At 70.0% G+C, this 57,329-nt stretch carries 50 protein-coding genes; 37 read left to right on the forward strand and 13 right to left on the reverse strand.

The features are described 5' to 3' along the window. Window positions 1–85 precede the first annotated feature (85 nt). A complete protein-coding gene (locus IM725_RS06450) occupies window positions 86–1,009 on the forward strand; it encodes a tripartite tricarboxylate transporter substrate binding protein (RefSeq protein WP_227753633.1) in 924 nt (307 codons plus the stop codon). Window positions 1,010–1,041: 32 nt separating this feature from the next. On the opposite strand, the gene IM725_RS06455 is transcribed toward IM725_RS06450, so the two are convergent. Together IM725_RS06455 and IM725_RS06460 are read right to left on the reverse strand one after the other, a co-directional pair. Further along, window positions 1,042–2,208 carry a mandelate racemase/muconate lactonizing enzyme family protein gene (locus IM725_RS06455; protein WP_193779752.1) on the reverse strand — a complete coding sequence of 389 codons (1,167 nt, stop codon included), beginning with the start codon at window positions 2,206–2,208 and terminating at the stop codon, window positions 1,042–1,044. Window positions 2,209–2,269: 61 nt separating this feature from the next. Beyond that, entirely contained in the window at window positions 2,270–4,252 is a 1,983-nt protein-coding gene (locus tag IM725_RS06460) for a S9 family peptidase (protein WP_193779753.1), read from the reverse strand. Window positions 4,253–4,443: 191 nt separating this feature from the next. Between IM725_RS06460 and IM725_RS06465 the strand changes: the two genes are divergently transcribed. From IM725_RS06465 to IM725_RS06475, 3 genes are read left to right on the forward strand one after another with little or no spacing between them, the layout of a single operon-like run. Then, window positions 4,444–4,680: a DUF378 domain-containing protein gene (locus tag IM725_RS06465; protein ID WP_193779754.1), complete on the forward strand. Its 237-nt coding sequence runs from the start codon at window positions 4,444–4,446 to the stop codon at window positions 4,678–4,680. A gap of 41 nt (window positions 4,681–4,721) precedes the next feature. Continuing rightward, window positions 4,722–5,570 carry an N-formylglutamate amidohydrolase gene (locus IM725_RS06470; RefSeq protein WP_193779755.1) on the forward strand — a complete coding sequence of 283 codons (849 nt, stop codon included), beginning with the start codon at window positions 4,722–4,724 and terminating at the stop codon, window positions 5,568–5,570. After that, window positions 5,567–6,685: an NAD(P)/FAD-dependent oxidoreductase gene (locus IM725_RS06475; RefSeq protein ID WP_193779800.1), complete on the forward strand. Its 1,119-nt coding sequence runs from the start codon at window positions 5,567–5,569 to the stop codon at window positions 6,683–6,685. Before IM725_RS06470 ends, IM725_RS06475 begins: the two co-directional genes overlap by 4 nt. Here the strand turns inward: IM725_RS06475 and IM725_RS06480 are convergent. Continuing rightward, window positions 6,663–7,709 (reverse strand): quinone-dependent dihydroorotate dehydrogenase, encoded by a 1,047-nt coding sequence (locus IM725_RS06480; RefSeq protein ID WP_193779756.1) that lies wholly within the window; start codon window positions 7,707–7,709, stop codon window positions 6,663–6,665. The two genes, IM725_RS06475 and IM725_RS06480, sit on opposite strands and share 23 nt — an antisense overlap. Window positions 7,710–7,754: 45 nt before the next feature. Here IM725_RS06480 and rpiA point away from each other — a divergent pair, with 45 nt between their 5' ends. Next, window positions 7,755–8,426, forward strand: coding sequence for a ribose-5-phosphate isomerase RpiA (gene rpiA, locus IM725_RS06485; RefSeq protein ID WP_193779757.1), 672 nt, complete (start codon window positions 7,755–7,757; stop codon window positions 8,424–8,426). A gap of 1 nt (window position 8,427) precedes the next feature. Here the strand turns inward: rpiA and IM725_RS06490 are convergent, their stop codons facing one another. From IM725_RS06490 to IM725_RS06510, 5 genes are all read right to left on the reverse strand, one after another. After that, on the reverse strand, window positions 8,428–9,096 hold the full coding sequence (locus tag IM725_RS06490) for a glutaredoxin family protein (RefSeq protein ID WP_193779758.1): 669 nt from the start codon (window positions 9,094–9,096) through the stop codon (window positions 8,428–8,430). 25 nt (window positions 9,097–9,121) lie between these two features. Further along, on the reverse strand, window positions 9,122–11,149 hold the full coding sequence (locus tag IM725_RS06495) for a M3 family metallopeptidase (RefSeq protein ID WP_193779759.1): 2,028 nt from the start codon (window positions 11,147–11,149) through the stop codon (window positions 9,122–9,124). A gap of 78 nt (window positions 11,150–11,227) precedes the next feature. Further along, a complete protein-coding gene (gene folD / locus IM725_RS06500) occupies window positions 11,228–12,079 on the reverse strand; it encodes a bifunctional methylenetetrahydrofolate dehydrogenase/methenyltetrahydrofolate cyclohydrolase FolD (RefSeq protein ID WP_193779760.1) in 852 nt (283 codons plus the stop codon). A 31-nt stretch (window positions 12,080–12,110) separates the two neighbouring features. Further along, window positions 12,111–12,743 carry a response regulator transcription factor gene (locus tag IM725_RS06505; protein WP_193779761.1) on the reverse strand — a complete coding sequence of 211 codons (633 nt, stop codon included), beginning with the start codon at window positions 12,741–12,743 and terminating at the stop codon, window positions 12,111–12,113. Next, window positions 12,740–15,277 carry a PAS domain S-box protein gene (locus IM725_RS06510; protein ID WP_193779762.1) on the reverse strand — a complete coding sequence of 846 codons (2,538 nt, stop codon included), beginning with the start codon at window positions 15,275–15,277 and terminating at the stop codon, window positions 12,740–12,742. The genes IM725_RS06505 and IM725_RS06510 overlap by 4 nt, the downstream gene beginning before the upstream one ends. 236 nt (window positions 15,278–15,513) lie before the next feature. Between IM725_RS06510 and aceE the strand changes: the two genes are divergently transcribed. Genes aceE through lpdA (IM725_RS06530) form a run of 4 tightly spaced genes read left to right on the forward strand, consistent with a single transcriptional unit; the run spans window position 15,514 to window position 22,380 of the window. Beyond that, the gene (aceE, locus tag IM725_RS06515; protein ID WP_193779763.1) at window positions 15,514–18,219 is read left to right on the forward strand and encodes a pyruvate dehydrogenase (acetyl-transferring), homodimeric type; all 2,706 of its coding nucleotides are present in this window, start codon (window positions 15,514–15,516) and stop codon (window positions 18,217–18,219) included. A gap of 22 nt (window positions 18,220–18,241) precedes the next feature. Next, window positions 18,242–19,909 (forward strand): dihydrolipoyllysine-residue acetyltransferase, encoded by a 1,668-nt coding sequence (gene aceF, locus IM725_RS06520; RefSeq protein ID WP_193779764.1) that lies wholly within the window; start codon window positions 18,242–18,244, stop codon window positions 19,907–19,909. A gap of 48 nt (window positions 19,910–19,957) precedes the next feature. Then, window positions 19,958–20,548, forward strand: coding sequence for an Ntn hydrolase family protein (locus IM725_RS06525; RefSeq protein WP_193779765.1), 591 nt, complete (start codon window positions 19,958–19,960; stop codon window positions 20,546–20,548). Between the two features lie 35 nt (window positions 20,549–20,583). Then, a complete protein-coding gene (lpdA, locus tag IM725_RS06530; protein ID WP_193779766.1) occupies window positions 20,584–22,380 on the forward strand; it encodes a dihydrolipoyl dehydrogenase in 1,797 nt (598 codons plus the stop codon). Between the two features lie 101 nt (window positions 22,381–22,481). Here lpdA (IM725_RS06530) and IM725_RS06535 read toward each other — a convergent pair whose 3' ends face one another. The 3 genes from IM725_RS06535 to IM725_RS06545 form a co-directional block, all read right to left on the reverse strand. Then, complete coding sequence (locus IM725_RS06535) at window positions 22,482–23,045, reverse strand: C40 family peptidase (RefSeq protein WP_193779767.1); 564 nt, start codon at window positions 23,043–23,045, stop codon at window positions 22,482–22,484. 242 nt (window positions 23,046–23,287) lie between these two features. Further along, window positions 23,288–23,935 (reverse strand): response regulator, encoded by a 648-nt coding sequence (locus IM725_RS06540; protein WP_193779768.1) that lies wholly within the window; start codon window positions 23,933–23,935, stop codon window positions 23,288–23,290. A gap of 21 nt (window positions 23,936–23,956) precedes the next feature. Next, on the reverse strand, window positions 23,957–25,057 hold the full coding sequence (locus tag IM725_RS06545) for a hybrid sensor histidine kinase/response regulator (protein ID WP_193779769.1): 1,101 nt from the start codon (window positions 25,055–25,057) through the stop codon (window positions 23,957–23,959). Between the two features lie 177 nt (window positions 25,058–25,234). On the opposite strand from IM725_RS06545, the gene IM725_RS06550 reads away from it, so the two are divergent. The 8 genes from IM725_RS06550 (at window position 25,235) to IM725_RS06585 (ending at window position 36,102) form a co-directional block, all read left to right on the forward strand. Beyond that, window positions 25,235–25,849 carry a diguanylate cyclase domain-containing protein gene (locus IM725_RS06550; protein WP_193779770.1) on the forward strand — a complete coding sequence of 205 codons (615 nt, stop codon included), beginning with the start codon at window positions 25,235–25,237 and terminating at the stop codon, window positions 25,847–25,849. 65 nt (window positions 25,850–25,914) lie between these two features. Next, window positions 25,915–26,517, forward strand: coding sequence for an isochorismatase family protein (locus tag IM725_RS06555; RefSeq protein WP_193779771.1), 603 nt, complete (start codon window positions 25,915–25,917; stop codon window positions 26,515–26,517). A gap of 60 nt (window positions 26,518–26,577) precedes the next feature. Next, complete coding sequence (locus IM725_RS06560; RefSeq protein WP_287066603.1) at window positions 26,578–28,491, forward strand: propionate--CoA ligase; 1,914 nt, start codon at window positions 26,578–26,580, stop codon at window positions 28,489–28,491. Between the two features lie 169 nt (window positions 28,492–28,660). Continuing rightward, on the forward strand, window positions 28,661–31,525 hold the full coding sequence (locus tag IM725_RS06565) for a 2-oxoglutarate dehydrogenase E1 component (RefSeq protein WP_193779773.1): 2,865 nt from the start codon (window positions 28,661–28,663) through the stop codon (window positions 31,523–31,525). A 104-nt stretch (window positions 31,526–31,629) separates the two neighbouring features. Continuing rightward, window positions 31,630–32,892 carry a 2-oxoglutarate dehydrogenase complex dihydrolipoyllysine-residue succinyltransferase gene (gene odhB / locus IM725_RS06570; RefSeq protein ID WP_193779774.1) on the forward strand — a complete coding sequence of 421 codons (1,263 nt, stop codon included), beginning with the start codon at window positions 31,630–31,632 and terminating at the stop codon, window positions 32,890–32,892. A 10-nt stretch (window positions 32,893–32,902) separates the two neighbouring features. After that, window positions 32,903–34,330, forward strand: coding sequence for a dihydrolipoyl dehydrogenase (gene lpdA, locus IM725_RS06575; RefSeq protein WP_193779775.1), 1,428 nt, complete (start codon window positions 32,903–32,905; stop codon window positions 34,328–34,330). Between the two features lie 18 nt (window positions 34,331–34,348). Further along, window positions 34,349–35,449 (forward strand): cell division protein ZapE, encoded by a 1,101-nt coding sequence (gene zapE / locus IM725_RS06580; RefSeq protein ID WP_193779776.1) that lies wholly within the window; start codon window positions 34,349–34,351, stop codon window positions 35,447–35,449. Continuing rightward, a complete protein-coding gene (locus tag IM725_RS06585) occupies window positions 35,446–36,102 on the forward strand; it encodes a hypothetical protein (protein ID WP_193779777.1) in 657 nt (218 codons plus the stop codon). Before zapE ends, IM725_RS06585 begins: the two co-directional genes overlap by 4 nt. Window positions 36,103–36,121: 19 nt before the next feature. On the opposite strand, the gene IM725_RS06590 is transcribed toward IM725_RS06585, so the two are convergent. Beyond that, complete coding sequence (locus tag IM725_RS06590) at window positions 36,122–36,886, reverse strand: PP2C family protein-serine/threonine phosphatase (protein ID WP_193779778.1); 765 nt, start codon at window positions 36,884–36,886, stop codon at window positions 36,122–36,124. Between the two features lie 100 nt (window positions 36,887–36,986). Between IM725_RS06590 and IM725_RS06595 the strand changes: the two genes are divergently transcribed. Together IM725_RS06595 and IM725_RS06600 are read left to right on the forward strand one after the other, a co-directional pair. Next, the gene (locus IM725_RS06595) at window positions 36,987–37,190 is read left to right on the forward strand and encodes a YdcH family protein (RefSeq protein WP_193779779.1); all 204 of its coding nucleotides are present in this window, start codon (window positions 36,987–36,989) and stop codon (window positions 37,188–37,190) included. A 7-nt stretch (window positions 37,191–37,197) separates the two neighbouring features. Continuing rightward, window positions 37,198–39,216 (forward strand): ATP-dependent DNA helicase, encoded by a 2,019-nt coding sequence (locus IM725_RS06600; RefSeq protein ID WP_193779780.1) that lies wholly within the window; start codon window positions 37,198–37,200, stop codon window positions 39,214–39,216. Here the strand turns inward: IM725_RS06600 and IM725_RS06605 are convergent. Beyond that, a complete protein-coding gene (locus tag IM725_RS06605) occupies window positions 39,179–39,982 on the reverse strand; it encodes an outer membrane protein assembly factor BamD (RefSeq protein ID WP_193779781.1) in 804 nt (267 codons plus the stop codon). The genes IM725_RS06600 and IM725_RS06605 overlap by 38 nt on opposite strands. Window positions 39,983–39,997: 15 nt before the next feature. On the opposite strand from IM725_RS06605, the gene IM725_RS06610 reads away from it, so the two are divergent. The 18 genes from IM725_RS06610 to IM725_RS06695 form a co-directional block, all read left to right on the forward strand. Beyond that, complete coding sequence (locus tag IM725_RS06610) at window positions 39,998–41,032, forward strand: RluA family pseudouridine synthase (protein ID WP_227753632.1); 1,035 nt, start codon at window positions 39,998–40,000, stop codon at window positions 41,030–41,032. 115 nt (window positions 41,033–41,147) lie between these two features. Then, complete coding sequence (gene scpB, locus IM725_RS06615; RefSeq protein ID WP_193779782.1) at window positions 41,148–41,873, forward strand: SMC-Scp complex subunit ScpB; 726 nt, start codon at window positions 41,148–41,150, stop codon at window positions 41,871–41,873. Between the two features lie 5 nt (window positions 41,874–41,878). Next, on the forward strand, window positions 41,879–43,360 hold the full coding sequence (locus IM725_RS06620) for a pseudouridine synthase (RefSeq protein ID WP_193779783.1): 1,482 nt from the start codon (window positions 41,879–41,881) through the stop codon (window positions 43,358–43,360). 150 nt (window positions 43,361–43,510) lie between these two features. After that, window positions 43,511–43,936 (forward strand): nucleoside-diphosphate kinase, encoded by a 426-nt coding sequence (gene ndk, locus IM725_RS06625; protein WP_193779784.1) that lies wholly within the window; start codon window positions 43,511–43,513, stop codon window positions 43,934–43,936. A gap of 19 nt (window positions 43,937–43,955) precedes the next feature. Then, window positions 43,956–45,134 (forward strand): 23S rRNA (adenine(2503)-C(2))-methyltransferase RlmN, encoded by a 1,179-nt coding sequence (gene rlmN, locus IM725_RS06630; protein ID WP_193779785.1) that lies wholly within the window; start codon window positions 43,956–43,958, stop codon window positions 45,132–45,134. Further along, on the forward strand, window positions 45,131–45,955 hold the full coding sequence (gene pilW, locus IM725_RS06635; protein WP_193779786.1) for a type IV pilus biogenesis/stability protein PilW: 825 nt from the start codon (window positions 45,131–45,133) through the stop codon (window positions 45,953–45,955). The genes rlmN and pilW overlap by 4 nt, the downstream gene beginning before the upstream one ends. Window positions 45,956–45,959: 4 nt before the next feature. Then, entirely contained in the window at window positions 45,960–46,979 is a 1,020-nt protein-coding gene (locus IM725_RS06640) for a helix-turn-helix domain-containing protein (protein ID WP_193779787.1), read from the forward strand. Further along, the gene (ispG, locus tag IM725_RS06645; protein ID WP_193779788.1) at window positions 46,979–48,250 is read left to right on the forward strand and encodes a flavodoxin-dependent (E)-4-hydroxy-3-methylbut-2-enyl-diphosphate synthase; all 1,272 of its coding nucleotides are present in this window, start codon (window positions 46,979–46,981) and stop codon (window positions 48,248–48,250) included. The genes IM725_RS06640 and ispG overlap by 1 nt, the downstream gene beginning before the upstream one ends. 12 nt (window positions 48,251–48,262) lie before the next feature. Beyond that, window positions 48,263–49,546, forward strand: a complete 1,284-nt coding sequence (hisS, locus tag IM725_RS06650) for a histidine--tRNA ligase (protein ID WP_193779789.1) — start codon at window positions 48,263–48,265, stop codon at window positions 49,544–49,546. Window positions 49,547–49,613: 67 nt separating this feature from the next. After that, window positions 49,614–50,309, forward strand: coding sequence for a YfgM family protein (locus IM725_RS06655; RefSeq protein WP_193779790.1), 696 nt, complete (start codon window positions 49,614–49,616; stop codon window positions 50,307–50,309). Beyond that, window positions 50,306–51,460, forward strand: coding sequence for an outer membrane protein assembly factor BamB (gene bamB, locus IM725_RS06660; RefSeq protein ID WP_193779791.1), 1,155 nt, complete (start codon window positions 50,306–50,308; stop codon window positions 51,458–51,460). Before IM725_RS06655 ends, bamB begins: the two co-directional genes overlap by 4 nt. Continuing rightward, window positions 51,460–52,806, forward strand: coding sequence for a ribosome biogenesis GTPase Der (gene der / locus IM725_RS06665; protein WP_193779792.1), 1,347 nt, complete (start codon window positions 51,460–51,462; stop codon window positions 52,804–52,806). The genes bamB and der overlap by 1 nt, the downstream gene beginning before the upstream one ends. A gap of 127 nt (window positions 52,807–52,933) precedes the next feature. After that, the gene (gene hfq, locus IM725_RS06670) at window positions 52,934–53,182 is read left to right on the forward strand and encodes an RNA chaperone Hfq (protein ID WP_407692506.1); all 249 of its coding nucleotides are present in this window, start codon (window positions 52,934–52,936) and stop codon (window positions 53,180–53,182) included. Window positions 53,183–53,231: 49 nt separating this feature from the next. After that, entirely contained in the window at window positions 53,232–54,401 is a 1,170-nt protein-coding gene (gene hflX, locus IM725_RS06675) for a GTPase HflX (protein WP_193779794.1), read from the forward strand. Window positions 54,402–54,443: 42 nt separating this feature from the next. Continuing rightward, window positions 54,444–55,763: an FtsH protease activity modulator HflK gene (gene hflK / locus IM725_RS06680; protein ID WP_193779795.1), complete on the forward strand. Its 1,320-nt coding sequence runs from the start codon at window positions 54,444–54,446 to the stop codon at window positions 55,761–55,763. Between the two features lie 13 nt (window positions 55,764–55,776). Next, entirely contained in the window at window positions 55,777–56,688 is a 912-nt protein-coding gene (gene hflC, locus IM725_RS06685) for a protease modulator HflC (RefSeq protein WP_193779796.1), read from the forward strand. Window positions 56,689–56,700: 12 nt separating this feature from the next. Continuing rightward, window positions 56,701–56,889: a DUF2065 domain-containing protein gene (locus IM725_RS06690; protein WP_193779797.1), complete on the forward strand. Its 189-nt coding sequence runs from the start codon at window positions 56,701–56,703 to the stop codon at window positions 56,887–56,889. Window positions 56,890–56,978: 89 nt separating this feature from the next. Further along, window positions 56,979–57,329: ATP phosphoribosyltransferase regulatory subunit (locus IM725_RS06695; protein ID WP_193779798.1), on the forward strand; the 351-nt coding region annotated here is incomplete at its 3' end.

Below are 57,329 nucleotides of genomic sequence, written 5' to 3' on the forward strand. Positions count from 1 at the left end.
CCACGTTCAGCCCGTCGCCGGGCAGCTGGTTCATCTGCGTCCACATGAGCGCGCCGCCGGCGCCTCCCTTCTGGCCGCCGCCGCCCTGGCGGGGGCCGCCCCCGGCGCTTGGGCCCAGACCGTGCCCTGCCCGGACAAAAGCATCATGTACTGGCAGGCCTTCCCGCCCGGCGGCGAGTCCGACCTGTCCGCGCGCCACCAGGAGCTGGTGCTGCGCAAGAAGTGCAATGTGCAGACGGTGATGCAGTACAAGGGCGGCGCCGGCGGCGCGCTCATGTGGACGCAGATGAACCAGCTGCCCGGCGACGGGCTGAACGTGGTGGGCATCAACCTGCCGCACATCGTGTTCCAGCCGATTCAGGGCGACGTGCAGTACAAGACGCAGGACGTGGTGCCGGTCTACTGGTTCCACTTCACGCCCGACATCCTGGTGGTGCCCGTGAGCAGCCCGATCCGCAATTTCCAGGACTTCGTGAAGGCCGCCAAGGCCAGCCCCGGCAGGATCAGCCTGGGCGGCTCGGGCCAGTACTCGGCCAACCACGCGGCGCACGAGCGCCTGGACGCCGCCTTCGGCATCAAGACCATCTACGTGCCCTTCAAGGGCACCGGCGACATGGCCACCTCCGTCATGGGCGGCCAGGTCGACGGTGCCATGACCTACACGCCCTTCGCGATCAACAACAGGGAGCGCGTGCGCCCGCTGGCCGTGGCGATGGAGAAGCGCCATCCGCTGATGCCGGACGTGCCCACCTTCCGGGAGCTGGGCGTGGACTGGGTGGACGGCGCCTGGCGCGGCATCGGCGTGCCCAGGTCCACGCCGCCGGAGCAGCGCAAGAAGCTGTCCGACCTGTGGCGCGCGCTGAACAACGACCCGGAGATGAAGGAGCTGGCGGCCAGGAACGGCTTCGAGCTGGTGAACGTGGGCAGCGAGGAGATGGACGCCTTCATGGCCGCCAAGGTCAAGCTCTACACCGAGGGCGCGGCCCGCATGGGGCTGGGCAAGAAATAGGTGGGGACGGGCGGCGCGCCGGCCGCCGTGCCTCACTCGGTCAGCGCCCGCATCTCGCGGATCAGGTCCGACTTGCCCTCGAAGCCGATGCCCGGCAGCTCGGGCAGTTCCACGTGGCCGTCGCGCACCCGCACGCCGTCGGGGAAGCCGCCGAAGGGCTGGAACAGGTCGGGGTAGCTCTCGTTGCCGCCCAGGCCCAGGCCGGCGGCAATGGCCAGCGACATCTGGTGGCCGCCGTGCGGGATGCAGCGGCTGGCCGACCAGCCGTGCTGGCGCAGCATGTCCAGCGTGCGCAGGTACTCGACCAGCCCGTACGACAGCGCGCAGTCGAACTGCAGCCAGTCGCGGTCGGGGCGCAGGCCGCCATGGCGGATCAGGTTGCGCGCGTCCTGCATGGAGAACAGGTTCTCGCCCGTGGCCATGGGCTTGTCGTAGTAGTTCCGCAGCGTGGCCTGCAGTTCGAAATCCAGCGGGTCGCCTGCCTCCTCGTACCAGAAGAGGTCGTAGGCGCGCAGGGCCTTGGCATAGGCGATCGCGGTGTCCAGGTCGAAGCGCCCGTTGGCGTCCACGGCGAGGCGCTGGCCGGGGCCCAGGATCGACAGCGCCGATTCGATGCGGCGCCTGTCCTCGTCCAGCGAGGCGCCACCGATCTTCATCTTCACCACGCTGTAGCCGCGGTCCAGGTAGCTGCGCAGCTCGTCCTTGAGCTGGCGGTCGTCCTTGCCGGGGTAGTAGTAGCCGCCGGCCGCATAGACGAAGACCCGGCGGTCGGGCGTGCCCTGGCCGTAGCGCTCGGCCAGCAGCTGGAACAGGGGCTTGTCCTCGATCTTGGCGACCGCGTCCCAGAGGGCCATGTCGATGGTGCCGATGGCGACCGAACGCTCGCCGTGGCCGCCGGGCTTCTCGTTGCGGAACATCGTCGCCCAGACCTTGTGGGCGTCCAGGTTGGCGCCGCTGTCGTCCAGCAGTGAAGCCGGTGCCGCCTCCAGGATGCGCGGAATGAACCGCTCGCGCATCAGCGCGCCCTGGCCGTAGCGGCCGTTGGAGTTGAAGCCGTAGCCGACCACGCGGCGGCCGTTGCGCACCACGTCCGTCACCACCGCCACCAGGCTCAGCGTCATCTTGCTGAAGTCGATGTAGGCGTTGCGGATGGGCGAGGCGATGGGGCAGGTCTTTTCGCGGACCTCGAGGATTCTCATGACCGCATTGTCCCCGCGCGGCCCGGCGCCGCCGCGGCGGAGACTACGTAGCGGCGCGGCCTCAGCCCATGTGCCGGGCGATGAAGCCCAGCGCGGCCTCGTACCAGGCCACCACGTTGCGCGGCTTGAGGATCCAGTGGTTCTCGTCCGGAAAGACCACCAGCTCGCTCTCGACGCCGTGGTACTGCAGGGCTTCGAAGAGGATCAGGCCCTCGCCGATGGGGCAGCGGTAGTCCTTCTCGCCGTGCAGGATCAGCGTGGGTGTCTTCCAGTGCCGGATGTGGCGGATGGGGGCGTTGCGGTCGTATCGGTCAGGCTCGGCGTAGGGGTCCTCGCCCCCCATCTCCAGGTACCACCAGGCCGGGTGGTCAGTGGTGCCTGTGAAGTTCGCCATCGTGACGATGCTGGCGTGCGTCACCAGGCAGCGGAAGCGCTGGGTCTGCGTGCCGATCCAGTTGGTCATGTAGCCGCCGAAGCTGCCGCCCATGGCCATGATGCGGCCCGGCGCGACGTCGGGGCGCTTCTCCAGCGCGTCCGTGAAGGCCATCAGGTCGCGGAAGCACTGCTCGCCCCAGACATTGCCCCAGATGCCCTGCACGAACTCCTGGCCGAAGCCGGTGGAGCCGCGCGGGTTGGGCTGCACCACCGCGTAGCCCTGGGCCACCGCCAGCAGCGCGTTCCAGCGCCAGTGCCAGCCGTCGCCGCTCATCCCGATGGGGCCGCCGTGGATCCACAGCAGCACCGGGTGGGGGCCGTCGCCGCGCGGCCGGGTGATCCAGCCCTGGATCGCCTGGCCGTCCGTCGAGGGGACGCTGACGCTCTCGGTCTGCGCCCAGGCATGGGCCGGCGTGAAGCCCGACAGGCGTGCCAGCGGCCGCAGCGCCTCGCCGGGGCGACCGCTGTGCAGGTGGCATTCGGGCGCGTCCAGCAGGCTGGAGTGCACGCAGGCGAAGCCGCCCTGCGGCAGGGCGTGAACCTCGGCGTGGCTGCCTTCGCCCGCCGGCGTGAGGGGCTGGACGGCGCCGGAAGCGAGGTCAATTTGGAACACCGGCACGCTGCCTTCGTCATCGGCGGTGACCCACAGCGCGTCGCCCGCCGTGGTCCAGGCCACCGGGTGGGGCCAGCGGTCCCAGGATGCCGCGACCGGCTGGCCCTGGCCCTGCAGGTCGAACACGTACAGCGTGGGCCGGTAGGCGCGTGCCGCCGAGCGCGTGCTGCGTACCGCGGCGATGCGCTGGCCGTCGGGCGAGAAGAGCGCGGTGCCAGTGCTGGTGCAGGCCGCCTGCGGAAACTGGGTGCGGGTACCCCGCTCCAGGTCGAACAGCACCAGGTGCTGGTCTTGCTCGCGGTCCTGGCCCGGCGTGGCCCAGGTGGCCAGCAGGTGGCGGCCGTCGCGCGCCAGGTCCAGTTCCGGCTCGATGGCGAATTCCGGGCCGGCCTCGGGGGTGAGGTCGGTGCGGCCGGTGGCATCGGCGCGCGCGGCGAACAGGTGGGTGCTGGCGCGATGGCTGTCCTGGTGCAGCCAGTGGTCCCAGTGGCGCACCGGCTGGCGCAGGAAGCGCCGCGCGCTGGACCCCTTCTTCTGCGCCGCCGCCGTCTCGCGCTGTTGCTCCTGCGGCACGCCGGGCAGCACGGGCGCGAACCAGGCCATGCGGTCCGCGCCGGCCGCGAAGCGGAAGGCCTCCACGCCCAGTGGCTCGTCGGTCAGCTGCACCGCTTCGCCGCCCTGGGCCGGCAGCAGCCAGACCTGCATGCGCTCGGCCGCGCCTTCGTCGGGCTTGCGCTCGTTGGGTGCCCGGTTGGACAGGAAGCCCAGGGCGCCGTCATTGCGGAAGCAGGGTGCCGTGTCGCGGCTGTCGCCGCGCGTCAGCTGGACGGCGGGGCCGCCGTCCGTGGGCAGCTTCCAGAGGTCCGACACGTACTCGTTCCCGTCCTGAGACAGGCGCTGTACGGCAACGGCCAGCCAGCGGCCATCGGGGGAGGGCGCGATCGCGCCGACGCGGCGCAGGCGGATATGGTCTTCGACGGTGTAGCGGGCTTCCATGCAGGCCTTCTTGCGTGTGGGGTCGGCGGATTGTGTCGCAGAGCGACGAAACCTGCCCTGTCCCATCCGCGAGCCCGACGCCGGCCTACAGGTGTGCGGAACCGCCCACACCGGCTGGCGGATGCCTCCTTGCCGGCGCGCGCCGCACCGCGCCTAAGGTGCGCCGTTTTGCAACTTCAAGGAGTTCTCCGATGGAAGACACCCTGCCCAACCGCCGTGCCACGCACGGCTTCAACGCCCTCGACTGGATCGCGCAGATCCTGCTCATCGTCGGCGGTCTCAACTGGGGCCTGGTCGGCCTGTTCGACTTCGACCTGGTGGCCCGGCTGTTCGGCGACGGCAGCATGCTCTCGCGCGTGGTCTACATCCTGGTCGGGGTGTCCGCGCTCTGGGGCCTGGCCATCTTCCGGCACAGCCGCCGGGACTGAGGCAGCGCGCACCGGCCCCTGCGGTGCGCCACAATGGGCGCATGGAAGCATTCGTGCGCTACCAGCCGGGGCGGACCCCGCTGGTGCTGGATTCCCCCCACAGCGGCGTGGACTACCCGCCCGACTTCCAGCCGGCCTGCGACCTGCAGGCCCTGCGGCTGGCCGAAGACACCCACGTCGAGAAGCTCTACGACTTCGCCCCCGCGCTGGGCGTGGCCTGGATCGAGGCCCTGTTTCCGCGCAGCTACCTGGATGTGAACCGCGACGTCACCGAGCTCGACGTGGGCCTGCTGGACGGCCCCTGGCCCGGCCCGCTGGAGACCGACCCGGCGCGGCTGGGCAAGGTGCGGCTGGGCAAGGGCGTGGTGTGGCGCTGCACCGACGAAGGCGTGCCCATCTACGACCGCAAGCTGAGCGTGGCCGAGGTGCAGCAGCGCATCGCCCACTGCTGGCAGCCCTTCCACGCGGCCGTGGCCGAGGCCATAGACGCCGCGCAGGCGCGGCACGGCTACAGCATCCACATGGACTGCCACTCCATGCCCGCGGTGAGCGGGCCGTTCTCCACCGATTTCCCGGGGCTGGTCCATGCCGACTTCGTGGTCGGCGACCGCGACGGCAGCACCGCCAGCCCGGCCCTGTCCACGCGGGTGTGCAGCCACCTGGAGCAACTGGGCTACAGCGTCTCCTACAACCACCCCTACAAGGGCGTGGAGCTGGTGCGGCGCCACGGTGACCCGTCCCGGCAGCGCCACAGCCTGCAGCTCGAGATCAACCGCAAGCTCTACATGGACGAGCAGACCCTGGCGATGAAGCCCGAGGCGGCACGCCTGCAGGCCCACCTGCTCTCGCTGGTCGACATGCTGCTGGCCACCGACCCGCGCACGCTCTGATGGACCGGGTCGATGCAATCGTCGCCGGCGGCGGCGTGGTCGGGCTGGCGGTGGGGCGCGCGCTGGCGCAGGCCGGCGCCGAGGTCATCGTCGCCGAGGCGCTGCCGGCCATCGGGCAGAGCGTGAGCTCACGCAACAGCGAGGTGATCCATGCCGGCATCTACTACGCGCCGGGCAGCCTGAAGGCGCGCCTGTGCGTGCGCGGCCGCGAGCTGCTGTACGACTTCTGCGACAGCCACGGCGTGCCGCATCGCCGCTGCGGCAAGTTGATCGTGGCCACCCGCGAACCGGAGCTGGAGGCCCTTCGCGGCATGCAGGCGCGGGCCGCCGCCAACGGCGTGGACCTGCGCTGGCTGGGCGGCGACGAGGCCATGCGCCTCGAGCCGGCGCTGGCCTGCGTGGCGGCGCTGGAGTCCCCGGCCACCGGCATCGTGGACAGCCACGCCTTCATGCTGGCGCTGCAGGGCGACCTGGAACGCGCCGGGGGCCTGGTGGCCCTGGGCTCGCCGGTCGCCTCCGCCCGGCTGGCGCAGGCGGCGGGGCACGTGGTGCGCTTCGCGGACGGCAGCGAGCTGGCCTGCCGCTGGCTGGTGAACAGTGCCTCGCTGCATGCGCCCGGGCTGGCGGCGCGTTTCGAGGGCCTGGACCCGCGCCATGTGCCCACGGCCTACTTTTCCAAGGGCAACTACTACAGCCTGGCCGGGCGGGCGCCGTTCTCGCGCCTGATCTACCCGGCCCCGGCCGATGCCTGGCTGGGGGTGCACCTCACCCTGGACCTGGGCGGCCAGGCCCGTTTCGGCCCCGACCAGGAGTGGCTGGACATCGCCACGCCCGAGCAGATCGACTATGCCGTGGACCCGCGCCGCGCCGACGGCTTCTATGCCGAGGTGCGCCGCTACTGGCCGGGCCTGCCGGACGGGGCCCTGCAGCCGGCCTACAGCGGTGTGCGGCCCAAGCTCCACGGCCCCGACGGCAAGGCGCCCGACTTCCGCATCGACGGGCCGGCGCTGCACGGGGTTCCCGGCCTGGTGAACCTGTTCGGCATCGAATCGCCGGGGCTCACCAGTGCGCTGGCGATCGGCGGCGAGGTGCTCAGCCTGCTCGCGCGGCCTTGAGCGCCCGCGCCACCTCGTCCACCAGCGCCGGGCCCTTGTAGATCAGGCCGGTGTAGACCTGCACCAGGTCGGCGCCGGCGCGCAGCTTGGACACCGCGTCCGCGCCGCTCAGGATGCCGCCCACGCCGATGATGGGGAAGCCCGGACCCAGCGCGGCGCGCAGCTGGGCGATCACGCGGTTGCTGGCCTGCAGCACGGGCGCACCGCTCAGGCCGCCGGTCTCCTGGGCGTGGGCCAGGCCCTGCACCGCGTCGCGGGCGATGGTGGTGTTGGTGGCGATGACGCCGTCCATGCCGTGCCGGCGCAGGGCCGCGGCGATGGCCTCCACCTGCGTCTCGTCGAGGTCGGGCGCGATCTTCAGGAACACGGGCACGCGGCGGCCCTGCGCGGCGGCCAGCTGTTCACGGCGCTGGGCGATGGCCGACAGCAGGCCGTCCAGCGCGGCGTCGGACTGCAGGCTGCGCAGGTTGCTGGTGTTGGGGCTGGAGATGTTGACCGTGACGTAGTCGGCATGCGGGTACACGCCCTCCAGCCCGAGCAGGTAGTCGCGCGTGGCCTCCTCGATGGGGGTGCTGGCGTTCTTGCCGATGTTCAGGCCCAGGATGCGGCCCTGGCGGCGGAAGGTGGCGCGCTGCACGTTGGCGATGAAAGCCTGCAGGCCGTCGTTGTTGAAGCCCAGGCGGTTGATCAGCGCCTCCTTCTCGGGGATGCGGAACATGCGGGGCTTGGGGTTGCCCGGCTGCGGCTGGGGCGTGACGGTGCCCACCTCGACGAAGCCGAAGCCCATGCCGCCCAGGCCGTCGATGCAGCGCGCGTTCTTGTCCAGGCCGGCGGCCAGGCCCACGCGGTTGGGAAAGCGCAGCCCCGCTATCGTCACCGGGTCGTCGACCAGGGGGTTGCACCAGGCCCAGGCCAGCGGCGTGCCCTGGGCCCGGGCCAGCCAGCCCATGGTGAGGTCGTGGGCGGCCTCGGGGTCCATGCCGAAGAGGATGGGACGGGCGAGTGAGTAGGGCAGGAGGGCCATGGATAATTCCGCGCAGGCAAACAAGCAAACCCCGGGATTGTCGCAGTGACCCAAGATGAACTGAAAACACTGGTCGGCCAGGCCGCCCTCCAATACGTGGTGCCCGGCGAGATCGTCGGCGTGGGCACCGGCTCCACGGTGAACAAGTTCATCGCCGCCCTGGCGACGATGAAGGACCGCATCCCCGGCGCCGTCTCCAGCTCGGTCGCCTCGACCCGGCTGCTGGAATCCCTGGGCATCCGCGTCTTCGAGGCCACCGAGGTGGACGAGCTGGCGGTCTACATCGACGGCGCCGACGAAATCGACGGCCAGGGCTACATGATCAAGGGCGGCGGCGCGGCGCTCACGCGCGAGAAGATCGTGGCCGCGCAATCGCGCCGCTTCGTCTGCATCGCCGACGAGAGCAAGCTGGTCCAGCAGCTGGGCCGCTTCCCGGTGCCGGTGGAGGTGATCCCGATGGCGGCGCGGCGCATCGCCCGCCAGTTCGCGGCCCTGGGCGGTACGGCGACCCTGCGCCAGAAGGACGGCCAGCCCCTGGTGACCGACAACGGCCAGCACATCCTGGACGTGGCCGGGCTGGCGATCGCCGACCCGCTGGGTTTCGAGAGCGAGGTCAACCAGTGGCCCGGGGTTGTCACCGTCGGGGTGTTCGCGCACCAGAAGGCCGCGGTATGCCTGCTGGGCACCGCCAGCGGCGTGCGCACCCTCAGCTACTGAATCAGAAGGTGATGCCGGCCGGGTTGGCCTCTTCGGACGCCGGAGAGGTGGCCGGGCCCGTGGCCGCAGCGGGCGCCGGGGCGGTTTCGCCGCGCGGCGCCGGACGGGCCTGGGCCTCGACCAGGGGCCGGGCCGGGCCCGGCAGCCAGCCGGCGGGGAGCTGCGAGGTCTTGGGGTAGCCGGCGGCGTCGATGAACTGGCTCCAGTCCGGCTCGGACCAGCCCCGCACCACCTGCGCGCCCACGGTCAGCAGGGGCAGGGTGGCTTCGCCGCCCAGCCGCTTGAGCGCTTCGATGTCCTCGTTCGTGGTCACGGTCCGCTCGGCAAACGGCACGCCGCGGCGGGAGAGCAGCGCGCGGCCCGCCTGGCAGGGCGGGCAGTTGGGCCCCGTGTACAGCGTCACCGGGTAGCGCGCGGCCACCTGGCGCAGTTCGAAAGGCAGGGCCGCCGCGCTGTTGCCGCCGCCCCCGGGCGCGTAGGGCGCCACCGCGGCCGGTGCGGCCTTCGCATTGGGCTGGCTGGGCGGCTGGTCGGAAAAGGTGACGCGCCCGTCGGGCCCGACGATGCGGTAGACGGTCTGGGCCTGCGCCGGCGCGGCCAGCAGGCTGCCCAGCAGGGCGGCCACCAGGCCGGCGCTGCGGGCCAGGGTGCGCGCGTGTCGGGTTTGCATCGTCAGGTGTCCTTGGGGCGGTCCTTCAGGCCATGCCCTGGTGGCGCAAGAGCGCGTCCAGCGTCGGCTCGCGGCCCCGGAAGGCCTTGAACGACTCGATCGCGGGCCGGCTGCCGCCGGCTTCCAGGATGGCCTGGCGGTATTTTCGCCCGGTTTCCACGCTGGGCAATCCGTCTTCACCCGCGGTCTCCTCGAAGGCCGCATAAGCGTCGGCGCTCAGCACCTCGGCCCACTTGTAGCTGTAATAGCCGGCCGCGTAGCCGCCGGCGAAGATGTGGCTGAAGGTGTGCGCCGTGCGGCTGAAGGCGGGCGGGCGCAGCACCGAGACCTCGTCGCGCACCTTGGCCAGCAGGGGCATGAAGTCCTGCGCGGGGTCGTGCTCGGTGTGCAGCAGCATGTCGAAGAGCGCGAACTCGATCTGGCGCAGGGTCTGCAGCCCGCTCTGGAAGTTGCGCGCCTGCATCATCTTGTCGTAGAGGGCGCGCGGCAGCGGCTCGCCGGTGTCCACGTGGGCGGTCATGTGGCGCAGCACGTCCCATTCCCAGCAGAAGTTCTCCATGAACTGGCTGGGCAGTTCGACCGCGTCCCATTCCACGCCGCTGATGCCGGAGACATCGCGCTCGTTCACCTGCGTGAGCATGTGGTGCAGGCCGTGGCCGGTCTCGTGGAACAGAGTGATCACGTCGTCGTGCGTGAGCAGGGCCGGCTTGCCGTCCACGCCCTCGGCGAAGTTGCACACCAGGTGCGCCACCGGCGTCTGCAGCGTGCCGGTGTCGGGCCGCAGCCAGCGCGCCCGCACGTCGTCCATCCAGGCGCCGCCGCGCTTGCCCTTGCGGGCCGCCGGGTCCAGGTAGAACTGGCCCACCAGCTGGCCGTTGCGCTCGATGCGGTAGAACTCCACGCCCGGGTTCCAGACCGGGGCGCTGTCCTTGCGCAGGGTGACCTCGAACAGGGTCTCGACGATCTTGAACAGGCCGGCCATCACCTTGGGCGCGGTGAAGTAGGCCTTGACCTCCTGCTCGCTGAAGGCGTACTTCTCTTCCTTCAGCCGCTCGCCGATGTAGGGCCAGTCCCAGGACTGCGGCTCGCGCAGGTCCAGCCGGCGGGCCGCGAACTCGCGCATCTCCTCCAGGTCCCGCTCGGCGTAGGGCCGCGCGCGGCCGGCGAGGTCGCGCAGGAAGTCGATCACCTGCTGCGGCGAATCGGCCATCTTGGGCACCACCGACACCTCGCCGAAGTTGCGAAAGCCCAGCAGCTTCGCCTCTTCCTCGCGCAGGGCGAGGATGTCCCGGATGAGCGCGGTGTTGTCGAAACGCGGGTCACCCTGGTCGCTGGCGCGGGTGACGTAGGCCCGGTAGAGCCGCTCGCGCAACGCCCGGTCGTGGCCGAACTGCATGACCGGCAGGTAGCTGGGCATCTTCAGCGTCAGCTTGTAGCCTTCCTTGCCCTCGGCCTGCGCGGCCGCGCGCGCCGCCTCCACCACGTCCTGCGGCACCCCGGCCAGTTCGCCCTCGCTGGCGTAGTAGGCGAAGGCGTCGGTGGCGTCCAGGGCGTTCTCGCTGAACTTCTGGCTCAGTTCGGCCTGGCGCTCCTGGATCTCGGCGTAGCGGGCCTTGGCGTCGCCGGTGAGCTCGGCCCCGCCCAGCACGAAATTGCGGACCGCGTTCTTCAGCGCCTGCTGCTGCTCCGCCGTCAGGGCCGCCGGGTCCATGGCCTTGTACTTCGCGTAGAGCCGCTCGTCGGAGCCCAGGCGGGTCCAGAACTCGGTGACGCGGGGCAGGGCGGCGTTGTAGGCCGCGCGCAGCTCGGGCGTGTCGGCCACCGCGTTGAGGTGGCTCACCGTGCCCCAGGCGCGGCCCAGGCGCTCGGTCGCGACGTCCAGCGTGCGGGCAATCGCCAGCCACTCGGCCGGGAAGGACGGCGCGGTCACCGTTTCCAGCGCCGCCTCGGCCTGCGCCAGCAGCTGGTCCAGGGCGGGCGCCACGTGTTCGGGCCGCACCTGGTCGAACAGGGGGAGGTCTTGGAAGTCGAGAAGGGGGTTGCTGCTGCTCATGCCGCCATTTTGGGGCAGGTCGCGGGCTTGCAAGCGGCCCCCGTGCGTATCACCACCCCCCAGGCTGGGGGTTCGGGCTCAGCCGGCCGCGCGCTCGGCGGCTTCCAGCGTGTTGACGAGCAGCATCGCGCGGGTCATGGGGCCCACGCCGCCCGGCACCGGGGTGATCCAGCCGGCGACTTCGCGCACGCGCTCGAAGTCCACGTCGCCGCAGAGCTTGCCGGCCTCGTCGCGGTTCATGCCCACGTCGATCACGACGGCGCCCGGCTTGACCATGTCGGCCGTCAGCACGTTGCGCTTGCCCACGGCCGCGACCACCACGTCGGCGCGCAGGGTGTGCGACTTCAGGTCGGCGGTGGCGCTGTGGCAGACGGTGACCGTGGCATTGCGGCCCAGCAGCATCATGGCCATGGGCTTGCCCACGATGTTGCTGCGGCCGATGACCACGGCTTCCTTGCCGCGCAGGTCGTAGCCGATGCTGTCCAGCATCTTCAGGCAGCCGTAGGGCGTGCAGGGCCAGAAGCCCGGCTGGCCCACCATGAGCGCGCCCGCGCTGGCGACGTGGAAGCCGTCCACGTCCTTGGCGGGGGAGATGGTCTCGATGACCTTGTGCGCGTCCAGGTGCCTGGGCAGCGGCAGCTGCACCAGGATGCCGTGCACCGACGGGTCGGCGTTGAGCGCGCGGATGCGGGCCAGCAGATCGGCCTCGGACAGGGTGGCGGGGTGCCGCTCCAGCGTGGCCTTGAGCCCGGTCTGCTCGCTGTCCGCGACCTTGTGCTTCACGTAGACCTGGCTCGCCGGGTCTTCGCCCACGAGCAGGATGGCCAGCTGGGGCTGGACGCCGCGCGCCTTGAGCGCTTCGGTGCGGCCGGCGACCTCGCCGCGGATGGTGCGGGCCAGCGCGTTGCCGTCGATGAGTTGTGCAGTCATGGATGAAAAACGCGGCCCGGGGCCGCGTGCATCAGGAGGTGGCCTTGGCCGGTGTCTGGCCCAGCGCGATCTTGAGCAGGTCGGCGACCGTGTTGGCGTTCAGCTTCTCCATGATGTTGGCGCGGTGCGCCTCCACCGTCTTGATGCTGATGCCCAGGTCGTCGGCGATCTGCTTGTTCAGGCGGCCGGCGACGATGCGCTCCAGCACCTGGGCTTCGCGCGAGGTCAGCTTGGACAGCAGCGCGTCGCGGCTGGCCTGGCTCTGGTATTCGGCGAAGGCGTCCTTGGCGTGCTCGAGCATGCGCTCGACCAGGCTCACCAGTTCGTCTTCCTTGAAGGGCTTCTGGATGAAGTCCATCGCGCCCTTCTTCATGGTGTTCACGGCCATGGGCACGTCGCCGTGGCCGGTGATGAAGACGATGGGCAGGGGCGACTTGCGCTCGATCAGGCGGTCCTGCAGCTCCAGGCCGGTCATGCCGCCCATGCGGATGTCGACGATCAGGCAGGCGACTTCGCGCGGGTCGTAGCGGGAAAGAAAGGATTCGGCCGAGTCGAAGCAGCGGACGCGGTAGTCCTTGCCTTCGAGCAGCCACTGCAGCGAATCGCGCACCGCTTCGTCGTCGTCGACGACGTACACGGTCCCCTTCTTCGGAATCAAACTCATACCGTCACTCCGGCGTTGTGGCCAGCGATGTTGTTCGTGGAGTTGGACACCGGGATCCAGAAGGAGAACCGGCAGCCCGTCACATCCGTCCCATTGTAGATGTTCTCTGCCTTCATCCGGCCCTGGTGCGATTCCACGATGCTGCGGCACAGGTTGAGGCCGATGCCCATGCCTTCGGCCTTGGTGGAGAAGAAGGCTTCGTAGAGCCTGTCCATCACTTCGGGCGCGAGGCCGCGTCCGGAATCGAGCACGCTGAATTCGACCACGGGCTGCTCGCCTTCCTGCCGCGGGATGACGCGCAGCTCCACGCTGCGGGCGGCGGCCGGGCGGTGCGCGGCCTCGATGGATTCGGCCGCGTTCTTCATCAGGTTGACCAGCACCTGCTCGATGAGGATGGGGTCCACCAGCAGGCGCGGCAGGCGGGCCGCCACGTAGTGCGAGAGCCGCACGTTGCGCCGGCGCAGCTCGATCTCCGCCAGCTCCACGGCCTCGTTCACCATCTGCGTCACGTCCGACAGCGTGCGGTTCGGCTCGCTGCGCTTCACGAAGCTGCGGATGCGCTGGATGATCTGCCCGGCGCGCTGGGCCTGGCGCGAGGTCTTCTCCAGCGCGGCCAGCAGGTCGGCCTGCTGGATGTTGCCGCCGTGGATGCGCGAGACCAGGCCGTTGCAGTAGTTGGTGATGGCGGTGAGCGGCTGGTTCAGCTCGTGCGCGACGCTGGAGGCCATCTCGCCCATCGTGATCAGGCGACTGCTGCTCTGGGCGCGCTCGGCCTGCGCCGCGGCCTGTTCCTCGGCATGGCGGCGCGGTGTGATGTCCGTGGCGATCACCATCTGCGCGAGCCGGCCGTCGACCCAGTTCAGGTAGCGCGAGCGCACCTCCAGCCACTTGCCCAGTTCGGGCACGAAGATCTCGGCGTTCTCCGAGCGCGCGCTGGTCAGCGTGCCCGTGGGCAGGCCGGCGAAGGAGTCCACCGCGTCCAGCGATTCGTCGTTGCGCGGCTGCTCGGGCACCCCGGCCTGCGCCACCATCTGCAGGTGGCCCTGGGTGTGCACGCCGAACCACTGGCGGTACAGCTTGTTGGCGAACAGCAGCTCCTCGCTGCCCAGCGGCGCCACCGACACGGAGGCGTCCAGGGCCTCCAGCACGGTGGTGAAGCGCTCGTAGGAGGCCGACAGCTGCTCGCGGATGCGGTTCGGCTCGGTGATGTCCGTCATGGAGGTCATCCAGCCGGTCTGGTGGCCCTTCGCGTCGATCAGGGGCGACACGTAGAGGCGGGCGTCGAACAGGCTGCCGTCCTTGCGCTTGACCCGCATCTGGATGCCGCCCGGCAGGGCGCGGCCATTGAGCTCGTCGTCCAGGCGCTGCGTCAGCACCTCACGGTCGGCCTCCGGCCAGTAGGGGTAGGGCGGTGCGCGGCCCACCAGCTCGGCCTCGGTCCAGCCGGTCATCTGGCAGAAAGCGGCGTTGACGTAGGTGATGCGGCCCTGCATGTCCAGCGCGCGCATGCCGGTGAGCACCGAGTTCTCCATCGCCCGGCGGAAGTTGGTCTCGGAAACCAGGGCCTGCTGCGCCTGCATGCGGCGGCGGGTGTGGCGCCAGTTGGCGATCAGCATCCAGGCCGTCATGGCCGACAGCGCACCCACCAGCCAGAACAGGCCGCTGCCGATCACGCCCAGCGAGGTGCGGTAGGCCTGGGCGCGCAGCACCAGGCCGTTGCCCACCGGGGACACCGGCACCTCGGATTCCACCGGGCGCGCGGCCCAGGGCAGCAGCTTGATGGCCGGCGCCCGTGCCGGCACGCTGTTGCCGGCGATCAGCCGGCCCCGGCCGTCCAGCAGGGCCACGGCGTACTTGGCGGCCACGTCGGCCGGCACCGCGTAGCGCAGCAGCCCGTCGATGGAGTACTCGCCCACGATCACGCCGCCGAACCGGTTCTGGTCGGAGAAGGGCACGTGCAGCTGCAGCAGGCCGTTGCCATCGCTGCCCGGCAGGGGCTGCGAGTACACGGGCTGCAGCAGGTCGCGGGCGAGCGAGTAGATGTTTTCGGTTTCGCCCGGGCGCAGCACTTCGCCGGCGACGAAGAGCTGGTTAGGCGTCACGCTGGGCGCCGCGTAGCTGGCCTTGACCTTGCGGCGCTCGTCGATCCAGGAGATGGACTGCATCTCCGGGTACTGGTTGACCATGGCCTCGGCCCGGGCCATGAAGTCCTCCGGGTCGATTTCCTTGTTGGCGATGTCGCGGGCGATGCGCATCAGCTGTTCCTGCCGCTCCAGCAGGCGCAGGCGAACGCGCTGCTGCGCGTACTCGACGTCGCGCTGCACCGCCTCCTGTTCGCGCTCGGTTTCCTCCAGGCGCAGGTACCAGAAGGCCGACATGATGGCCGCAAGGAAAAGCACCACGGCCGCCAGCGGGGCGAGCATGGCGAAGCGGTCCTGGCGGCCGGGCGTCTGCCGGCGCCACCAGCGCCGCCACCACCCCGGGGTGGCGGGTGCCGGCTCGGCGGCCTCGGCGGCGGGAATCGAGTCTTGCATCACTGGCGAAGTGTAGGGCCGCGCGCCCGGGCTTCCTGGCCGCCGTGGCGACGCGGCGCCTTGGCGATGCGGCTTTCCCTTCCTTCCCTTCCGTCTCTGAAAATCACATTGTGAAATGGCTGCGCACCATTTGAAATATGAGGAAATCTGTGCGACACTCCGCGCCAATCCCGGCCACCGGGACTAAATTCCGTCCAGCCCCCTAAAAAGCGCCGCGCGGCGCGAGGAGACAAGGCATGTCAGCCCAACCCGAGAACCTGTTCGGTTCCTCCGCCAACGATGCGGATTCCCAGGAAACCCGCGAGTGGATCGACGCGCTGTCGGCGGTGATCGCAGCAGAGGGTCGGGAACGCGGCCACTTCCTGCTCGAGCAGCTGCTGGAGCAGGCGCGCCAGGAGGGCATCGACATGCCCTTCTCGGCCACCACCGGCTACGTCAACACCATCGAGCCCGACGACGAGGAACGCTGCCCCGGCAACCTCGAGATCGAGGAACGCCTTCGCGCCTACATGCGCTGGAACGCCATGGCCATGGTGGTCAAGGCCAACCGCCTGCACCCCGAGGACGGCGGTGACCTGGGCGGCCACATCAGCTCCTTCGCTTCGCTGGCGACCATGTTCGGTGCCGGCTTCAACCACTTCTGGCACGGCGAGAGCGAGAACCACGGCGGCGACTGCCTCTACATCCAGGGGCACAGCTCGCCCGGCATCTACGCCCGGGCCTACCTGGAAGGCCGGCTGAGCGACGAGCAGATGCTCAGCTTCCGCCAGGAGGTGGACGGCAAGGGCCTGTCCAGCTACCCGCACCCCAAGCTGATGCCGGGCTTCTGGCAGTTCCCCACCGTGTCCATGGGCCTGGGCCCGCTGATGGCGATCTACCAGGCGCGCTTCCTGAAGTACCTGCACGCCCGCGGCATCGCCAACACCGAGAACCGCAAGGTCTGGGTCTTCTGCGGTGACGGCGAGATGGACGAGGTGGAGAGCCTGGGCGCGATCGGCATGGCCGCGCGCGAGAAGCTGGACAACCTCGTCTTCGTCGTCAACTGCAACCTGCAGCGCCTGGACGGCCCGGTGCGCGGCAACGGCAAGATCATCCAGGAGCTGGAGGGCGAGTTCCGCGGCGCCGGCTGGAACGTGATCAAGCTGATCTGGGGCAGCTACTGGGACCCGCTGCTCGCGCGCGACAAGGAAGGCATCCTGCGCAAGATCATGATGGACACCCTGGACGGCGACTACCAGGCCATGAAGGCGAACGACGGTGCCTTCGTCCGCAAGCACTTCTTCGGCCAGCATCCCAAGGCGCTGGAGATGGTGTCCAAGATGAGCGACGAGGACATCTGGCGCCTCAACCGCGGCGGCCACGACCCACAGAAGGTCTACGCGGCCTACCACCGCGCGGTCAACCACAAGGGCCAGCCCACGGTGCTGCTGATCAAGACCGTGAAGGGCTTCGGCATGGGCAAGGCCGGCGAGGCGAAGAACATCGCCCACCAGGCCAAGAAGCTGACCGACGAGGACATCAAGGCCTTCCGCGACCGCTTCAACATCCCGATCCCGGACGAGAAGCTGGCCGAGATCCCCTTCTACAAGCCGGAAGAGCACACGCCGGAAATGCGCTACCTGCACGAGCGCCGCAAGGCCCTGGGCGGCTACCTGCCCAAGCGCCGCACCAAGGCCGACGAGCAGCTGCACGTGCCGCCGCTGGAGACCTTCAAGGCGGTGCTGGAGCCGACGGCGGAAGGCCGCGAGATCAGCACCACGCAGGCCTACGTGCGCGTGCTGACCACGCTGCTGCGCGACAAAGAGCTGGGCCCGCGCGCGGTGCCCATCCTGGTGGACGAGGCCCGCACCTTCGGCATGGAAGGCCTGTTCCGCCAGATCGGCATCTACAACCCGGAAGGCCAGAAGTACACCCCGCAGGACCGCGACCAGGTCTCCTACTACAAGGAGGACGTGGCCGGCCAGATCCTGCAGGAGGGCATCAACGAGGCTGGCGGCATGGCCAGCTGGATCGCCGCGGCGACGTCGTACTCGACGAACAACCGCATCATGATCCCGTTCTACATCTACTACTCGATGTTCGGCCTGCAGCGCGTGGGCGACCTGGCCTGGGCGGCTGGCGACATGCAGGCGCGGGGCTTCCTGCTGGGCGGCACCTCCGGCCGCACCACGCTGAACGGCGAGGGCCTGCAGCACGAGGACGGCCACAGCCAGGTGCTGGCGTCCACCATCCCGAACTGCCTGAGCTACGACCCCAGCTTCGCGCACGAGGTCGGCGTGATCATGCACAACGGCCTCAAGCGCATGGTGGAGAAGCAGGACAACGTCTTCTACTACCTGACCCTGCTGAACGAGAACTACCCCATGCCCGGCCTGATCCCCGGCACCGAGGAGCAGATCGTCAAGGGCATGTACATGTGCAAGCCCGGCGCCAAGCTGACGCCGCGCGTGCAGCTGCTGGGTTCCGGCTCCATCCTGCGCGAGTCCATCGCCGCCCAGGAACTGCTGGAGAAGGAGTGGGGCGTGGCGGCCGACGTCTGGAGCTGCCCCAGCTTCAACGAGCTGGCCCGCGACGGCCAGGACGCCGAGCGCTGGAACCTGCTGCACCCGACCGAGCCGGCGCGCGTGCCCTTCGTCGCCCAGCAGCTGGAGAAGAACGTGGGCCCGGTGGTGGCATCCACCGACTACATCAAGGCCTTCGCCGAGCAGATCCGCCCCTTCATCCCCAAGGGCCGGACCTACAAGGTGCTGGGCACGGACGGCTTCGGCCGCAGCGATTTCCGCAGCAAGCTGCGCGAGCACTTCGAGATCAACCGCCACTACATCGTGGTCGCGGCCCTGAAGGCGCTGAGCGAGGAGGGCAGCGTGCCCGTGGCCAAGGTCGCCGAGGCCATCAAGAAGTACGGCATCAAGACCGACAAGGTCAACCCGCTGTACGCCTGAGGCCGGACCGGAGAACAAGAACATGGCAACGATCGAAGTGAAGGTTCCCGACATCGGGGACTTCAAGGACGTGGCGGTCATCGAGCTGCTGGTCAAGCCGGGCGACACCGTCAAGCCGGAGCAGTCGCTGGTCACCGTGGAGTCCGACAAGGCCTCGATGGAGATCCCGTCCTCCGCGGGCGGCGTGGTGAAGGAGATGAAGGTCCAGCTGGGCGACAAGGTCAACGAGGGCACGCTGCTGCTGCTGCTGGAGTCCGACACGGCTGCAGCCGCCCCGGCGCCGGCGCCGGCGCCCGCCCAGGCGGCGGCACCCGCGCCTGCGGCCACGCAGGCCCCTGCGGCAGCGCCCGCCGCGGCCGCGGGCCCGGTCGAGGTGCGCGTGCCGGACATCGGCGACTTCAAGGACGTCGCCGTGATCGAGATCCTGGTCAAGCCGGGCGACACGGTCAAGGCCGAGCAGTCGCTTATCACCGTGGAGTCCGACAAGGCCTCGATGGAGATCCCCTCCAGCGCCGCGGGCGTGGTGCGGGAGATCCGCCTGAAGCTGGGCGACAAGGTCAACCAGGGCGACCTGGTGGCGATCCTGGAAGGCGCCGCAGGCGCGGCCGCGCCTGCGCCTGCGGTGCAAGCCCCGGTGCCCGCGCCGGCTGCCCCCGCTGCGCCGGCGCCTGCGGCCGCCGCATCGGTGCCCGCCGCCACGCGCACGCCGCCGACCGCGGCGCTGCCGCCGCACGAGCCGGCCACGCCCAGCGGGACGCTGCCGCATGCCTCGCCCTCGGTGCGCAAGTTCGCGCGCGAGCTGGGCGTGCCCCTGGACGAGGTGAAGGGCACCGGGCCCAAGGGCCGCATCACCGAGCAGGACGTGCATGCGTTCACCAAGGCCGTCATGGCCGGCGAGGCGACCACGCGTGCCGCAGCCGCCCGGGCGCCGGCCTCCGGCGGCACCGGCGGGGAAGCGCTGGGCCTGCTGCCCTGGCCCAAGGTCGACTTCGCCAAGTTCGGCCCGGTGGAGCGCAAGGACGTCGGCCGCATCAAGAAGATCAGCGCCGCCAACCTGCACCGCAACTGGGTGATGATCCCGCACGTCACCAACCATGACGACGCCGACATCACCGAGCTCGAGGCCTTCCGCGTCCAGCTGAACAAGGAAAACGAGAAGTCGGGCGTGAAGGTCACCATGCTGGCCTTCCTCATCAAGGCCTGCGTGGCGGCGCTGAAGAAATTCCCGGACTTCAACAGCTCGCTCGATGGCGAGCAGCTGGTCTACAAGAACTACTGGAACATCGGCTTCGCCGCCGACACGCCCAACGGCCTGGTGGTGCCCGTCATCAAGAACGCCGACCAGAAGGGCATCCTGGCGATCAGCCAGGAGATGTCGGAGCTGGCGAAGAAGGCCAGGGACGGCAAGCTGGGCCCGGCCGACATGCAGGGTGCGACCTTCACGATCTCCTCGCTGGGCGGGATCGGCGGGCGCTACTTCACGCCCATCATCAACGCCCCCGAGGTGGCGATCCTGGGCGTGTGCAAGAGCCAGATGGAGCCGGTGTGGGACGGCAAGCAGTTCCAGCCCCGCCTGATGCTGCCGCTGTCGCTGAGCTGGGACCACCGCGTGATCGATGGTGCATCCGCAGCACGGTTCAACAGTTATCTGGGCGCTATATTGTCGGACTTCCGCCGCACGATGCTGTGATGAACGCGCCGCGTTCCAGCGCGGCCCCACAACACAGCCTACAAGAACATGACGACCGTCGTAGTGGTGAGAAAAGCCGGCCAGATCGCGATCGCGGCCGACACGCTGGTGACCTTCGGCGACACGCGCCTGGCCAACCGGTACGAGGACAACACCAAGATCTTCAAGGTCGACACCGAGATCGGGCCCAGCTACCTGGGCATGGCGGGTACCGTGGCGCACTTCCCGGTGCTGCGCAAGGCCATCGGCTCGATGCCGCGCGAGATCCTGAAGCTCGGCAGCAAGGACGAGGTGTTCGACACCTTCACCAAGCTGCACCCCTACCTCAAGGACAACTTCTTCCTGCAAACCAAGGAAGAGGACAGCGATCCGTACGAGTCCAGCCAGTTCAGCGTGGTCATCGCCAACCCCACCGGCATCTACGGGCTCTACAGCTACCGCGAGGTGTTCGAGTTCAAGGAGTTCTGGGGCATAGGCTCGGGCCGCAGCTTCGCGCTGGGCGCGATGCACGCGGCCTACGCCAAGGCCAAGACCGCCCGCGAGGTGGCCGAGGCCGGGGTGATGGCGGGTTGCGAGTTCGACCGCAACTCCGCGGCCCCGGCTGACATATTCACATTGAAACTGCGCGAGGCCGGCTGAGCGCCCGCGCGAAAAACACATTGGAGGAGAAGCGCATGAGCCAGGTCGAGGTCAAGGTCCCCGACATCGGCGACTTCAAGGATGTCGCGGTGATCGAGTTGCTGGTCCAGCCTGGCGACACGGTGAAGGTTGAGCAGTCGCTCGTCACGGTGGAGAGCGACAAGGCCTCCATGGAGATCCCTTCGTCGCATGCGGGCGTGCTGCGCGAACTGCGGGTCAAGCTGGGCGACAAGGTGAACCAGGGCACCGTGCTGGCCGTGGTGGAGACCTCGGACGCGGCGGGCGCCCCGGCCCCGGCGGCGGCCGCGCCCGTGGCTGCCGCGCCTGCGCCCGCGCCCGCCGCGAAGGCCCCCGCCACGCCGTCCCCGGCCGTGGCGCCCTCGGCCGCCGCGCCCACGGGCGACTTCGATTGCGACATGCTGGTGCTGGGCGCCGGCCCCGGTGGCTACTCCGCCGCCTTCCGGGCGGCCGACCTGGGCATGAAGGTGATCCTGGTCGAGCGCTACGCCACGCTGGGCGGCGTGTGCCTCAACGTGGGCTGCATCCCCTCCAAGGCGCTGCTGCACGTGGCGGCCGTGATGGACGAGGTGAGCCACTTCGAGTCCCTGGGCGTGAGCTTCGGCAAGCCGACGATCGACCTGGACAAGCTGCGCGCGCACAAGTCCAAGGTGGTGGGCAAGCTCACCGGCGGCCTTTCGGCCATGGCCAAGATGCGCAAGGTGACCGTGGTGCGCGGCCTGGGCCAGTTCACCGACGACCACCACGTCGAAGTGCAGGAGACCGAGGGCGCCGGCCAGGCCTTCACCGGCAAGAAGCAGGTCATCAGCTTCCGCCAGTGCATCATCGCCGCCGGTTCGCAGGCGGTGCACCTGCCCTTCATGCCCAAGGACCCGCGGGTGGTCGACTCCACGGGCGCGCTGGAACTGGCCAAGGTGCCCAAGCGCATGCTGATCCTGGGCGGCGGCATCATCGGCCTGGAAATGGGCACGGTGTACTCCACCCTGGGCGCGCGCCTGGACGTGGTGGAGATGCTGGACGGCCTGATGCAGGGCGCCGACCGTGACCTGGTCAAGGTGTGGCAGAAGATGAATGCGCCGCGCTTCGACAACATCATGCTCAAGACGAAGACCGTGGGCGCCGAGGCCACGGCCGACGGCATCCTGGTGCGCTTCGAGGGCGAGCAGGCGCCCAAGGAGCCGCAGCTGTACGACCTGGTGCTGCAGGCGGTGGGCCGCTCGCCCAACGGCAGGAAGATAGGCGCCGAGAAAGCCGGCGTGACGGTGTCCGACCGCGGCTTCATCCCGGTGGACCTGCAGATGCGCACCAACGTGCCGCACATCTTCGCCATCGGCGACCTCGTGGGCCAGCCCATGCTGGCGCACAAGGCGGTGCACGAGGGCCACGTCGCGGCCGAGGCGGCGGCCGGCCAGAAGGTGGCCTTCGAGGCCCGCGTCATCCCCAGCGTGGCCTACACCGACCCCGAGGTGGCCTGGGTGGGCCTGACCGAGGACCAGGCCAAGGCCCAGGGCATCGCGGTCAAGAAGGGCCTGTTCCCCTGGACGGCGTCCGGCCGCGCAATCGCCAACGGGCGCGACGAGGGCTTCACCAAGCTGCTGTTCGACGCCGAGTCGCATCGCATCCTGGGTGGCGGCATCGTGGGCACCCATGCCGGCGACATGATCGGCGAGGTGGCCCTGGCCATCGAGATGGGCGCGGACGAGGTGGACATCGGCAAGACCATCCACCCGCACCCCACGTTGGGCGAGAGCATCGGCCTGGCGGCGGAAGCGGCCCACGGCAGCTGCACCGACCTACCGCCCCCGCGGCGCTGAGCGCGCGTTCGCAAAAGCGAAAAGGGCGGCCTGGGCCGCCCTTTGTCCTTGTCGTCAGAAGCGGACCGGACCGCCCGTTGCAGTGACCTGGGGGTCGCCCGTCAGGGGGTGGGCCGGCTGGTCGCGGAATCGTCGGTGCCGAAGCCCAGCACGCGGCGGGCGCCGTCGAAGCGGCGCTGCCAGTAGGAGCCGTTCATGCTTTCGACCCGCACTTCCGCGCCGGGCTTGGGGGAGTGGATGAACTTGCCGTCGCCCACGTAGATGCCCACGTGGCTGAAGGCGCGGCGCATGGTGTTGAAGAACACCAGGTCACCGGGCTGCAGGTCCTTCTTGTCGATCTGCTGGGTCGCGGCGGCCTGCTGCTCGGCCTTGCGCGGCAGGATGAGACCCACGGTGCGCTCGTACATGGAGCGCACGAAGCCGCTGCAGTCGAAACCCGATTGTTCGTTGTTGCCGCCCCGGCGGTAGGGTACGCCCAGGAACCCCATGGCCGTCATGACCAGTTCCGACGTGCGGTCCGCGACGGAGCTGCGCATCTGGTCGAGCTGGGTGAGCAGGCCCTTGTCGGCCAGCAGGCGCGTCATCTCGTCATCCGGCGGATTCGCCGGGGCAGCCTGCGCAGCCAGGGCCACACAGGTGAGGAGAATGAAAGGCCATTTGCTCATGAGGGGCGAGAATAGCTGGGCTTGAGCTGAGAAGTCAAGTGAAGTTGAGAATGTAACTTGTTGATTCCAAAGGATCTGTGCTGAATTCCGGGAAATCCCGGGTTTATCGTCAGATCGTCAGGAGCGCATGCAAGACCCGGGCCAGATGCGCGCCTTGCGGCTTGGGAGCGCACCGGGAAAGGGGCGGGGCCGACATCGGCTGCGGCATGCCCGGGCGGCCCATGCCGCCGCGGCAGCGCGGTTCAGGGCTTGATCAGGCCCTTGCGGACGGCGTAGAGCGTCAGGCTGGCGATGTCGTTCAGGCGCAGCCGCTCCATGATGCGGGCCCGGTGCACGTCCACCGTCTTGGGCGAAAGCCCGAGCTCGAAGGCGATCTCCTTGGAGGCCCGGCCCTGTGCGATCAGCTTCAGGATCTCCACCTGCCGGTGCGTGAGCTCATCGTCCACGGTGGGCTCCGAGGGCTGCAGCAGGCGCTGGGCGATGGCCGGGCTGAAGTAGCTGCCGGTGGCCATGACCGAGCGCACGGCCTGCTCGAGCTCGAAGGGCGGGGCGTCCTTCATCAGGTAGCCGCAGGCGCCGTTGGCCACCGCGCGCTTGACGAAGTCCACGGTGTCGTACATGGACAGCACCAGCATGCGCACCTCGGGGTGCGTCTCGTGGATGTGGGCGATGGCGGTGATGCCGTCCATGCCGGGCATGGAGATGTCGGTCATGACGACATCCGGGTTCAGGCTTTCCACGAGGGTGATCAACTCCTTGCCGTCGCGGGCCTCGGCGATGACGTCCACGCCCTCGACCAGGGACAGCAGCGCCTTGATCCCCGAGCGGACCAGGTCATGGTCATCGGCCAGGACCACGCGGATGGGAGCGGCGGCAGCAGTTTTCTTCATGACCCCCGGATGGTAGCGCGACTACAGCACGGCACGTAGGGTGACGCCCCGGCCGGGCGAGGTCCGCAGCCAGAAGCGGCCGCCGGCCAGTTCGGTGCGCTCGATCATGCCGTACAGGCCCACGTTGCGTTCGCTGGGCTGCTGGCCCAGGACGGCGGCCTTGTCGAAGCCCACGCCGTCGTCCGCGACCACCACGCCGATGCGTCCTTGCGCAAGGAAGCGCAGCCTGACGTGGACGCGGCTGGCCCGGGCATGGCGTATCACGTTGGTCAGCGCCTCCTGCACCAGCCGCAGGGCGACCGCTGCGCTCTCGTCCAGCTGGGCGGGCGCGGGCTCGGTGCCCCGCACGTCGACCTCGAAGGCCAGGCCCGCGGGTTCGGCGACGCGCTGGACGGCGGACTGCGTGGCGGCCACCAGGCCCAGCAGGTCCAGTTGCGCCGGGCGCAGGGAGAAGGAGAGGGTCTTGAGCTGCGAGACCGCGCCGTGCGCCATCTGGACCGCCGTCTCCGTGTGCTGGCGGCTCTGTTCCGGGGTCGCGGCGCGCTGGGCGGCATGCAGGTGGATCACCATGCCGGTCAGGGTCTGGCCGAGGTGGTCGTGCAATTCACGCGAGATCAGGCTGCGTTCGCGTTCCTGGGCGACCACCAGGCGCGCGGAGAGCTTCTTGAGCCGCCGGTAGGCTTCTTCCAGTTCCCGGCTCAGGCGCTCCTGCTCCAGCGCGCGCTGCCGTTCGGCCATCACGCGGCCGATGATCTGGGGCAGGGTGCCCAGCTTGTCCTTGGTGAGGTAGTCCTTGGCGCCGCAGCGCAGCACGTGCACCGCCGCTTCCTCGCCGATGGCGCGCGTGACCACCACCAGCGGCGTCGAGCAGCGCCTGGCGACCAGGATCTGCAGCGCCGCATAGGGCGAGAAGCGCGGCATGTTGAAGTCGCACAGGATGACGTCGTGCTCATCCTCCAGGGCGGCCGCGAAGCCCTTCGCGTCGTCCACACGCTGCAGGACGTAACGGCGCTGGGGGTCCGCCCGTTCGAGCGCGATGCCCATGAGCTCCACGTCGTCGGGGTTGTCCTCGACGCAAAGGAGCCGGATGGGCTGGGCGGGGGTCACCTCGTGGGTCTGCATGGGGGGTGCGAGGAAGACTCGCCGGCCGGAATGATCGCGCTTGTAACAGGACGTGGCTTAGGGAATTTTCTTAACGTCACAGTCTGCATGGCTCAAGCCCGCATGGACGTCACATGGTTTCATTGCTCTATGGAAATCGCTGTCGTCTGTCCCGATACGCCGCAAGGCCATGAGGCCGTGGCTCGCCCCCGTCCCCAGGCCTGGCTGCGCAAGGTCAGCCGGCTGTGGCAGCGCCCGGCCCCGCAGGGCGAGGCGCTGGACCCGTCCACCGGCCTGCTCTCGGCCGAGGCCCTGCGCCAGCGCGCCGCCCCCCTGCTGGCGGCGGGGTCCGCGCCCGTCACCGTGGTGCTGTTCGAACTCGGTGACCTGCGCGAGGTGCGCGAGATCTACGGGCAACGGGTGCGCCGCGCGATCATGCAGCAGTGGGTGCGCAAGCTGCGCGCGGCAGCGGGCCACCGCGGCCTGGCCGCCCGCACTGGCGCCGAGCAGTTCCTGCTGGTGCTGCCGGGCACCAGCCCTGAACAGGCCCAGCCCCTGCTGGCGCGCCACGTGGGCAGCCCGCCGCGGCTGGAGTTCGATCCGCGTGGCCTGGAACTGGTGCTGGTGCCCGACATGGTGATCGAGGTGGCCGCCGAGGACGAACGCGACATCCAGCCCATCCATGCGCGCTTGCATGCCGCCCTGGAAGCGCAGCGCGAGGCCGAGCGCCGCCGCCAGCACTACCTGGAGCTGGAGCGGGCCCGCCATTCCCGGCCCATGCCCATGCTGGTGCCGGCGCGCCGCCGCCGCTGATTCCGGCCTCCGGGCTGTGTAAAACTCGGGCCCGGCGCGAGCTCGCGCGCCGCCACAGGACCCCCATGCTTCTAGACGCCGACGACTGCCAGCTGGTGCTGGTCGACTACCAGGCCCGCCTCATGCCCGCGATCCAGGGCGGTGGCGAGGTGACCCGCAACGCCTGGCGCCTGGCCCGCCTCGCCGCCGCGATGGAGGTGCCCGCCTGGGGCACCGAGCAGAACCCCGCCGGGCTGGGCGAGAACCCGCCCGAACTCAAGGCGCTGTGCCGCCGCACCCTGCCCAAGATGCATTTCAGCGCCGTCGCCGAGGGCCTGCTCGACTGGCTGCGCCCGCCGGCCCGGCCGGCCTCGGGCAACGCGCGCAGCCTGCCGCGGCACCTGCAGAAGCCGCAGGCGGCGCCCGAGCCGCGCGCCTCCATCGTGATCGCCGGCTGCGAAGCCCATGTCTGCCTGCTGCAGACCGCGCTGGACCTGCTGGAGGAGGAGTTCGAGGTCTGGGTGGTGACCGATGCCTGCGGCTCCCGCACGGAGCGCAACCGCGACGCCGCCTTCGACCGCCTGGCCGGCGCCGGCTGCGAGCTGGTCACCACCGAAATGGTGGCCTTCGAGTGGCTGCGCAGCTGCGAGCACCCGGAATTCAAGGAAATCCTGGGACTCATCAAGTAACCCGGGGTTTCTGGCCCGGCCGTCAGCTTGGGGCAAGCCCCGGGCCGACAATCTTCCGCGATAACGCAGGAGACAAGGATGAGCACATTCGCGGAGTTCCATCGCCGGTCCATCGAGGACCGGGATGCCTTCTGGTCCGAACAGGCCCGGCTGGTCGACTGGCAGACGCCGCCCCGGGTGATCTGCGATGACAGCCGGCCGCCGTTCGCGAACTGGTTCGTCGGCGGGCGGACCAACCTGTGCCACAACGCGGTCGACCGCCACCTGAAGGACCGGGCCGACCAGCCGGCGCTCATCTTCGTGTCCACCGAGACGGAGCAGGAGCGTGTCTACACCTTCCGCGAACTGCACGAGAACGTGCAACGCGCGGCGGCGGCCCTGCTGGCGCTGGGCGTGAAGAAGGGCGACCGGGTGCTGGTGTACATGCCCATGATCGCCGAAGCCTGCTTCACCATGCTGGCCTGCGCCCGCATCGGTGCCATCCATTCCGTGGTCTTCGGCGGCTTCGCCTCGGTCTCGCTGGCCTCGCGCATCGAGGACGCGCAGCCCCGCCTGATCGTGAGCGCCGACGCGGGCTCGCGGGCCGGCAAGGTGGTGCCCTACAAGCCGCTGCTGGACGAGGCGATCCGCCTGTCCACGCACAAGCCCGAGGCCGTGCTGCTGGTCAACCGCGGGCTGGCAGCGATGGAGACCGTGCCGGGCCGCGACCATGACTGGGCCGAGCGCCTCGCCGCCGCCGGCGGCACCGTGGTGCCCTGCGAGTGGCTGGAATCCACCGAGATCAGCTACACCATCTACACCAGCGGAACAACCGGCCGGCCCAAGGGCGTGCAGCGTGACGTGGGCGGTTACGCCGTCGCGCTGGCCGCCAGCATGAAGCACATCTTCATGGGCGAGCCGGGCGAGACCTTCTTCTCCACCAGCGACATCGGCTGGGTGGTGGGCCACAGCTACATCATCTACGGGCCGCTGATCGCCGGCATGGCCACCATCATGTACGAGGGCCTGCCGATCCGCCCCGACGCGGGCATCTGGTGGCGCCTGGTCGAGAAGTACAAGGTGACCGGCATGTTCAGCGCGCCCACGGCCGTGCGCGTGCTCAAGAAGCAGGATCCGGCCTGGCTGTCGAAGTACGACCTGTCCTCGCTCAAGGCCCTGTTCCTGGCCGGCGAGCCGCTGGACGAGCCCACCGCGCGCTGGATCAGCGAGGGCCTGGGCGTGCCCATCATCGACAACTACTGGCAGACCGAGAGCGGCTGGCCCATCCTCACGGTGGCCAACGGCATCGAGAAGATGCCCAGCAAGTTCGGCAGCCCGGGCGTGCCCATGTGCGGCTACCGCGTGAAGCTGCTGCACGAGAGCACCGGCGAGGAGCTGACCGTGCCTGGCGAGAAGGGCGTGGTGGTGATCGAGGGCCCGACCCCGCCCGGCTTCATGCAGACCATCTGGCGCGACGACGAGCGCTTCGTGAAGACCTACTGGCAGAGCATCCCCGGCAAGATGGTCTACAGCACCTTCGACTGGGGCATACGCGACGCCGACGGCTACTACTACATCCTGGGCCGCACCGACGACGTGATCAACGTCGCCGGCCACCGCCTGGGCACGCGCGAGATCGAGGAGAGCATCTCCAGCCACCCCAACGTCGCCGAGGTGGCGGTGGTGGGCGTGGCCGACAACCTCAAGGGCCAGGTGGCCATGGCCTTCGTCGTCGCCAAGGACAGCAGCGGCCTGGACGACGCCGCTGCCCGCCTCAGGCTCGAAGGCGACATCATGAAACTGGTCGACACCCAGCTCGGCGCCGTGGCCCGGCCCTCGCGGGTGCTGGTCCTGAACATGCTGCCCAAGACGCGCAGCGGCAAGCTGCTGCGGCGGGCCATCCAGGCGGTGGCCGAGGGGCGCGACCCGGGTGACCTCACCACCATCGAGGACCCGACAGCCCTGCAGCAGATCAAGGACCTGCTGACCGCCTGAATGAGGAGGGCCTCGGAAAGGTGCATCAGGGAGAACCCTGTGGCACAATCCCAAGGCAACCTTCGGCCCTTCCAGCCACAGTCGCATCCGCCATTCGGTTCAGCCGTGTCGCGGAAGGTTTCCCAACCAGCTAAAGCCTCCTGAAGGGGGGCGGAAAGTAGCGAATCGAATGAGCGACCAAAGCTCCGTCTACACGGCCTACCAGGGCAATTCGTACCTCTTCGGCGGCAACGCGCCCTATGTCGAGGAAATGTACGAGAACTACCTGGCCAACCCCGGCAGCGTTCCCGACAACTGGCGCGAATATTTCGACGCCCTCCAGCACGTGCCCGCCGTCGACGGCAGCACGGCCAAGGACGTTCCCCACCTGCCCGTCATCAACGCCTTCGCCGAGCGCGCGAAGCAGGGCGGCACCCGCGTGGTCATGGCCAACGCGGACGCCGAGATGGGCAAGAAGCGCACCGCCGTCCAGCAGCTGATCGCCGCCTACCGCAACGTGGGCCAGCGCTGGGCCGACCTGGACCCGCTCAAGCGCACCGAGCGCCCGCAGATCCCCGAGCTGGAGCCCTCGTTCTACGGCCTGAACGACGCCGACCAGGAAACCGTCTTCGACACCGGCAACACCTTCTTCGGCAAGGACCGCATGAGCCTGCGCGAGCTGCTGAACGCGCTGCGCGAGACCTACTGCGGCACCATTGGCGCGGAGTTCATGCACACCACCAACCAGGCGCAGAAGCGCTGGTGGCAGCAGAAGCTGGAAAGCATCCGCAGCAAGCCGAACTTCAGTGCCGAAAAGAAGAAGCACATCCTCGAGCGCCTGACCGCTTCCGAGGGCCTGGAGCGCTACCTGCACACCAAGTACGTGGGGCAGAAGCGCTTCTCGCTGGAAGGCGGCGAAAGCTTCATCGCCTCCATGGACGAACTCATCCAGCTGGCCGGCGCACGCGGCGTGCAGGAGATCGTGATCGGCATGGCCCACCGCGGCCGCCTGAACGTCCTGGTGAACACGCTGGGCAAGATGCCCAAGGACCTGTTCGCCGAGTTCGACCACACCGCGCCGGAAGAGCTGCCTGCCGGTGACGTGAAGTACCACCAGGGCTTCAGCTCGGACGTGTCCACCCCCGGCGGCCCGGTCCACCTGTCGCTGGCCTTCAACCCCTCCCACCTGGAAATCGTCAACCCGGTGGTCGAGGGCTCGGTGCGCGCCCGCATGGACCGCCGCGACGACAAGGTCGGCGCGCAGGTGCTGCCGGTGCTGGTGCACGGCGACGCGGCCTTCGCCGGCCAGGGCGTCAACCAGGAGACCTTCGCGCTCTCCGAGACCCGCGGCTACAGCACGGGCGGCACGGTGCACCTGATCATCAACAACCAGATCGGCTTCACCACCTCCGACCCGCGCGACCTGCGCTCCACGCTGTACTGCACCGACATCGTCAAGATGATCGAGTCGCCGGTGCTGCACGTGAACGGGGACGACCCGGAAGCCGTGGTGCTGGCCACCCAGCTCGCGCTGGAGTTCCGCCTCGAGTTCCGCAAGGACGTGGTGCTGGACATCATCTGCTACCGCAAGCTGGGCCACAACGAGCAGGACACGCCCTCGCTCACCCAGCCGCTGATGTACAAGAAGATCGCGGCCCACCCGGGCACCCGCAAGCTGTACGCCGACAAGCTGGCCAAGCAGGGCCTGGGCGATTCGCTGGGCGACGAGATGGTCAAGGCCTACCGCGCCGCCATGGACGCCGGCAAGCACACGGTGGACCCGGTCATCTCCAACTACAAGAGCAAGTACGCGGTCGACTGGTCGCCCTACCTGAACAAGAAGTGGGTGGACAACGCCGACACCGCGATTCCGCTCACCGAGTGGAAGCGCCTGGCCGAGCGCGTCACCCACATCCCCGAGAACATCACGCCGCACCCCCTGGTCAAAAAGGTGCTGGACGACCGCGCCGCCATGGGCCGCGGCGAGGTCAACGTGGACTGGGGCATGGGCGAGCACATGGCCTTCGCCTCGCTGGTCGCCTCGGGCTACCCGGTGCGCCTGTCGGGCGAGGATTCCGGCCGCGGCACCTTCACGCACCGCCACGCCGTGATCCACGACCAGAACCGCGAGAAGTGGGACGTGGGCACCTACGTGCCGCTGCAGAACGTGGCTGACAACCAGGCCCCGTTCGTCGTCATCGACTCCATCCTGTCCGAAGAGGCGGTGCTGGGCTTCGAGTACGGCTACGCCTCCAACGACCCCAACACCCTGGTCATCTGGGAAGCGCAGTTCGGCGACTTCGCCAACGGCGCCCAGGTGGTGATCGACCAGTTCATCGCCTCCGGCGAAGTGAAGTGGGGCCGCGTCAACGGCATCACGCTGATGCTGCCGCACGGCTACGAAGGGCAGGGGCCCGAGCACAGCTCGGCGCGCCTGGAGCGCTTCATGCAGCTGTCGGCCGACACCAACATGCAGGTCTGCCAGCCGACCACGGCCAGCCAGATCTTCCACCTGCTGCGCCGGCAGATGGTGCGTCCGCTGCGCAAGCCGCTGATCATCATGACGCCCAAGTCGCTGCTGCGGAACAAGGACGCCACCTCGCCGGTGTCGGACTTCACCCGCGGCGGCTTCCAGACCGTCATCCCGGAGCACAAGGAGCTCAAGGCCGAGAAGGTCAAGCGCATCGTGGTCTGCTCGGGCAAGGTCTACTACGACCTGGCCAAGAAGCGCGAGGAATTGGGTGCCGAAGTCGCGATCCTGCGCGTGGAGCAGCTCTATCCGTTCCCGCACAAGGCCTTCGCCGCCGAACTCAAGAAGTACCCCAACGCGACCGAGGTCGTGTGGTGCCAGGACGAACCGCAGAACCAGGGCGCCTGGTTCTTCGTGCAGCACTACATCCACGAGAACATGGCCGAAGGGCAGAAGCTGGGCTATGCCGGCCGCGCCGCGTCGGCCTCGCCGGCCGTGGGCTATTCGCACCTGCACCAGGAGCAGCAGAAGGCGCTCGTGGAAGCGGCCTTCGGCAAGCTCAAGGGCTTCGTACTGACCAAGTGAACGGCCTGCCGGCCCGGTGCCGCGGCGGATGACCCCGGGTCGTCCGCCGCCGCGCCCAGGCCCGGCCCAGGCGCACCCCCTACACAGAATCCAGGAACAAGAAAATGGCTATCGTTGACGTGAAGGTCCCCCAGCTGTCCGAGTCGGTGGCGGAAGCGACCCTCCTTGCGTGGAAGAAGAAGCCCGGCGACGCCGTGGCGCAGGACGAGATCCTGATCGAGATCGAGACCGACAAGGTCGTGCTGGAAGTGCCCGCGCCGGCTGCCGGCGTGCTGGCCGAGGTGCTGCAGGGCGACGGCGCGACCGTGGTCGCCGACCAGCTGATCGCGAAGATCGACACCGAAGGCAAGGCCGGTGCCGCCGCGCCCGCCCCGGCCGCCGCCGCGCCGGCTGCCGCAGCCCCCGCGCCCGCAGCCGCGGCAGCCGCCACGGGCGGTGCCAGGTCCGACATCGCGATGCCCGCCGCGGCCAAGCTGATGGCCGACAACAACCTGGCGGCCGGTTCGGTCGCCGGCACCGGCCGCGACGGCCGCGTGACCAAGGGCGACGTGCTGGGCGCGATCGCGGGCGGCGCCAAGCCGGCCGTGGCCGCACCGGTGGCGGCCCCTGCCGCCGCGCGCCCGGCGCTGGCCCAGGTGGCCGCGCCCGCCGGCATGGACCTGGGCGATCGCCCGGAGCAGCGCGTGCCCATGAGCCGCCTGCGCGCCCGTGTCGCCGAGCGCCTGCTGCAGTCGCAGTCCACCAACGCCATCCTGACCACCTTCAACGAGGTGAACATGGCCCCGGTGATGGAGATGCGCAAGCGCTTCCAGGAGAAGTTCGAGAAGGAGCACGGCGTCAAGATCGGCTTCATGTCCTTCTTCGTGAAGGCCGCGGTGCACGCGCTCAAGAAGTACCCGGTGCTCAACGCCTCGGTGGACGGCAACGACATCGTCTACCACGGCTACTTCGACATCGGCATCGCGGTGGGTTCGCCGCGCGGCCTGGTGGTGCCCATCCTGCGCAACGCCGACCAGATGAGCTTCGCCGACATCGAGAAGAAGATCGCCGAGTTCGGCGCCAAGGCGCGCGACGGCAAGCTGGGCATTGAGGAGATGACCGGCGGCACCTTCTCCATCTCCAACGGCGGCGTGTTCGGCTCCATGCTGTCCACCCCCATCATCAACCCGCCGCAATCGGCCATTCTGGGCGTGCACGCCACCAAGGACCGCGCCGTGGTGGAGAACGGCCAGGTGGTGGTCCGCCCGATCAACTACCTCGCGATGTCCTACGACCACCGCATCATCGACGGCCGCGAGGCCGTGCTGGGCCTGGTCGCCATGAAGGAAGCGCTGGAAGACCCGGCGCGCCTGCTGTTCGACATCTGAGGAACGCACCATGAGCCAGAATTTCGACGTCGTCGTCATCGGCGGCGGCCCCGGCGGCTACATCGCCGCCATCCGCGCCGCCCAGCTGGGCTTCAAGGTCGCCTGCATCGACGAGTGGAAGAACGCCCAGGGCGGTCCCGCCCCCGGCGGCACCTGCACCAACGTGGGCTGCATCCCTTCGAAGGCGCTGCTGCAGTCCTCCGAGCACTATGAGCACGCGGGCAAGCACTTCGCCGAGCACGGCATCTCGGTGTCGGGCCTGGGCCTGGACGTGGCGAAGATGCTGGGCCGCAAGGACCAGGTGGTCAAGCAGAACAACGACGGCATCCTCTACCTGTTCAAGAAGAACAAGGTCAGCTTCTTCCACGGCCGCGGCTCCTTCGTGAAGCAGGCCGAGGGCGGCTGGGAGATCGCGGTCGCCGGCGACAAGCCCGAGACCCTGGTCGGCAAGCACGTCATCGTGGCCACGGGCTCCAACGCCCGTGCGCTGCCCGGCGTGCCCTTCGACGAGGAGCGCGTGCTCTCCAACGACGGCGCGCTGCGCATTCCCGACGTGCCGAAGAAGCTGGCGCTGATCGGCTCCGGCGTGATCGGCCTGGAGATGGGCTCGGTCTGGCGCCGCCTGGGCGCCGAGGTGACGGTGCTGGAAGCGCTGCCCACCTTCCTGGGCGCGGTGGACGAGCAGATCGCCAAGGAAGCCAAGAAGGCCTTCGACAAGCAGGGCCTGAAGATCGAGCTGGGCGTGAAGGTGGGCGAGGTCAAGGCCGGCGCCAAGGGCGTGAAGATCGCCTACACCAATGCCAAGGGCGAGGCCCAGTCGCTGGACGTGGACCGCCTGATCGTCTCGATCGGCCGCGTGCCCAACACCAACGGGTTGAACACCGCGGCAGTGGGCCTGCAGCTGGACGAGCGCGGCGCCATCGTGGTGGATGCCGACTGCCGCACCAACCTGGCCAACGTCTGGGCGGTGGGCGACGTGGTGCGCGGCCCCATGCTGGCGCACAAGGCCGAGGAAGAGGGCGTGGCCGTGGCCGAGCGCATCGCCGGCCAGCACGGGCACGTCAACTTCAACACCATCCCCTGGGTGATCTACACCCACCCGGAGATCGCGTGGGTGGGCCGCACCGAGCAGCAGCTCAAGGCCGACGGCGTGAAGTACAAGGCCGGCACCTTCCCCTTCCTCGCCAACGGCCGCGCGCGCGCCCTGGGCGACACGACCGGCATGGTCAAGTTCCTGGCGGACGCCGCCACGGACGAGATCCTGGGCGTGCACATCGTCGGCCCCATGGCCAGCGAGCTGATCTCCGAGGCCGTGGTGGCCATGGAGTTCCGTGCCTCGTCGGAGGACATCGCGCGCATCTGCCACGCCCATCCCTCGCTCTCCGAGGCGACCAAGGAAGCGGCGCTGGCGGTCGACAAGCGCACCCTGAACTTCTGACGCCGGACCCCCGTCGCAGTGCCCTCGGTCAAGGACATCTACGAAGCCGAACTCGTGCGTCGGGGCTATGCCGCCGACCCGGCGCAGCTTCGCGCCGTGGAGGCGCTGGACCGCTGCGCCCGCGAGTGGGGGGCCTACAAGGCCCAGCGTTCCAACGCGCTCAAGAAGCTGATCAACCGGCCCGACATCCCGCGCGGCGTGTACATGTACGGCGGGGTGGGGCGGGGCAAGAGCTTCCTCATGGACTGCTTCTACACGGCCGTCCCCATCGTGCGCAAGACGCGCCTGCACTTCCACGAGTTCATGCGCGAGGTGCACCGGCAACTCGCCGACCTGCAGGGCACGGTGAACCCGCTGGATGCGCTGGGCGCGCGCATGGCCAAGCGCTTCAAGCTGGTGTGCTTCGACGAATTCCACGTCGCCGACATCACGGACGCGATGATCCTGCACCGCCTGCTGGATTCGATGTTCGCGCACGGCGTGGGCTTCGTCACCACCTCGAACTTCAAGCCCGACGACCTGTACCCCAACGGCCTGCACCGTGACCGGCTGCTGCCGGCCATTGCGCTGCTGAACCAGAAGCTGGAGGTGATCAACGTGGACAACGGCACCGACTACCGGCGCCGCACCATGGAGCAGGTCCAGCTCTACCACACGCCGCTGGGGCCGGCGGCCGACGCGGCCATGGGTCAGGCCTTCAGCGACCTGGCAGCCTCGGCCGATGAGAACCCGGTGCTGCACATCGAGGCGCGCGAGATCCGCGCCCGGCGCAAGGCCGGCGGGGTGGTGTGGTTCGATTTCCGCACGCTGTGCGGCGGCCCGCGTTCGCAGAACGACTACCTGGAGATCGCCAGCCAGTTCCACACCGTGCTGCTGTCCGACGTGCCGCACATGCCGGTGCGCATGGCCTCCGAAGCACGCCGTTTCACCTGGCTGGTCGATGTGCTCTACGATCGCCGTGTGAAACTGATCATGTCGGCGGCCGTGCCCCCCGAATCGCTCTACACCGAGGGGCCGCTCGCGCACGAATTCCCGCGCACGGTGTCGCGGCTGAACGAGATGCAGTCGTCCGAATACCTGCAGCTGCCGCACCGCGCGGTGGACACGAGCATCGCATGAGGCGGCGCTTCGCGGCCCTGTGGCTGGCCGGCCTCGCTGCCCTGGCACTGCCGCTGCGCGCCCAGGACGCGGGCGCGGCCGCCGCGGCCGACGCCGAGGAGGCCGCGCGACGGGCGTCCATCGCCCAGGCCCGCGCGGCGGCCGAGACGCGCTACGCCGAGGCGGAGAAGGCCTGCTGGCGCAAGTTCGCCGTCAACGATTGCCTGGCCGATGCAAGGGCCGCGCGGCGCGAGGTCATGGGTGACCTGCGGCGCCAGGAGGTGGCGCTTGGCGACGAATCGCGCAAGCGCAAGGCGGCCGAGCGCCAGCGTTCGCTGGAGGAGCGCGACGCCCAGCGCCAGGAGAAGCTGGAGGGCGAGGACGCGGCGCGCGCCAGCGACGCCGCACGCCAGCAGCAGGCCCAGGACAAGGCCGCCACGCAGGCGGCGCAAGCCGCTTCCGCGCCCGGCCGCGCGGCCCAGCGCGAGGCGGACGTGGCCCGGCGCCAGGCCGAAACCGCCCAGGCGCGCCAGCGCGCCGCCAGCGACTCGGCCCAGCGTGCCGCAGAACACCAGCAGCGCCTGAAGGATGCGCAGGAACGCAAGGCGCGCCAGGCGCAGCGCCTGGCCGATCGCACGAAGCCGCCGGCCGCACCGCTGCCGGTGCCGCCCTGAACGGGCAGGGGCTGCCGGCTCAGTCGGCCAGCGCCTCGACCCGGACGATCACCAGCGACATGTTGTCGCCGCCGCCGTGGCCGCGCTGGCGTGCCTTCTCGATCAGGAATTCGCTGGCCTCGCGCGGGCCCAGCGAGGACACCACGGAACCGAGCTCCTCGGGGCTGAAGTAGTGCCAGATGCCGTCGCTGCAGGCCAGCAGGACGTCCCCGGGCCGCAGGGCCGGGATGTAGTGGTGGCTCTCGGGCGGTTCGTCCTCGGCCCCCAGGCAGCCCATGAGGATGTTGGACTGCGGGTGCACGTTGGCCTCTTCCTCCGTCAGCTCGCCGCGGTCCACCAGGGTCTGCACGTAGCTGTGGTCCAGGGTGCGCCGCACCAGCTTGCCGCGGTGGAAGTGGTAGATGCGGGAATCGCCGGCGTGGATCCAGTGGCAGTCGCCGCTGGGGTTGATCAGGAAGGCCGCGATGGTGCTGTGCGGCTCCTGTTCGGCGGAGATCGCGGTCAGCTTGATGACGAGGTGGGCCTCCTGCACGACCTGCTTGAGCAGGTTGCCGGCGTCGTCGTTGTCGGGCGAATACCGGTCGAACAGCTGCTGCGCGGTGAGCATGACCTGGTCCGAGGCCTTGCGCCCGCCGCTGCGGCCGCCCATGCCATCGGCCACCACGGCCAGCACGCAGCCGGGCACGCGGCTGTGGCTCACCAGGACGACCTGGTCTTGCTGGTACTCACGGTCACCCTTGTGGATGCCCGTGGCGGCGGTGAGACGGAAACCCTTGGTGGCCATGCGGTAATCGTAGCGCCAGCCCGGCCGGTCGCTCTCGAAATATTGCTCCAGACGACGTATTATCCCGACGAACCCGATGGGCTCCGACCCATCCGACATCTTGGAAGCCAACCTCCATTCCCCGGACCGCCGCCTCATCGAACTGCGCATGGCGCATGCCGACCTGGACGCCCTGCTCGATCGCGCCGCGCTCGAGCAACCCGCCGACGAGCTCATGATGCGCCGCCTGAAGAAGCGCCGCCTCGCCCTGCGCGACGAGATCGCGCGGCTGGAACTCGCGCTGGACCCCAAGGAACCGGCCTGAGCCTGCGATGAACCTGGAGGAAGCCGTTCGCGAGGCCTTCGCGCAGGGCGGCGTGCTGTCGCGCGCCGCCGACCAGTTCCAGCCCCGGGCCGGCCAGACCGAGATGGCCATGGCCGTGGCTCGCGTCATCGGCGAGGGCGGCGCCCTGGTCGTGGAAGCGGGGACCGGCGTGGGCAAGACCTTCTCCTACCTGGTGCCCGCGCTGCTGTCGGGGGAGCGCGTGCTGATGTCCACGGCCACCAAGACGCTGCAGGACCAGCTCTATGGCCGCGACCTGCCGCGCCTGGTGGAGGCGCTGGCGCTGCCGGTGCGCACCGCGCTGCTCAAGGGCCGCGGCAGCTACCTGTGCGTGCACCGGCTCGAGATGGCGCGCCACGATGCCACCTTGCCCGACCGGACGGCGCTGCGCTCGCTGGCCAAGATCGAGGAGTGGTCACGCAGCACCCAGACCGGCGACCTGGCCGAGCTGCCGGGCCTGGACGAGCGGTCCCCCCTGGTGCCGCTGGTGACCTCCACGCGCGAGAACTGCCTGGGGGCGCAGTGCCCCAAATTCCGCAGCTGCCACGTCAACCAGGCCCGCAAGGAGGCGCTGGCGGCGGACGTGGTGGTGGTGAACCACCACCTGTTCTTCGCCGACCTCGCGGTGCGCGAATCCGGCATGGCCGAACTGCTGCCCAGCGTGCGCGTGGCCATCTTCGACGAGGCGCACCAGCTCAACGAGACCGGCGTGCAGTTCCTGGGCCGGGTGCTGGGCACCGGCCAGCTCCTGGACCTGGCGCGTGACCTGCTCGCCACCGGGCTGCAGCTGGCGCGCGGCCTGGTCGACTGGCAGGCGCTCGCGGGCGGCGTGGAGCGCGCGTCGCGGGACCTGCGTCTGGTGGCGGGCAAGCATCCGGTGGGCGCGCGCCAGCGCTGGACCGCCGGCGCCCCGGAAGGCTTCGACGCCGTGCGCTGGCAGGAGGCGCTGTTCGCGCTGGCCGACGCCCTGCATGCCGCGATCGAGGGGCTGCACACGGTCACCGAGCTGGCGCCGGATTTCGAGCGCCTGCTCTCCCGCGCGGAAGACCTGGCCGCCAAGGCCGGCCAGTTCGCCGGCCCGGCGCAGGCCGGCTGCGTGCGCTGGGTGGACGTGGGCCTGCAACTGCGCCTGGTCGAGTCACCCCTGGACATTGCGCAGGCCGTGCGCGAGAAGCTGCTCAAGGCCGACAGCGAGCCGGGCTCGCAGCGTGCCTGGGTCTTCACCTCGGCGACCCTGGGCGACGACGAGAAGCTGTCCTGGTTCACCGAGCCCTGCGGGCTGCAGGACGCGCGCATCCTGGCCGTGGAGAGCCCCTTCGACTACGCCACCCAGGCCGCGCTGTACGTGCCGCGCGAGATGCCGCGGCCCAACGACCCCGGCCACAGCGCCGCGGTCGCGCGGCTGGCGGCGCAGGGCGCCCAGGCCTTGCGCGGCCGCACCATGGTGCTGACCACCACGCTGCGGGCCCTGCGCGCCATCGGCGAGGACCTGCAGCGCCGCTTCGAGGGGTCGCCGGACGTCGACGTGCTGGTGCAGGGGCAGTGGCCCAAGCGGCGCCTGATCGAGCGCTTCCGCGAGGGCGACGCGGGCGGGCGGGGTTGCCTGCTGGTGGCCTCGGCCTCGTTCTGGGAGGGCGTGGACGTCCCGGGCGACGCCTTGCAGCTGGTGGTCATCGACAAGCTGCCCTTCCCGCCACCCGGCGACCCGCTGGTCGAGGCGAGGGCGCAGCGGCTGGAAAAGGAAGGCCGCAGCGCCTTCAACGATTACTTCGTGCCGGAGGCGGCGGTGGCGCTCAAGCAGGGCGCGGGGCGCCTGATACGCCGCGAGTCGGACCGTGGCCTGCTGGTGCTGTGCGACAACAGGCTGGTGTCCATGGGCTACGGGCGCCGTTTGCTGGCGGCCCTGCCGCCGATGCGGCGGCTGGCGGATGCGGTGGCCTGGGAGGAAGCGCTGGATTCGCTCGCCGGCCTCACCAGAACTTCCACCACGGCTGCTCCTTGGCCTTGAAGCCGCGGGCCAGGAACTCGCTCTTGGGGTAGCTGGTCTCGAGCACGCGGCGCGCGTCCTCGGCCAGCTTGGGCAGGCCCAGGGCTTCGTAGGAGCGCACCATGATGTACAGCGCCTCCTCGGTGGCGGGCACGTTCTGGTAGTCGGTGACGGCGGCCTGCGCCCGGCTGGCGGCCGCCACGTAGGCGCCGCGCTGGTAGTAGAAGCGGGCGACGTGAAGCTCGTAGGCTGCCAGCGAGTTCACGATGTAGTTCATGCGCAGGCGCGCGTCCGCCGTGTACTTGGAGTCGGGGAAGCGGTTCGCCAGCTCCTTGAAGGCCTCGAACGACTCCTTGGCGGCCTTCTGGTCACGCTCGGACAGGTCCTGGCGCGTGATGGAGGAGAACAGGCCCAGGTTGTCGTTGAAGTTGACCACGCCCTTGAGGTAGAGCGCATAGTCGACCGCCGGGCTGGCCGGGTGCAGCTTGAGGAAGCGGTCCAGGGTGGAGAGCGCGGCGGCCTGGTCGCCCGACTTGTACTGGGCGTAGGCCTTCTCGAGTTCGGCCTGCTGCGCGAGCGGCGTGCCGGCGGCGCGGCCTTCCAGCTTCTCGAACAGGTTGACCGCCTTGTCCCAGCTGCCGGCCGCGACTTCGTCCTTCGCGTCGGCGTAGATGCGCTGCGGGGTCTGGCCTGCGGTCTTGTCCTCCGAGGTCGTGGAGCAGCCGGGCAGCAAAGCCGCGGCGACCAGCGCGAGCGCGGGGAAGACCGATAATTTCGCTCGTAGCATCAGCAGGCAACCTTCTTGAATCAGGGCCCGACGATTATATCGACCGACCTTCCAGCGGCCGCCCTCGACGAGGGCGAGGCCGACACCGGCGACCTTGCGCCCGACAGCGAGACGCGGCCCTTCCTCATCGACAGCGCGCTGCATGGGGAGCGGCTGGACCGGGCCCTGGTGGCTTTGCTGCCGGAATTTTCACGCAGCCACCTCCAGCAGCTGGTGGAAGCGGGGGCCGTGCGCCTGGCGGGCCGCGTGGTGCTGCGGCCTGCGCAGAAGGTGCGCGCGGGCGAGGCCGGCGAGGTCGAACTGCGGCCCACGCCGCAGAGCCAGGCCTTCCGGCCCGAGCCCATCGCCTTTCCCGTGGTGCACGAGGACGAGCACCTGCTGGTGGTCGACAAGCCGGCCGGGCTGGTGGTGCATCCCGCGCCCGGCAACTGGAGCGGCACCCTGCTCAACGGCCTCCTGGCGCGCGACCCCCAGGCCGCGCTGCTGCCGCGCGCCGGCATCGTGCACCGGCTCGACAAGGACACCAGCGGCCTGATGGTGGTGGCGCGCACGCGCGCTGCCATGGACGCGCTGGTGCGCATGATCGCCGCACGCGAGGTGAGCCGCCAGTACCTCGCCCTGGCGCACAGGCGCTGGGAAGGCCCGGCGACCCGCCAGGTGGACGCCCCCGTGGGCCGCGACCCGCGCAACCGGCTGCGCATGGGAGTCGTGCAGGGCGGCAAGCCAGCCCAGACGACGTTCGAGTGGCTCGCCAACGCCGGCGCGGGCTGTTTCGTGAAGGCCTCGCTGCACACCGGCCGCACCCACCAGATCCGCGTCCACATGGCCCACATCGGCCATCCGCTGGTGGGCGATGCGCTGTACGGCGGGGCCCCGGCCGGCGGGCTGGCGCGGCAGGCGCTGCACGCCGCGCGGCTGGCCCTGTGCCACCCGGTCACGGGCCAGGCGCTGGCCTGGACGTCCACCCCGCCGGGGGACATGATCGCGGCCTTGGCGGCGTGGGGGCTGCGTTACAATGAACAGGAATGGCTCACCCGCCACGCCCCCTGACGACGCGGGGCGCCAGCCCGGGCACCCCCGGTGCCGTGCGACGCGGGCGACCGCAGCCCTCACAGCCTTTTGACTTGCGCGCCCCAGCGGCGCCTCTAGCGGGAACGGCAAGACCATGAATACGGCGGATGCCCGGCGCATCCTCGAAACTGCCCTGATCTGCGCGACGCAACCCCTGCAGCTGCGGGAGATGCGCACGCTCTTCAACGACGAACTCGGCCCCGACACGCTCAAGACCCTGCTGGTCGAGCTTCAGGACGAGTGGTCGCCCAGGGGGGTCGAGCTGGTGCAGGTGGCCAGCGGCTGGCGTTTCCAGAGCCGCCCGGCGATGCGTGAGTACCTGGATCGCCTGCACCCCGAAAAGCCGCCGCGCTACACGCGGGCCGTGCTGGAGACGCTGGCCATCATTGCCTACCGCCAGCCCGTCACCCGGGGCGACATGGAAGACATCCGCGGCGTCACGATCAACGCCATGATCCTCAAGCAACTCGAGGATCGCGGCTGGATCGAGGTCATCGGCCACCGCGAGGCGCCCGGGCGCCCCGCGCTGTTCGCGACCACGCGCCAGTTCCTGGACGACCTGGGCCTGCAGTCCCTGGACCAGCTGCCCATGCTGGAGAGCCCCGCCCAGCAGTCCGAACTGATGGCCTCGCTGGCCGGCCACGAGGACGCGGACCAGCCCTCGCTCGAGATGCCCGCCGCGGGCGCCGAGGCCGAGCTGCCGCTCGCCGCCCTGGACGAGGCCGGCGCCGTGCCGGCCCCCACCCCCGAATTGCAGCCCAACCCGGCCGGCCCGCAGGCCGGCGACGCCGACGGCGGCGCGCACGCAGAACTCACCTGAACACAATGAACCCATCCCTGCCTGAAGGCGGCTCCGTGCCGGCTGACGAAGAAGTACTGCCCGGCACCACGGCCGCGCAGGCGCCTGCCACCGAAGCCCCGGCACCCGCGCCGCAGGCGGCCCCGCCGGCTGCGTCCGCTGCGCCTCAGGGGGCCGCCGACGGGGATGACGAGGACGCCCAGGACGGCGACGACCCGGACGAGGACGACGACGAGTTCGAGGCCGACGGTGGCGCGGCCCGCCGCCGCGAGCGTGCTGCCGCCGAGCCGGCGCCCCCGCCGGTGCGCTTCGAGGACGTGGTCTCCGGCGAATTCGACAGCCTGGCCGAGCCGGCCGATGCGGCGCCGCCCAAGCGCGTGCTTCTGCCGCAGGCCGACACCCCCAAGCTGCACAAGGTGCTCGCCCAGGCCGGGCTGGGCTCGCGCCTGGAGATGGAGCAGCTCATCATGGAAGGGCGCATCTCGGTCAACAACGAGCCCGCCCACGTGGGCCAGCGCATCCAGTACGGTGACCAGATCAAGGTCAACGGCAAGCCCATCCGCGTGCGCATCGCGCCGCCCCCCGCGCGGGTCATCGCCTACCACAAGCCGACTGGCGAGGTCGTCACCCACGAGGACCCGCAGAACCGGCCCACCGTGTTCCGCAAGCTGCCGCGCCTGGCCACGGGCAAGTGGCAGTCCGTCGGCCGGCTGGACCTGAACACCGAAGGCCTGCTGCTGTTCACCAGTTCGGGCGAACTGGCGAACCGTCTGATGCACCCGCGCTTCGGCCTGGAGCGCGAGTACGCGGTGCGGGTGCTGGGCGCGCTCAGCAACGAGGAAAAGCAGCGCCTGCTCGACGGCATCCAGCTCGACGATGGCAAAGCCCAGTTCGGCAGCATCGAGGACGGGGGCGGGGAGGGTGCCAATACCTGGTACCGCGTCACCATTTCCGAGGGCCGCAACCGGGAGGTGCGCCGCCTGTTCGAGGCCCTGGGCCATGCGGTCAGCCGGCTGATCCGCATCCGCTACGGTGCCATGCTGCTGCCGCGCGGGCTCAAGCGCGGTGCCTGGATGGAACTGGACGAACGCGACATCCGGGCGCTGACCCAGGCCGCCGGCATCGAGGCCCCCCGGCCGCAAGCCGGGCCGGGCGAGGGCCGCGAGGGCGACGGGCGCAACAAGCGCCGCCGCGGCACCCGCCAGGGCGGCCCGCGCGGCGACGGCCCGCCGCGCAACAGCCAGCCGGGCGGCAATGCCCAGCCGCGCCGCGCCAAGGGCCGTGGCGACCGCCAGGGCGGCGGCGGCGGTGGTGGTGCGGGCGGCCCGGCGGGCAACCAGCCCGATCCGATGAAGACCTCGTTCGGCTACATCGGCGCCGACAGCTTCACCCGCCAGCGCCAGGGCGGAGGGGGTTCCGGCTCGGGCGGCGGCGGCCCCCGCCGGGGCGGCGGTGGCGGCGGTGGCACGTCCGGCGGCGGCAACCGCCGCGGCGGCCGGGGCCGCTGACGCGCGGCTTCCCGCCACAGCCGGCGCGGCCGGTTAAAATCAGAGGCTTTGTCGAACTTTGAGGTTCGGCACGGACCCAAGAAACTGCGCCCGCCGCCGGCCCTGGAGGCCGTCCGGGCGCCACATCATTTCAGAACCCCAGGAAGAACCATGGCCCTCGAACGCACCCTGTCCATCATCAAGCCCGACGCCGTCGCCAAGAACGTCATCGGCCAGATCTACGCCCGCTTCGAGGCTGCCGGCCTGAAGGTGGTCGCCGCCCGCATGGCCCACCTGTCGCGCCGCGAAGCCGAGCAGTTCTACGCCGTCCACAAGGAGCGCCCCTTCTTCAAGGACCTGGTCGACTTCATGGTCTCCGGCCCCGTGATGATCCAGGTGCTGGAAGGCGAGAACGCCATCCTGAAGAACCGCGACCTGATGGGCGCCACCGACCCCAAGAAGGCCGCCGCCGGCACCATCCGCGCCGACTTCGCCGACAGCATCGACGCCAACGCGGTGCACGGCTCCGACGCCCCCGAGACGGCCGCCAACGAGGTGGCGTTCTTCTTCCCGGCCATGGCGGTCTATTCCCGCTGAACGCGGGACCACCCATGAAATGACCGCCAGTCCCGAGGCCCGCGAGCGGGTCAACCTTCTCGATTTCGACCACGAGGGTCTGGCGGCGTTCTGCGAGCGCCTGGGCGAAAAACGCTTCCGGGCGACGCAGCTCTTCCGCTGGATCCACCAGCGGGGCGCCAGCGATTTCACGGCCATGAGCGACCTGGCCCGTTCGCTGCGCGAGAAATTGCAGGTGCACGCCCTGGTGCAGGGCCTGCCCGTCATCTCCCAGCAGGAATCCGCCGACGGCACCATCAAGTGGCTGTTCGACGTCGGCCACGGCGATGCCGTGGAGGCGGTCTTCATCCCCGAGGACGACCGCGGCACGCTGTGCGTCTCCTCCCAGGCCGGTTGCGCCGTGGGCTGCCGCTTCTGCTCCACGGGCCACCAGGGCTTCTCGCGCAACCTGTCCACCGGCGAGATCCTGGCCCAGCTCTGGTTTGCCGAGCACTTCCTGCGCCGCCACCTGGGCACCAGCGAGCGCGTCATCTCCAACGTGGTGATGATGGGCATGGGCGAACCGCTGCAGAACTACGGCGCCCTGGTGCCGGCCCTGCGCGTGATGCTGGACGACCATGGCTACGGCCTGTCGCGCCGCCGCGTCACGGTGTCCACCTCGGGCGTGGTGCCCATGATGGACCGCCTGGGCGAGGATTGCCCCGTGGCGCTGGCGGTGTCGCTGCATGCGCCCAACGACGCCCTGCGCGACCAGCTGGTGCCGTTGAACCGCAAGTACCCGCTGGCCGAACTGCTGGACGCGTGCAACCGCTACCTGGAACGCGCGCCGCGTGACTTCATCACCTTCGAGTACTGCATGCTCGACGGCGTGAACGACCAGCCCGAGCACGCGCAGCAGCTGGTCGACCTGGTGAAGCGGCATGCCGGCCGCGGCGTGTCGTGCAAGCTGAACCTGATTCCCTTCAACCCCTTCCCGGCCTCGGGCCTGACGCGTTCTCCCCACAAGCAGGTGCTGGCCTTCGCGAAAATGCTGAGTGATGCTGGTATCGTCACCACTGTCCGCAAGACGCGTGGCGACGACATCGCTGCCGCCTGCGGCCAGCTGGCGGGCGACGTCAAGGATCGCACCCGCGTGGCCGAGCGCATGGCCCGCCAGCGCATCGTGATGCTCAAGCAGGCGCCGGCCTCGACCGGGGCCAGAGGGGACACAAAACCATGAGGTGGACGCCGCAGGCGAGAGGGGTCTGGGCCCGGGCCCTGGCCATGCTGGCTTTGGCCTGGTTGCTGGCGGGCGCGGTGGCGGGCTGTGCCGCGCCCGGTTCGCGGGCCGATGACCAGGACATGCCGACCGCATCCGACGACTCGGACGCGCGCCGGCGCGCCCGCATCCGCATGGAGCTGGCCGTGGGCTACTTCGAGCAGGGCAAGCCCGAGATCGCGCTCGACGAAGTCAAGCAGGTGCTGGCCATCGATCCGACGTTCGGCGATGCCTGGAACCTGCGCGGCCTGATCTACATGCGCCTGGGCGACAACCACCTGGCGGAGGACAGCTTCAAGCGCGCCGTCGCCATCAACCCGCGCGACGGCAATGCCCAGCACAACCTGGGCTGGCTGCTGTGCCAGGGTTCGCGCTACCCGGAGGCGCAACGCGCCTTCGAGGCCGCCATGGCGAGCCCGCTGTACCCCGGCCGCGCCAAGACGCTGATGGCCGAAGGGCTGTGCGAGGCGCGCGCCGGCAAGCCCGAGCAGGCCGAGCGCACCCTGATGCGCTCCTACGAGCTGGACGCCGGCAACCCCGTGACGGGCTACAACCTCGCCCTGCTGCTGGTGCGCCGCGGCGAGCTGGAACGGGCCCGCTTCTACATCCGGCGCCTGAACAACAGCGAGCTGGCCAATGCCGAGAGCCTGTGGCTGGGCATCCGCGTGGAGCGCCGCCTGAACGACCCGGTGGCCATGCGCCAGCTCGGCGAGCAGCTGCGCAAGCGTTTCCCCGGCTCGCGCGAGGCGCAGGCCTACGACCGGGGTGCCTACGATGAGTGAGGTGATGGAACCCGCTGCCGCGACGTCCTTGGGCGGGGCCGGCGCAGGACGGCTGCTGCGGGAGGCGCGCGAGGCCGCCGGATTGCACGTGGCCGCGCTCGCCGTGGCGCTGAAGGTGCCGGTGCGCAAGCTCGAGGCCCTGGAGGCCGAGCGCTTCGAGGAGGTGGGCGAGCCGGTGTTCGTGCGCGGGCTGGCCGGCAGCGTCTGCCGTGCGCTCAAGGTGCCGGCCCAGCCCGTGCTCGACCGGCTGCCCCAGGGCGTGCAGCCCCGCCTGGTGGCCGACAGCGAGGGCATCAACACGCCGTTCCGCGCGGCCTCCGACGGCGCGCCGCCCAGCGGTTTCGCGCAGCTCACGCGGCCCGCCTTCCTGGTCGTGGCCGCGCTGCTCCTGGGTGCGCTGGTGCTGTTGCTGCTGCCCATGGCGCAGCGGGGCGATGAAAAGACCGCGGTGCAGCCCGCGCCGTCTGGCGCGGCCGGTGCGCGGGCGGTCGTCGGCACGACGCCTGACGCCGGCGCGGTGCCAACGGCGGGTGGGGCGCAGAGCGCCGCACAGGCTGCATCGTCTGCACAGCCACCTGCGGCGACGCCCCCGGCCTCCGCGGCCATGAGCGAGGCAGCCGCGCGCCCGGAATCCCTGCCGGCCCGTCTGGCGCCCCCGTCGGCCGGCGAGCCGGCCCAGCCCGCCGCGTCCGCCAGCGTGGCCGCCAGCCCGGTGGCCGCAGTACCGGCAACGGCGTCGCCTGCCCCGGCCGCCGCCACCGCCAGCGGAGCGGCCGGCCCGGCGGCCGACGGGCTGCTCACGTTCAAGGCCTCGGGTCCTTCCTGGATCGAGGTGAGCGAGGCCGGCGGCACGGTGGTGCTGCGCCGCATGCTGGGTGCGGGCGAAAGTGCCTCCGCCTCAGGCAAGCCGCCCCTGAAGGTCACGGTCGGCAAGGCCGACCTGACCCAGGTGCAGCTGCGCGGCCGCGCCTTCGACCTGCAGCCGTATTCCCACGACAACGTGGCCCGATTCGAGGTGAAGTGATGCCCGAGCCCTGCCTGCCGATCGCGGCAGCCTCTCCCTTGCCCCGGCGCTCGCGCCAGGCCCGCGCCGTGTGGGGCGACAACGTGGTCACCATCGGCGGCGACGCACCCGTGCGCGTGCAGTCCATGACGAACACCGACACCGTGGACGCGATAGGCACCGCCATCCAGGTCAAGGAACTGGCGCAGGCCGGCTCCGAGCTGGTGCGCATCACCGTGAACACGCCCGAGGCGGCGGCCCAGGTGCCCTACATCCGCGAGCAGCTGGACCGCATGGGCATCGCCGTGCCGCTGGTGGGCGATTTCCACTACAACGGCCACCGCCTGCTGACCGAGTTCCCGGCCTGTGCCGAGGCGCTGTCCAAGTACCGCATCAACCCCGGCAACGTGGGCAAGGGCGACAAGCGCGACCGGCAGTTCGGCCAGATGATCGAGGCGGCCATGCGCTGGAACAAGCCGGTGCGCATCGGCGTCAACTGGGGCAGCCTGGACCAGGAACTGCTCGCCTCGCTGATGGACGAGAACAGCCGCCGCCCCGAGCCCTGGGACGCCAAGGCCGTGATGTACGAGGCCCTGGTCAGCTCGGCCATCGAATCGGCGAAGCTGGCCGAATCCATGGGCATGGACGGTGACCAGATCATCCTGTCGTGCAAGGTGAGCGGCGTGCAGGACCTGATCTCGGTCTACCGCGAACTGGCCCGCCGCTGCGACTACGCGCTGCACCTGGGCCTGACCGAGGCCGGCATGGGCACCAAGGGCACCGTGGCCTCCAGCGTCGCCCTGGGCGTGCTGCTGCAAGAAGGCATCGGCGACACCATCCGCGTCTCGCTCACGCCGCAGCCGGGCGAGTCGCGCACGCAGGAAGTGGTGATCGCCTCGGAAATCCTCCAGGCCCTGGGCCTGCGCACCTTCGTGCCCAGCGTGACGGCCTGCCCGGGCTGCGGTCGCACCACCAGCACCACCTTCCAGGAGCTGGCCAAGCAGATCGACGACCACCTGCGCGCCAACATGCCGCTGTGGCGCAGCAAGTACCCGGGCGTGGAATCGCTGCGCGTCGCCGTCATGGGCTGCATCGTCAACGGCCCCGGCGAAAGCAAGCACGCCGACATCGGCATCAGCCTCCCCGGCACCGGCGAGGCACCGGCCGCGCCGGTGTTCATCGACGGCGAGAAGGCCCTCACGCTGCGCGGCGAGGGCATTGCCCAGGAGTTCCACAAGCTGGTGGAAGACTACATCGAGAAGCGTTTCGGCCAGCCGGCCGAGCACGCCTGACAACAAGAACACATGGCAGAGAAACTCAGTGCCGTCAAAGGCATGAACGACATCCTGCCGCCCGATTCGGCGCGGTGGGAATGGCTGGAGGACAAGGTCCGGTCCCTGATGGGGCGCTTCGCGTTCCGCAACATCCGCACGCCCATCGTGGAGCCCACCCAGCTCTTCGTGCGCGGCACCGGCGAGACGACCGACATCGTCGAGAAGGAGATGTACTCCTTCGAGGACCGGCTCAACGGCGAGCAGCTCACGCTGCGCCCTGAGAACACGCCCGGCGTGGTGCGCGCAGCGATCGAGCACAACCTGACCTACGACGGCGGCAAGCGGCTCTGGTACACCGGCCCCATGTTCCGCCACGAGCGGCCGCAGCGCGGGCGCTACCGGCAGTTCTACCAGCTGGGTGCCGAGATCCTGGGCTTTCCCGGGCCCGAGGCGGATGCCGAACTCATGGTGCTGGCCCACACGCTGCTGGCCGAGCTGGGCCTGCGCAACGTGCGGGTCGAGATGAACAGCCTGGGCCTGCCAGCGGAGCGGCGCGCCCACCGGGAGGCCCTGGTGGCCTATTTCGAGCAGCACGCCGGCCTGCTGGACGCGGATGCCCAGCGCCGCCTGCACACCAACCCGCTGCGCATCCTGGACACCAAGAACCCGGCCATGCAGGAGATGGTGCGCGCAGCGCCCCAGCTGCTGAGCTACCTGGGCGACGGCTCGCGCCGGCACCTTGAGACCGTGCAGTCGCTGCTGGACGCCTGCGGCGTCGCCTGGACCATCAACCCGCGCCTGGTGCGCGGGCTGGACTACTACAGCCACACCGTGTTCGAGTTCGTCACCGACGAGCTGGGTGCGCAGGGCACGCTGTGCGGGGGCGGGCGCTACGACGGCCTGTTCGAGATCCTGGGCGGCAAGCCGACCCCGGCGGTCGGCTGGGGCATGGGCCTGGAGCGCGTGCTGGAGCTGCTGGCCGCGCAGGCCGGCGCCTTCGAGCCGCCCGCGCCGCACGCCTACGCCATCGTGCCGGCGCCCGAGGCCCTGCCGGTGGCCATGAAGACCTTGCAGGCGCTGCGCGCCGCCGGGGTCAGCGTGCAGATGCACGCGGGCACGGGCGAGGGCATGGGCAGCATGAAGTCGCAGTTCAAGAAGGCCGACGCGAGCGGTGCCCGCCACGCCCTCATCTTCGGCGCCGACGAGATCCTCACCGGGCAGCTCACGCTGAAGTCCCTGCGGGACGGGCAGGGGGCGCAATCGCAGCGGCCGCTGGCCGATCCGCAGGCCTGGGCCGCCGAGCTGCTGCGCTGAAGGCGCGGCTCACTACAATCGCAGGCTCCGGGGCGCGCGCCGCGCGCTCCACGCAACACGCACAAGAATGGCAAACAACCTCGACCTCGAAGAACAGGAGCAGCTTGACCAGCTCAAGCACTTCTGGAACGAGTACGGCAACCTGATCACCTGGGTCGCGATCATCGTCTTCGGCAGCATCGCCGCCTGGAACGGCTGGCAGTACTGGCAGCGCAACCAGGCGGCCCAGGCGTCGGCCCTGTACGACGAGGTGGAGCGTTACGCCCAGGCCGGCGACACCGCCCGCCTGGAGCGTGCCTTCGGCGACATGAAAGACCGCTTCGGCCGCACGGCCTGGGCCGGACAGGCCGGGCTGGAAACGGCCCAGGCGCTGGCGGCCAAGGGCAACCTCGATGGTGCGCGGACGGCGCTCGAGTGGGTCGCCGGCAGCGCGCGCGACGAAGGCTACCAGGCCGTGGCCCGCCTGCGGCTGGCGGCGGTGCTGGTCGAACGCAAGGCCTACGACGACGCGCTCAAGCAGCTGACGGGCGGCTTCCCGCAGGCCTTCGAGGCCCTGGCGGCCGATCGCCGCGGCGACGTGTACAACCTGCAGGGCAAGAAGGCCGAGGCGAAGGCCGAGTACGAGAAGGCCTTCAAGGGCTTCTCGGAACGCGACGAATACCGCCGCCTGGTCGATGTGAAGCTCACCGCCCTGGGGGTGGACACCCGCACGCTCGCGGCACCCGCCGCGCCTGCCGCTTCCGAAGCCGCGAAACAACCATGACGAACGCATCCCGCCGACCCATGCGCCGCCTTGCGGCCGTCGCCCTCTGCGCCCTGGCGCTGGCGGGCTGTTCCACCGTTTCCGGCTGGTTCGGCGGCACCACGGCCCCCAAGCCGGCCGAACTGACCGCCAACCCGGCGACCTTCGCGGTGCGCCAGGCCTGGACGGCCCGGCTGGGCCCGGTCAACCTGGCGCTGCGGGTCGCCGTCAGCGGCACCAGCGTGGTGGCCGCGGCCAGCGACGGCAGCGTCGCGGCCTTCGACGCCGCGACCGGCCGGGAGCTGTGGCGTGGCAACGTCGGCGGCCCGGTGGCCGCGGGCGTGGGCACCGACGGCAAGGTGGTGGCCGTGGTCACCCAGTCGAACGACCTGGTCGCGCTCGAGGGTGGGCGCGAGCTGTGGCGCCAGCGCCTTCCTTCCGTGGCGTACACGCCCCCGCTGGTGGCGGGCGAACGCGTCTTCGTGCACACCGCGGACCGCGCGGTGTCGGCCTTCGACGGCCAGACCGGCAAGCGCCTGTGGACGCAGACGCGACCGGGCGAGGCCCTGGTGCTGCGCCACCCCGGCGTCATGCTGGCCGTGGGCGACACCCTGGTGGTCGGCCTGTCCGGCCGCCTCGCCGGCCTCAACCCCAACACCGGCGCCTCGCGCTGGGAGCAGCCCATCGCCAGCCCGCGCGGCCTCAACGACGTGGAGCGCCTGGTCGACCTGGTCGGCCCCGCCAGCCGGGTGGGCGACAGCGTGTGCGCGCGGGCCTTCCAGGCCAGCGTGGGCTGCGTGGACGCCGTGCGCGGCCAGTTGCAGTGGACAAAGCCGTCCAGCGGCAGTGACGGGCTCTCGGGCGACGGTGCCCAGCTCTACGGCACCGAGCAGGACGGCAAGGTGCTGGCCTGGAACCGCACCAACGGCGACAAGGGCTGGACCTCCGAGCTCCTGCTGCACCGGGGCGTGACCGCGCCGCTGCTGCTGGGCCGTTCCGTCGTCGTGGGCGACGCCTTCGGCTACCTGCACCTGCTCTCGCGCGAAGACGGCAAGCTGCTCAACCGCCTGCCCACCGACGGCTCCGCCATCGCGGCGCCTCCGGTCCTGGCCGGCAACACCCTGGTGGCCGTCACGCGCAACGGCGGGGTCTACGGCTTCGTGCCCGACTGATGAAACCTGTCATGGCCCTGGTGGGCCGCCCCAACGTCGGCAAGTCCACCCTTTTCAACCGCCTGACGAAGTCGCGCGACGCCATCGTCGCGGACTACGCCGGCCTGACCCGCGACCGCCATTACGGCAACGCGAAGCAGGGCAAGCGCGAGTTCATCGTCATCGACACCGGCGGCTTCGAGCCGACGGCGGAGAGCGGCATCTACATGGAGATGGCCAAGCAGACCCGCCAGGCCGTCGCCGAGGCCGACGTGGTGGTCTTCGTGGTCGACGCCCGTGGCGGCCTGTCGGCGCAGGACCACGACATCGCCAAGTACCTGCGCAAGCTGGGCAAGCCCACGGTGCTGGTGGCCAACAAGGCCGAAGGCATGACCGAGGGCGTGCAGCTCACCGAGTTCTACGAGCTGGGCCTGGGCGAGGTGCACCCGGTTTCCGCCGCCCACGGGCAAGGCATTCGCAGCCTGGTCGAGCTGGCCTTCGAGCACCTGCCCGAGCCCGACGAGGACGCGGAGGAGGGCGCCGACAGCGGCGTCATCAAGCTGGCCGTGGCCGGGCGCCCCAACGTGGGCAAGTCCACCCTGATCAACACCTGGCTGGGCGAGGAGCGCCTGGTCGCCTTCGACCTGCCGGGCACCACCCGGGACGCGATCTCGGTGCCGTTCGAGCGCAACGGCCAGCGCTTCGAGCTGATCGACACGGCGGGCCTGCGCCGCAAGGGCCGTGTCTTCGAGGCGATCGAGAAGTTCTCGGTGGTCAAGACCCTGCAGGCCATCGAATCGGCCAACGTGGTCCTGCTGCTGCTGGACGCCACCCAGGGGGTGACCGACCAGGACGCCCACATCGCCGGCTACATCCTGGAGAGCGGCCGGGCCGTGGTGCTGGCCGTGAACAAATGGGACGCGGTCGACGACTACCAGCGCGAGCAGCTGCAGCGCCAGATCGAGACCCGTCTGGCCTTCCTGAAGTTCGCGCCCTTGCACTTCATCTCCGCCATCAAGCGCCAGGGCCTGGGCCCCGTGTGGGCCGCGATCGCCCAGGCGCACCGGTCGGCCATGGTCAAGATGCCCACGCCGGTGCTCACCCGGCTGCTGCTGGATGCGGTGCAGTTCCAGCAGCCCAAGCGCTCGGGCATGTTCCGTCCCAAGCTGCGCTACGCCCACCAGGGCGGCATGAACCCGCCGGTGATCGTGGTCCACGGCAACTCGCTGGAACACGTGACCGAGGCCTACAAGCGCTACCTCGAAGGGCGCTTCCGCAAGGAATTCAACCTGGTGGGCACGCCCCTTCGGGTGGAGATGAAAACCTCCAAGAATCCCTACGCGGACAAGGAAGACGGCGGGCGCTGAACGCCCTCCCTTGAAAGCTGATTTTCCCGTCCCATCTGGACGGGACAGGCACCCTTTGCGCCGCAGGCTTTCGTGGTAAGGTGCAGTTTCCAACAACACTTCCGACATGCGGAACACGGAGAATATCGTGAGCAACAAAGGGCAGCTTCTACAAGACCCCTTCCTCAACACGCTGCGTCGAGAGGATGTGCCGGTCTCGATCTACCTGGTCAACGGCATCAAGCTGCAGGGCCAGATCGAATCCTTCGACCAGTACGTCGTGTTGCTGAGGAACACCGTCACCCAGATGGTCTACAAGCACGCGATCTCCACCATCGTGCCCGGCCGCGCCGTCAATTTCCAGGCCGCCGAGACGCCCGAAGGCGGCGGCAGCTGAGCCCGGCCCGTCCTGCCGACGGGACGCCGCGGCGCCACCCGTCCCCGCTTTGAGTTCCACTTCCACCGCGCGCCCCGAAGCCCTGGCGATCCTCGTCGGGGTGGACCTGGGCTTGCCCCATTTCGACCCCGGGCTCGAAGAGCTCGGCCTGCTCGCGCAGACCGCCGGCCTCAAGCCGGTGGCGCGCGTCGCGTGCAAGCGCCGTGCGCCCGACCCCGCGCTCTTCATCGGCAAGGGCAAGGCGGACGAGATCAAGGCGCTGGCCGATGAGCTGGGCGCCACCGAGGTGCTGTTCGACCAGGCCCTGAGCCCGGCGCAGCAGCGCAACCTCGAGCGCCACCTCGACCGCCCCGTCAACGACCGCACCCTGCTGATCCTGGAGATCTTCGCCCAGCGCGCGCGCAGCCACGAGGGCAAGCTGCAGGTCGAGCTGGCGCGGCTGCAATACGTCAGCACCCGCCTGGTGCGCCGCTGGTCGCACCTGGAGCGCCAGACCGGTGGCGCCGGCGTGCGCGGCGGCCCGGGTGAGAAGCAGATCGAACTCGACCGCCGCATGATCGGCGACGCGATCCGCCGCACCCGCGAGCGCCTGGAAAAGCTGAAGAAACAGCGCCAGACGCAGCGGCGCCAGCGCGAGCGGCGGGGCGCCTTCAACATCTCCCTGGTCGGCTACACCAACGCCGGCAAGTCCACGCTGTTCAACGCCCTGGTCAAGGCGCGGGCCTATGCCGCCGACCAGCTCTTCGCGACGCTGGACACCACCACCCGCCAGCTGTACCTGGGGGAGGCCGGGCGCTCGGTGTCGCTGTCCGACACGGTGGGCTTCATCCGCGACCTGCCGCACGGCCTGGTCGACGCCTTCCGGGCCACGCTCCAGGAGGCGGCCGACGCCGACCTGCTGCTGCACGTGGTGGACGCCGCCAACCCCGACCACCCGGAGCAGATCGCCGAGGTGCAGCGCGTGCTGCACGAGATCGGTGCGCAGGACGTGCCCCAGGTGCTGGTCTTCAACAAGATCGACGCCCTGGCGGCCACCCAGCGGCCGCACGTGCGCCAGGACAGCTTCGAGCTGGAAGGCCGGGCGGTCCCCAGGGTGTACGTCAGTGCGCAGGCGGGCGAGGGACTGGATGGGCTGCGTGCGGCGCTGGCGGCGGCGGTGCCGCCGGCCGTGCCGGGTGAAGGGGAAGCTTCGCCTGACCACCACGAAACGCCCGCGTGATTGGCACAATGTGCGCGTAACACAAGAACAGAGAACGATCGCATGAACTTTTCACGACCCCGGCTGGCCTGGATGGAACTGCGGAACCGGGCGCGGGGCATGTTCAACCTCAACGACCCCCGCTGGGGCCGTGGCGAGGACAACCAGAAACCGGGCGATCCCCAGCGCCCCAACCAGGGTCCGCCCGACCTCGACGAGCTCTGGCGCGATTTCAACCGGCGCCTGGGCGGCCTCTTTGGCGGCCGGGGCCGCCGCGGCGGCGATGCCGGCGGCAATGGCGGCGGGGGTTTTCCGCCCGACATGCGCAGCGCGGGCATAGGCGCCGGCCTGGTGCTGGTGGTCATCGTGCTGATCTGGCTGGGCACCGGCTTCTTCATCGTCCAGGAAGGCCAGCAGGCCGTCATCACCCAGTTCGGTCGCTACAAGTCCACCGTGGGCGCAGGCTTCAACTGGCGCCTGCCGTACCCCATCCAGCGCCACGAGACCGTGTACGTCTCGCAGATCCGTTCGGTGGACGTGGGCCGTGATAGCGTGGTCAAGGCCACCGGCCTGAAGGACTCGGCCATGCTGACCGAGGACGAGAACATCGTCGAGATCAAGTTCGCCGTGCAGTACCGCCTGAAGGATGCGCGCGCCTACCTGTTCGAAAGCAAGAACCCCGGCGAGGCCGTGGTGCAGGCTGCCGAGACCGCCGTCCGCGAAGTGGTCGGCAAGATGCGCATGGACACCGCCCTGGCCGAGGAGCGCGACCAGATCGGCCCGCGCGTGCGCACCCTGATGCAGTCCATCCTGGACCGCTACAACGTGGGCATCGAGGTGGTGGGCGTCAACCTGCAGCAGGGCGGCGTGCGGCCGCCCGAGCAGGTGCAGGCGTCCTTCGACGACGTGCTCAAGGCCGGCCAGGAGCGCGAACGGGCCAAGAACGAGGCCCAGGCCTATGCCAACGACGTGGTGCCGCGCGCCGTGGGCGCCGCCTCGCGCCTGACGCAGGAGGCCGAGGGCTACCGCTCCCGCATCGTGGCCCAGGCGCAGGGCGATTCGCAGCGCTTCAAGTCGCTGCTCACCGAGTACCAGCGCGCCCCCCAGGTCACCCGTGACCGGCTCTACCTGGAGGCCATGCAGCAGATCTACAGCAACGTCACCAAGGTCCTGGTCGATTCACGCCAGGGTGCCAGCCTGCTGTACCTGCCGCTGGACAAGATCATGCAGCAGGTCGCGCAGGGCGGGTCCGCCGCCGTGCCCGCCGCGCCGCCGGCCGACAGCGGCGCCGCCGCGCCGGCCGCCGCTCCCGCGCCTTCCAGCGCCATCAACGACGCCCGCACCCGCGACAGCGGCCGCAGCCGTGAGCGCGAAACGCGCTGAAGGGCCCCAGAACATGAACAGGATCGGATTCATCGTCTCCACGCTGCTGGTGGCCGTCGCGCTGCTCAGCTCCACGCTCTTCGTGGTCGACCAGCGCCAGTTCGGCGTGGTCTACGCCCTCGGCCAGATCAAGGAAGTCATCACCGAGCCGGGGCTGAACTTCAAGCTGCCGCCGCCTTTCCAGAACGTGAGCTACATCGACAAGCGCCTGCTGACGCTGGAGAGCCCCGACACCGAACCCATGCTGACGGCCGAGAAGCAGCGCATGGTGATCGACTGGTACGTGCGCTGGCGCATCACCGACCCACAGGCCTACATCCGCAACGTGGGCCTGGACGAGGCGGCCGGCGCCAACCAGCTGAATCGCGTGGTGCGCAACGCCTTCCAGGAGGAGATCAACCGCCGCACCGTGCGCGACATCCTCTCCACCAAGCGCGAGCAGCTGATGGCCGACGTCAAGCGCGAGGTGCTGGAAGTGGTCAAGGGCAGCAAGCCCTGGGGCATCGACGTGGTCGACGTGCGCATCACCCGCGCCGACTATGTCGAGGCCATCACCGAATCGGTCTACCGCCGCATGGAGGCCGAGCGCAAGCGCGTGGCCAACGAGCTGCGCTCCACCGGTGCGGCCGAAGGCGAGAAGATCCGCGCCGACGCCGACCGCCAGCGCGAAGTCACGGTGGCGAATGCCTACCGCGACGCGCAGAAGATCAAGGGTGAGGGCGACGCGCAGGCGGCCGCCGTGTACGCCGAGGCCTTCGGCCGCGACCCGCAGTTCGCCCAGTTCTACCGCAGCCTGGAGGCCTACAAGGCCAGCTTCAACAAGAAGGGCGACGTGCTGGTGGTGGACCCGGCGTCCTCCGATTTCTTCAAGGCCTTCCGCGGTGGCTCGGCCCCCGCGGCGGCGGCGCCGCACGGCAAGAAGTAGGGCAGGGCAGGCATGGACCAGGACACGTTCTGGTCCGCCTTCGCGCTGGTCCTGGTGTTCGAGGGGCTGCTTCCCTTCGTCTCACCGGGCGGCTGGAAGCGGACCTTCACCCGGCTGCTGGCGCTGCAGGACGGGCAGCTGCGTTTCTTCGGCCTGTGCAGCATCCTGGCGGGCCTCGTGCTGCTCTGGGTGCTGGGCTGACGCGCCCCCTCCGGCGACCCGCGTCCGGACCCGGTGGCCGGCTGCTTCGGCGGGCCGCGTAAAATACTGTTTTTAACAGCGTCCCCCCTATGTCCGCCTGGGTCCTGCCGGATCACATCGCCGATGTTTTGCCTTCCGAGGCCCGGCACATCGAAGAACTCCGCCGCGAGCTGCTGGACACCGCGCGGTCCTACGGCTATGAGCTGGTCATGCCGCCGCTGCTGGAGCACCTGGAGTCGCTCCTGACGGGCACTGGCGAGGCGCTGGACATCCAGACCTTCAAGCTGGTCGACCAGCTCTCCGGCCGCATGATGGGGCTGCGCGCAGACACCACGCCGCAGGTGGCCCGCATCGACGCCCACCTGCTCAACCGCCAGGGCGTGGCGCGGCTGTGCTATTGCGGGCCGGTGCTGCACACCCGCCCCGACCGCCCCCACGCC

Source organism: Ramlibacter aquaticus, assembly GCF_015159745.1.
Taxonomy (GTDB): domain Bacteria; phylum Pseudomonadota; class Gammaproteobacteria; order Burkholderiales; family Burkholderiaceae_C; genus Ramlibacter; species Ramlibacter aquaticus.

Coding starts and splice junctions, on each gene's coding strand:
- IM725_RS06455 (WP_193779752.1), bottom strand. CDS start 2,208: ATGAGAATCCTCGAGGTCCGCGAAAAGACCTGCCCCATCGCCTCGCCC.
- IM725_RS06460 (WP_193779753.1), bottom strand. CDS start 4,252: ATGGAAGCCCGCTACACCGTCGAAGACCATATCCGCCTGCGCCGCGTC.
- IM725_RS06465 (WP_193779754.1), top strand. CDS start 4,444: ATGGAAGACACCCTGCCCAACCGCCGTGCCACGCACGGCTTCAACGCC.
- IM725_RS06470 (WP_193779755.1), top strand. CDS start 4,722: ATGGAAGCATTCGTGCGCTACCAGCCGGGGCGGACCCCGCTGGTGCTG.
- IM725_RS06480 (WP_193779756.1), bottom strand. CDS start 7,709: ATGGCCCTCCTGCCCTACTCACTCGCCCGTCCCATCCTCTTCGGCATG.
- IM725_RS06490 (WP_193779758.1), bottom strand. CDS start 9,096: ATGCAAACCCGACACGCGCGCACCCTGGCCCGCAGCGCCGGCCTGGTG.
- IM725_RS06495 (WP_193779759.1), bottom strand. CDS start 11,149: ATGAGCAGCAGCAACCCCCTTCTCGACTTCCAAGACCTCCCCCTGTTC.
- folD (WP_193779760.1), bottom strand. CDS start 12,079: ATGACTGCACAACTCATCGACGGCAACGCGCTGGCCCGCACCATCCGC.
- IM725_RS06505 (WP_193779761.1), bottom strand. CDS start 12,743: ATGAGTTTGATTCCGAAGAAGGGGACCGTGTACGTCGTCGACGACGAC.
- IM725_RS06510 (WP_193779762.1), bottom strand. CDS start 15,277: ATGCAAGACTCGATTCCCGCCGCCGAGGCCGCCGAGCCGGCACCCGCC.
- aceE (WP_193779763.1), top strand. CDS start 15,514: ATGTCAGCCCAACCCGAGAACCTGTTCGGTTCCTCCGCCAACGATGCG.
- aceF (WP_193779764.1), top strand. CDS start 18,242: ATGGCAACGATCGAAGTGAAGGTTCCCGACATCGGGGACTTCAAGGAC.
- IM725_RS06525 (WP_193779765.1), top strand. CDS start 19,958: ATGACGACCGTCGTAGTGGTGAGAAAAGCCGGCCAGATCGCGATCGCG.
- lpdA (WP_193779766.1), top strand. CDS start 20,584: ATGAGCCAGGTCGAGGTCAAGGTCCCCGACATCGGCGACTTCAAGGAT.
- IM725_RS06535 (WP_193779767.1), bottom strand. CDS start 23,045: ATGAGCAAATGGCCTTTCATTCTCCTCACCTGTGTGGCCCTGGCTGCG.
- IM725_RS06540 (WP_193779768.1), bottom strand. CDS start 23,935: ATGAAGAAAACTGCTGCCGCCGCTCCCATCCGCGTGGTCCTGGCCGAT.
- IM725_RS06545 (WP_193779769.1), bottom strand. CDS start 25,057: ATGCAGACCCACGAGGTGACCCCCGCCCAGCCCATCCGGCTCCTTTGC.
- IM725_RS06555 (WP_193779771.1), top strand. CDS start 25,915: ATGCTTCTAGACGCCGACGACTGCCAGCTGGTGCTGGTCGACTACCAG.
- IM725_RS06565 (WP_193779773.1), top strand. CDS start 28,661: ATGAGCGACCAAAGCTCCGTCTACACGGCCTACCAGGGCAATTCGTAC.
- odhB (WP_193779774.1), top strand. CDS start 31,630: ATGGCTATCGTTGACGTGAAGGTCCCCCAGCTGTCCGAGTCGGTGGCG.
- lpdA (WP_193779775.1), top strand. CDS start 32,903: ATGAGCCAGAATTTCGACGTCGTCGTCATCGGCGGCGGCCCCGGCGGC.
- IM725_RS06585 (WP_193779777.1), top strand. CDS start 35,446: ATGAGGCGGCGCTTCGCGGCCCTGTGGCTGGCCGGCCTCGCTGCCCTG.
- IM725_RS06590 (WP_193779778.1), bottom strand. CDS start 36,886: ATGGCCACCAAGGGTTTCCGTCTCACCGCCGCCACGGGCATCCACAAG.
- IM725_RS06600 (WP_193779780.1), top strand. CDS start 37,198: ATGAACCTGGAGGAAGCCGTTCGCGAGGCCTTCGCGCAGGGCGGCGTG.
- IM725_RS06605 (WP_193779781.1), bottom strand. CDS start 39,982: ATGCTACGAGCGAAATTATCGGTCTTCCCCGCGCTCGCGCTGGTCGCC.
- scpB (WP_193779782.1), top strand. CDS start 41,148: ATGAATACGGCGGATGCCCGGCGCATCCTCGAAACTGCCCTGATCTGC.
- IM725_RS06620 (WP_193779783.1), top strand. CDS start 41,879: ATGAACCCATCCCTGCCTGAAGGCGGCTCCGTGCCGGCTGACGAAGAA.
- ndk (WP_193779784.1), top strand. CDS start 43,511: ATGGCCCTCGAACGCACCCTGTCCATCATCAAGCCCGACGCCGTCGCC.
- rlmN (WP_193779785.1), top strand. CDS start 43,956: ATGACCGCCAGTCCCGAGGCCCGCGAGCGGGTCAACCTTCTCGATTTC.
- pilW (WP_193779786.1), top strand. CDS start 45,131: ATGAGGTGGACGCCGCAGGCGAGAGGGGTCTGGGCCCGGGCCCTGGCC.
- IM725_RS06640 (WP_193779787.1), top strand. CDS start 45,960: ATGGAACCCGCTGCCGCGACGTCCTTGGGCGGGGCCGGCGCAGGACGG.
- ispG (WP_193779788.1), top strand. CDS start 46,979: ATGCCCGAGCCCTGCCTGCCGATCGCGGCAGCCTCTCCCTTGCCCCGG.
- hisS (WP_193779789.1), top strand. CDS start 48,263: ATGGCAGAGAAACTCAGTGCCGTCAAAGGCATGAACGACATCCTGCCG.
- IM725_RS06655 (WP_193779790.1), top strand. CDS start 49,614: ATGGCAAACAACCTCGACCTCGAAGAACAGGAGCAGCTTGACCAGCTC.
- bamB (WP_193779791.1), top strand. CDS start 50,306: ATGACGAACGCATCCCGCCGACCCATGCGCCGCCTTGCGGCCGTCGCC.
- der (WP_193779792.1), top strand. CDS start 51,460: ATGAAACCTGTCATGGCCCTGGTGGGCCGCCCCAACGTCGGCAAGTCC.
- hflK (WP_193779795.1), top strand. CDS start 54,444: ATGAACTTTTCACGACCCCGGCTGGCCTGGATGGAACTGCGGAACCGG.
- hflC (WP_193779796.1), top strand. CDS start 55,777: ATGAACAGGATCGGATTCATCGTCTCCACGCTGCTGGTGGCCGTCGCG.
- IM725_RS06690 (WP_193779797.1), top strand. CDS start 56,701: ATGGACCAGGACACGTTCTGGTCCGCCTTCGCGCTGGTCCTGGTGTTC.